Raw genomic sequence first — 55,018 nt, forward strand, 5'->3', positions numbered from 1 at the left:
CTGCTCGATGACGCGTGGGGCGCCGGAGGCAGAGCCCGTGGCGGGACCGGTGGTTGAGCCTGTCGAAAGCTCGTTCCCGGTCATACCGTGAGTTCCTGGTCTTCCTCGAACAGCTCGGCACCGGTGGCCGCGGCAACGTCCTCAGCGGAAACGTTGGGTGCCAGTTCACGCAGCACCAGGCGCGATCCTGACGTGTCCTTGACGACGTCGATGACGGCGAGGTCAGTAATGATCCGGTCCACGCACCCCTTGCCGGTCAGCGGGAGCGAGCACTCCTGGACGATCTTGGGCCTGCCGCTGCGGTCCACGTGCTCCATCATCACGATGACCTTCTTGGCGCCAAACACCAGGTCCATGGCCCCGCCCATGCCCTTGACCATCTTGCCCGGGATCATCCAGTTGGCCAGGTCGCCGTTCGCTGCCACCTCCATGGCTCCCAGGACGGCTACGTCCACGTGGCCGCCCCGGATCATCCCGAAGGACGATGCAGAGTCAAAAAATGCTGAGCCCTTGTTGACGGTGACGGTTTCCTTGCCGGCATTGATCAGGTCGGGGTCCACGGCATCCTCCGCCGGATAAGGGCCGACGCCGAGGATTCCGTTTTCGGAGTGCAGCACCACTTCCACACCGGCGGGAATGTAGTTGGGGATCAGCGTGGGCATCCCGATTCCGAGGTTCACGTACTGGCCGTTGCTGAGCTCCCTGGCCACCCGGGCGGCCAGTTCGTTGCGCGTCCAGCCTTTGGTTTCGGCTTCGCCTGCCGCATCGCCGGTGGCGGCGTGCTGCTGGGAGGGTGCGCGGCGGTACTCGGGGCGGACGCCTTCGGGCCGCGGAGCGTAGGGGCTGTTCGGATCCATGGCTAAGCTCCTGCCTGCTGGTTGCTGCCGGGTCCCTGGACGGAACCTCCTCCGGAGGCCGGGGCCGCCAGCGCCACGGTCCGCTTTTCAATGCGTTTCTCGGCGTTGGAAGCCAGGACTACCCGCTGCACGAAAATACCGGGGGTGTGGATGTGTTCCGGGTCCAGTTCGCCCGGCTCCACAAGTTCTTCCACCTCGGCGATGGTGATGCGGCCGGCCATGGCGCAGAGCGGGTTGAAGTTCATGGCGGTGGCGTGGAATACGAGGTTGCCGTGCCGGTCGCCCTTCCACGCGTGGACCAGCCCGAAGTCCGGCGTCAAGGCCTCCTCCAGCACGTAGTCAACCCCGGCGAAGGAGCGCACCTCCTTCGGTTCCGATGCCACCGCGATCCCGCCGTCGGCGTCGTACTTTTGCGGCAGGCCGCCGTCGGAAACCTGCGTGCCCACACCCGCCTTGGTGAAGAAGGCAGGGATCCCGGCGCCGCCGGCCCGCAGCTTCTCCGCGAGGGTGCCCTGCGGCGTGAGGACCACTTCCAGCTCCCCGGCCAGGTATTGGCGGGCAAACTCTTTGTTCTCGCCCACATAGGAGCTGATGGTGCGGCGGATGCGCCCGTCCCGGAGCAGGATGCCCAACCCCCAGTCGTCCACACCGCAGTTGTTGCTGACCGTTTCCAGTCCGGAGGTGCCGGCACGGTGCAAGGCGTCGATGAGGGTGACCGGAATTCCACAGAGTCCGAACCCGCCCACGGCCAGGGAGGCGCCGTCCGGGATGTCCGCCACTGCTTCGTCGGCGCTGGCAACAACCTTGTTGATCATCGTTGGTCCTTTCAAGGGTCTCGACAGGCTCGACCACCGGGACAGTCTGGACCGCCGGACGGCATTGCCGGCCAGCGGACCCGCTAAAGTCCCAGTTCGCGGGCGATCAGCATCAGCTGGACCTCCGTGGTGCCCTCCCCCACTTCAAGGATCTTGGAGTCGCGGTAGTGGCGTGCCACGGTGAACTCGTTGATGAAGCCATAGCCGCCGAATACCTGGGTGGCATCCCGCGCGTTGTCCATGGCCGCCTCGCCTGCGACCATCTTAGCGATGGCCGCCTGCGTCTTGAACGGCTTTCCGGCGAGCATCCGGGCGGCTGCATCGTAGTAGGCCAGGCGGGCGGTGTGGGCCCTGGCCTCCATGCGGGCGATCTTGAAGGAGATGGCCTGGTACTTGCCGATTTCCTGGCCGAAGGCCCTGCGCTCCTTGGCGTATTTGACGGAAAGGTCCGCACAGCCCTGGGCGGCCCCGGTGGCAAGGGCCGCGATGGCGATGCGGCCCTCGTCCAGGATGGAAAGGAAGTTGGCGTAGCCGCGGCCCTCGGCACCCAGCAGGTTTCCTTCCGGGACGCGGACGTCCTTTAGCGTGAGCGGGTGGGTGTCAGAGGCGTTCCAACCCACTTTGTTGTAGGGCTTTTCCGCCTTGAAGCCGGGCGTGTCAGTGGGCACCAGGATGGTGGAGATCTCTTTCTGCACGCTGCCGTCCGGGCGCTCCTTCTGTCCGGTGACGGCGGTGACCGTCACCAGCCGGGTGATGTCCGTCCCGGAGTTGGTGATGAACTCCTTGTTGCCGTTGATCACCCACTGGCCGCCCTCGCGCCGGGCGTGGGTCTTGGTGCCGCCGGCGTCTGACCCGGCTTCGGGTTCCGTCAGCCCAAAGCCGGCGAGCGCCTGGCCGGACGCCAGCATGGGCAGCCATTCCTCCTTCTGGGCGTCTGTGCCGAAGCGGTATACCGGCATGGCGCCCAGGGAGACGCCGGCTTCCAGGGTGATGGCCACGGACTGGTCAACCCGGCCCAGCTGTTCCAATGCCAGGGCGAGGGCGAAGTAGTCCCCGCCCATTCCCCCGAACTCCTCCGGGAAGGGCAGGCCGAAGAGGCCCATCTCCGCCATCTGCTTCACCACGTCGTAGGGGAAGCTGTGCTCCTCGTCGTGCTTGGCCGATACCGGGGCCACCACGGTGTCCGCGAAGTCGCGGACGGTGTCGCTGAGGTCCTGGTATTCCTCGGTAAGTTCAAAACCTGCCATGTCTAGGCTCCTTTGCCATTCATCAAACTGTCTTGTGGCTGTTCCGGGGTGGCGGCCGGATGGATGGTGGCCAGGATCTGGTCCGCCTTCACCAGGTCTCCGGGCCGGGCGGTGAGGTGCACCGTCCCTGCCAGCGGTGCCAGGAGCTGGTGTTCCATCTTCATGGCCTCCACCGAAGCCAGGACCTGGCCGGCTTCGACGGCGTCCCCGTCGGCCACCGGGACGGACACCACGGTGCCGGGCATCGGTGAACGCACGGCCGGGTCAGCGGCTCCTTCCTCCCGCTGGATCGCCGCCAGGACCCGTTCGAGCCGCGCCTCACGGCTCAGCACCTCCAGCCGGCAGGACCAGCCTTCGTTGCCGAGGAACAGTTCCAAGGGGGCGTCCGACGGCGGGGTCCCCGGCTCCCTCTCGCCGGGTTCCCGAGTGCGACGTCCCGGGGTGCCGTGTTCCGGGAAGGATGGCCCTGGGTGGACTGGCCCTGGGTAGACCGGAGCCAGCGCATACTCGTGGACTTCGCCGTCGAGGGCCAGCTCCGCGTGGCCCCGCCGGGAAATGCGGAACGAGGCAGTCCGGCGGGCACCGCCGTCGACCGTCACGACGCTGTCTCCCGCGGCGGAACTGCCGCTGACCGCAACGGTGGCCACGCCGCCGTCGGGCGTTCCGAGGCTCACCCGCCGGGGAGCGGGAGCTCCCAGCCGCCAGCCATTACCGGCGTGCCAGGGACCGGCCGACTGTGGGGCCCGGTCACCGGCTTGGACAACGAAGAGTGCAGCGGCCACCAGCTCGGCCTCATCGACGCGCCGGAAAGCAAAGCCAGGCAGCTTCCGCTCAATGAGGCCGGTGTCCAGGTGGCCGTCCTTGACGTCGGGATCGTTGATCAGGAGCCGAAGGTACTCCACATTGGTGTCCAGGCCCAGCGCGGTGTAGCCGGCGAGCGCCGAATCCAGCGTGTCCAGTGCGGTTGCCCGGTCCGCACCCCAGGCGATGACCTTGCCAATCATCGGGTCGTAGCTCGACGACAGCTGCAGCCCTTCGACCAGTGACGAATCCACCCGGACGCGTCCTTCCCCTCCGTCCGGCAACTCATCAAGCAGGTAGACCCGCCCAGTGGACGGCAGGAAGTTCTTTTCCGGCACTTCGGCGTACACACGTGCCTCCACGGCGTGGCCTTCCAGTACGACGTCGGCCTGCTGGACGGTCAGTTCCTCACCCGCGGCAATCCGCACCTGCCATTCAACGAGGTCGACGCCCGTGACCATCTCCGTGACCGGGTGCTCAACCTGGAGGCGGGTGTTCATCTCCATAAAGAAGAACTCGTCCGGGGCGTCATCGGAGACCAGGAACTCCACGGTTCCGGCACCGCTGTAGTTCACGCTGCGGGCGGCGTTGCAGGCGGCCTCGCCGATGCGGGCCCGGACTTCCGGCCCGTTAGGGAGGTTTTCCAGCAAGGGCGACGGGGCTTCTTCGATCACTTTCTGGTGCCGCCGCTGCAGGGAGCATTCGCGTTCGCCAAGGTGGATGACGTTGCCGTGGTTGTCCGCCAGTACCTGGACCTCAATATGCCGCGGGGTGGTCACCAGCCGTTCCAGGAACAGGGTGTCGTCACCGAACGCGCTGGCCGCCACCCGCCGGGCAGTCGGAAGGACTCCGGGAAGGTCTTCCGGTGTTTCCACCGCGTGCATGCCTTTGCCGCCGCCTCCCGCGGAGGGCTTGATCAGGAGCGGAAATCCGATGGCGGCGGCAGCCTCCACCAAGTCAGCGTCCGTCATGCCCGGGCGCGCCACGCCGGGAACCACCGGGACGCCGTAGCCCGCCACGTGGTTCTTGGAGCGGATCTTGTCCCCCATGATGTTCAGGGCTTCAACGCCTGGCCCGATGAACGTGATGCCGGCCTTTTCCAGAGCACGGGCAAACTCAACGTTCTCGCTCAGGAAGCCGTAGCCCGGGTGCACAGCCTCGGCGCCGGTCTGCCGGCAGGCCCCGATGACCGCCTCGATGTTCAGGTAGCTCTCGGCGGCGGCCGCCGGGCCGATCCGCACGGCCGAGTCAGCTTCGCGGACGTGCCGGGCGCCGGCGTCGGCATCGCTGTACACGGCCACCGAGCGGATGCCCAGGGCGCGGAGGGTCCTGATGACGCGGCACGCGATTTCTCCGCGGTTCGCCACCAGGACCGTGCCGAACAACGGTTGGCGGGCGGCGGCCGCGCCGGGTGCGGTGATGCTCGTCGTTGAGTGCAGGGTCATGGCTGGCTCACATCCGGAAGAGGCCGAAAGAGGTTTCCGGCAAGGGGGTACGGGAGACGACGTCCAGGGCCAGGCCCAGGACGGTGCGGGTATCCGCGGGGTCGATGACGCCGTCGTCCCAGAGCCGGGCCGTGGAGTAGTACGGGCTGCCCTGGTCCTCATATTGCCGGCGGATGGGGGCCTTGAACTCTTCCTCATCCCGGGCTGACCATTCCTCACCGGCCGCTTCGTACTGGTCCCGCTTCACAGTGGCCAGCACGCTTGCCGCCTGGTTGCCGCCCATCACCGAGATCCGGGCTGCCGGCCACATCCAGAGGAACCGCGGCGAATAGGCGCGGCCGCACATGGAGTAGTTGCCGGCGCCGAAGGAACCACCGATCACCACCGTCAACTTGGGGACCCTGGCGGTGGCCACGGCCGTGACCATTTTTGCCCCGTTCTTGGCGATGCCGCCCTGCTCCGCGTCCCTGCCCACCATGAAGCCCGAGATGTTCTGCAGGAACACCAGGGGGATGCCGCGCTGGTCGCAAAGCTCAATGAAGTGTGCGCCTTTGAGGGACGACTCGCTGAACAGCACGCCGTTGTTGGCCACGATGCCCACTGGATGGCCGTGGAGGCGGGCGAAGCCGGTGACCAGGGTGGTGCCGTAGTCCTTCTTGAACTCGTGGAACCTGCTTCCGTCAATCAGCCTGGCGATGACCTCATGGACGTCGTAGGGGGCGTTGACGTCCGTGGGGACAGCGCCGTACAGCTCCTCTGTGTCCGCGGCGGGCCCGACGACGGGTTCCACGTCCCACGCGGGGGCCGCCGGTTTGGGCAGCGTGGCCACGATGTCGCGGATGATCTGCAGGGCGTGGTCGTCGTTTTCCGCCAAATGGTCGGTCACCCCCGAGATCCGCGAATGCACGTCCCCGCCGCCGAGCTCCTCGGCCGTGACAATTTCGCCGATGGCGGCCTTCACCAGCGGCGGGCCGCCCAGGAAGATGGTGCCCTGGTTGCGGACAATGACGGTTTCATCGCTCATGGCCGGGACGTACGCGCCGCCGGCAGTGCAGGAGCCCATCACCGCGGCGATCTGCGGGATTTTTGCCGCTGAGAGGTGCGCCTGGTTGTAGAAGATGCGGCCGAAGTGGTCCCTGTCCGGAAAAACCTCGTCCTGCTTCGGCAGGAAAGCCCCGCCCGAATCAACCAGGTAGATGCACGGCAGCCGGTTCTCGAGTGCGACTTCCTGGGCCCGCAGGTGCTTCTTGACGGTCATCGGATAGTAGGTGCCGCCTTTAACCGTGGCGTCATTGGAGATCACCAGGACGTGGCGCCCGTGCACCAGGCCTATGCCGGCGATGACCCCCGCGCCGGGAGCTTCGCCGTTGTACATCCCGGTGGCGGCGAGGGGTGCAATTTCGAGGAAGGGGCTGCCGTCATCCAGCAGCTGGTCGATGCGCTCGCGGGGCAGGAGTTTTCCCCTTGCCACGTGGCGTTCCCGGGACTTCTGGGGACCCCCCAGGGCGGCGTCTGCCAACCGTTTCCGCAGGTCCTCCGCCAGCTGGAGCTGGGCTTCGCGGTTGGCACCGAATGCCTCGCTGCTGGGGTCCAGCAGGCTGACAAGGGTCTCCATCGACGGGTCCATTCCTGTGCACACCAGGCCGGCAGGAGCCAACTCGGTTAGTGACCAATAACTGAAATTCAGGTTAGTCTCTATTAACTGTGATGTCCAACACAGAGGCGTCTTGCTAGAATCTGCGGGTCCGAGGAGGAAATGTGCGCAGCACCGACGCAACGCAGACCAGCGAACGCACGCCGGCCCAGCAAAGCAGTACCACCCAGCACGGCAGTGCAACCCAGCAGGGCACTGCAGCCCAGCAAGGCACTGCAGCCCAGCGGAGCAGTTCAACCCAGCGCAGCAGTTCAACCCAGCGCAGCAAGGCGAAGGAGAACCGCCGCCAGGCGCTGCTGACGGCCGCCGCCTCCCTGTTTGCCGTGAACGGCTTCAACCGGGTGTCGCTGGAGGACCTCGGAGCAGCCGCAGGCGTCAGCGGCCCGGCCGTGTACCGTCATTTCCCCGGCAAGCAGGCTGTCCTGGCGGATCTTCTGGTGACCGTGAGCGAAGAGCTGCTGGACGGCGGCCGCAAAGTGGTGGAGGACAATCCGGACCCCCTGACCGCGCTGCAGCAGCTGGTGGAGTTCCAGGTGGACTTTGCCTTGGGCAAGCCTGACGTGATCCGGGTACAGGACCGGGATTTCAGCAACCTGTCCGAGCAGGACCAGTCGGCGGTGCGGACCCTCCAGCGCAGCTATGTGGAGCTGTGGGTGGGCGTGCTCGCCAGGCTGCACCCCGGCACCGATACCTCGGAGCTCCGGGTGCGCGCGCACGCTACTTTCGGCCTCATCAACTCCACGCCCCATTCAGTGCGCAGCCACGGCCGCAGGATCGCGGCCGCTGCTGCCCGGCCGCTGCTTGAGGGGATGGCGCTGGCGGCCCTCACGGTAGACAACCCGGCGGATATGTAGCCGCCGGCCGGCGTCCCGGGCAACGACGGCCCGGCCCCGCATGAACGGTGCCGGGCAGCACCGCCTATGCGGGCAGGGGACGCGTGTGCTGGCTGCAGCAGGAGCCCGTACCTAGACCATGGCCAGGACCATGCCGGGTTCGGCCAGGATGGCCCCGACGTCGGCCAGGAACCTCGATCCCTGTTCGCCGTCCACGAGGCGGTGGTCGAAGGACAGGCTGAGCGTCATGATCTGCCGCAGGGCCACCTCGCCACGGTATTCCCACGGCATGGTCCGCACGGCGCCGACGGCAAGGATGGCCGCTTCCCCCGGGTTGAGGATGGGTGTGCCGGCGTCGATGCCGAAGACGCCGATATTCGTGATCGAAACAGTTCCCCCGGAGAGGTCCGCCGGAGTGGTCTTTCCCGCACGGGCAGTTTCGGTGAGGGCCGTCAACGCTTCAGCCAGCTGCGCAAGGGACATTGCATCGGCATCCTTGATGTTCGGCACCGTCAGTCCGCGCGGTGTGGCTGCCGCAATGCCCAGGTTCACGTAGTTGAAGGTGACGATCTCCTGGTTCGCTTCATCCCAGCGGGCATTCAGGGCGGGATTCCGCCGCAGGGCGATAAGCACTGCCTTCGCCGCCAGGGTCAGGGGCGTCAGCTTCAAGGCCGAGAATTCCCGGCTGCCCTTGAGCCTGCCGAGGAGCTCCATGGCCGGAGTGACGTCGACGGTGAGGAACTCCGTGACGTGCGGGGCGGTGAAGGCACTTTCCACCATCGCTGCGGCCGTAAATTTCCGGACACCCTTGATGGGGGTCCGGGTTTCCCGCTCCCCCGCCCCGGTTTCCCGGCCGCCCGGAACCGGCTGTCCGGCACCCTGGACCTCGGCCGACGCGCCGCTCAGGTAGGCCTGCACGTCCTCCCGGGTAATAAGCCCGGACGGGCCAGTGCCGGTGACTGCCGCCAGGTCCACGCCGAGGTCCTTGGCCAGCTTGCGCACCGGCGGAGTGGAGCGGGGCCGCTCACCCGGCGTCGTTTCGGCAAACCGGATTTCGACAGGCACGGTTTGGACAGGCCTGGTTTCGACCGGCCTGGTTTCGACAGGCTCAACCACCGGGGCGGCGAAGTTCCGTGGCCGGCGGGTGGGGCGTCCGGAACTTTCGACGACGGCGCCGTACCCCACCAGGTTCGGTTGCCTCTTAGGCGCCTCCCCTTCCGCTTCCCGGACCCCGGCGGCAGTGTCACCTGACGCGGAAGGTGGCGTGCCGGCGTCGTCCGTCACTTCAAACGACACGATCGGTTTGCCCACCTCGACGATGGTTCCGGGCTGTTCGTGGAGCTCCTTGATGACTCCGGCGAACGGTGACGGCAGTTCCACCACTGCCTTGGCAGTTTCTACTTCGGCGATCACCTGGTTCAGGGTGACAGTGTCGCCCACTCCCACCTTCCAGCTGAGGATCTCGGACTCGGTGAGTCCTTCGCCCAGGTCCGGGAGCCGGAATTCCTTGATCATGGTGACGCTCATCCTTCCAGCCCGCTGAGGGAGTTGGGCCTGCCGAGGGCCCGGTCCACTCCGTCGAGGATGCGGTCCAGGCCGGGCAGGTGGTGCATCTCCAGCTTCGAATAGGGGTACGGAATGTCGAAGCCGGTGACCCGGACCGGTGCAGCTTCCAGGTGGTAAAAGCAGCGTTCCGTGATGCTTGCCGCCACCTCTGCCCCGAGTCCGCCTGATTGACCGGCTTCGTGGGTGATGACCAGGCGGCCGGTGCGCCGGACCGAGCCGACAACCGTGCCGTAATCGACGGGGGCCAGCGAGCGCAGGTCGATGACCTGGATGGAGATCCCCTCGTCCGCGGCGGCTGCAGCGGCGTCGAGGGCAGTTTTGACCAGGGGCCCATAGGCGACAAGGGTGACGTCGGTGCCTTCGGTGAGGACCCGTGCCTGGTCCATGGGTGCTGCGGTGCGGAAGTCAACGGCATCATCCACGTCGGCTTTGTCGTGGTAGCGGCGCTTGGGTTCGAAGTAGATGACGGGGTCGTCGCAGGAGATGGCCTGCTGGATCACGGTGCAGGCGTCCTGCGGGTTGGAAACGGTCACCACGCGCAGGCCGGAGGTGTGCGTGAAGTACGCTTCCGGTGATTCGGAATGGTGCTCGGGCGAGCCGATGCCCCCGCCGAACGGGACCCTGATGGTAATGGGCATCTTCACCGCGCCCCGCGTGCGGTAGTGCAGCTTGGCCACCTGGCTGACGATCTGGTCGAACGCGGGGTAGATAAAGCCGTCAAACTGGATTTCCACCACGGGCCGGTAACCCCGGTATGCGAGGCCGACGGCCGTCCCCACGATGGCGGATTCGGCGAGCGGGGTATCCACCACGCGGTGTTTCCCGAAGTCTTTCTGCAGCCCGTCCGTCACCCGGAAGACGCCCCCGAGGGTACCGATGTCCTCGCCGAGGAGGACTACCTTGGGATCGTTTTCGAGGGATTTGCGCAAGCCCGCGTTGATGGCACGGGCAAAGGTCATCTGGGTCATCAGCGTGCACCTTCTTCAGAAGTGGCCCCGGCGGGATCACCGAAGGAGGCCAGGTAACGGGCGTAGTGCTCCTGCTGCCGGTCCAGCCAGGAGTTGGGTGTGCTGTACACGTGCTTGAAGACGTCCAGCGGCTGCGGGTCCGGCATGGTGGTGCAGCCGTTGCGCATCTCGCGGGCCGCGGCGTCGGCCTTGTCCTTAACCTGCTGCTGCAGCTCGTCAGTCAGCAGCCCCTTCCGGCCCAGCAGGGCCGCCACCCGGCTGATCGGGTCCTTTGCCGCCCAGTCCTCGAGCTCGTTGGGGTCCCGGTACCGGGTTGGGTCATCGGCCGTGGTGTGCGGTCCCATCCGGTAGCTGACAGCTTCAATGAACGTGGGACCGCCCCCGCGGCGTGCCCGGTCAAGGGCAACGCGGGTCGCGGCCATCACGGCCAGGACATCGTTGCCGTCCACGCGCATGCTGGGGATTCCGAAGCCGGTGGCCCTGTCCGCGAGCTGGATGTGTGACTGGAGCCGCACGGGCTCGGAAATGGCCCAGTGGTTGTTCGTGCAGAAGAACACGACCGGAACCTGGAAGCTGGCGGCAAATACCATGGCCTCGTTGACGTCGCCCTCGCTGGTTGCGCCGTCCCCGAAATAGGTGACGGCTACGGAGTCGGCGCCGTCGTTCTGGATGCCCATGGCATAGCCGGTGGCGTGCAGCGTCTGGGCTCCGATGATGATCTGCGGGGTGGCCATGTTGACCGTGTAGGGATCCCACCCGGCTGATGCGTTGCCTCGCCAGACGCGGACCAGGTCCGTCAGATCCACGCCCCGGCAGTATGCCACGCCGTTTTCCCGGTAGCTGGAGAACACGAAGTCGTCGGGGCGCAAGGACCGGCCCGAACCGATCTGCGCCGCCTCCTGGCCAAGCAGCGGGGGCCAGAGCGCGAGTTCACCCTGGCGCTGCAGTGCCGTGGCTTCAACGTCGATGCGCCGGATGACGCTCATATCCTCGAACAGCGAGCACAGCTGTTCGTCCGTGATGTCCCTGACCCAGAAGTCGAATTCCGGATGGCTGACCCGTTCCCCGGAAGGGGTGATCAGCTGGACCAGCCCATGGGCAGGTCCGTGGGTACCCTGGGCGCTGTTGTGGGCCTTTGCACTGCCCTGGCCCGTTCCGTCTGTAGACACGATAGCCCGCAACCTTCTCACGTCGTTGACCTGCAGCGTTGGAACTTGTGGTCCCCTGATCCGCAGGCCTCCCGGGCGCCGTTGCCCCGAATATTGTGACCCTACTCACAATGCTCAGGAGGTACAACCACCGCGGCGCCTACTGAGCACAATGCTCTGTTTGGCGGCGCAGGACCGTGCTAGCGTTGCGCATTATGCAAGCTCTGGATGGCACCGACACCCGCCTCCTTTCGGCCCTGGCACAGGACCCCCGCAGAACGGTGGTGGCACTCGCCCAGAAGCTTGGCCTGTCCCGGAACACGGTGCAGGCCCGGATGTCCCAGCTGGAGAAAAAGCACGTCTTCCTGTCCTTCGAACGGCGCATCAATCCAGCCTCGCTGGGTTATCCGCTGATGGCGTTCATCTCTGTGCACGTCCAGCAGCAGAAGCTCACCCGGCTGGCCACGGAACTGGCCGATATCCCGGAAATCCTGGAAGGCTACGGCCTCACCGGATCCGCCGACCTGCTGCTGCGGGTGGTGGCACTGGACGCCGAAGACCTGTTCCGCATCAACGGGAAGATCCTTGCGTGCGACGGCGTGGACCGGACAGACACCGCGCTGGCCATGGGTGAACTCATCCCCTTCCGGGTGCAGCCCCTCCTGGACCGGGGTTCAGAGCGCAGCTAGCGGTGGCATGAATTACGACGGCGGGCGGCTGGTTTGGAGTACGGCGCCAGCGGCCCGGGTTATAGGCTGGTCCAAGATATCCGCCGGGACCGGAACGAAGGCTCCGCAACCAGGCGGTGCATGCACCACTTCGGAAAGGCCCCACCTTGAGCAGTCCCCAGGAACCGTACCAGCCGGGCAGCACCGGCTCCGGGCCCCAGCCGCTGCCCCAACAGCCGCAGCAGACCCCGGCCGGAAACCAGCCGGCGTACGGACAAACACCGTACGGACAGACACAATACGGGCAACCACAATACGGGCAACCACAGTACGCGCAACCACAACCCGAGCAGCCGGGATCCGGCCCGTTCGGCCTCCCCGGGGAGCCCCCGGCGAAAAGCCGGCGGAAGCTGTGGATCATCCTGGCAAGCATTGGCGGCGTCCTGCTGCTGGTGATCCTCGGCGTCATCATCCTTGTGAATGTGGCAGGCAGTGCCACCAACCAGGCCAAAGGCCTCGCCGACGGCTTCACCAAGCTGGTGATCGCAGGCGACAGCTCCAAAGCCTACGACGACTACCTGGACCCGGCGCTGCAGGAGCAGCTGTCCAAGGAATCCTTTATCGCCGGCATCGAAAGCCTGGGAATGGACGATACGTGCGAACCGGCCTACAACGATCTCCAGGTGGCCACGGAAAACGGCATTAAGTCCGCCGATGTTGCCGGCCTCATCACCTGCGACGGCAAGAACGTGGACCTCGCGTACCGGTTCGAGGGCACCGATGAGCTGAAGATGACCAACATCAAGCTGAGGCCCGCAGCGTAACCGGCCGCGTAAGGAAGGGTGATGATCTTTTACCCATCCACGCCCCTGCATGGTCCGAATTGCTTCCGAGGGTCCCGGCCAGGGACCTGCAGTCCGGCGGGAATCAAGCCACCCGCCTTACCGGAAGGATTCGGGCCATGCGCACATCACCCAACCGTCTCGTCGCCACCGTCTTCGGAGCCGTCTACCTGCTGGTCGGCCTCCTGGGCTTCGCCGTCACATCCGGGGTTGGCTTCGCCGCCACCGAGGGCGCCAACCTCATCATTTTTGAAGTCAATCCGCTGCACAACATCATCCACCTCGCCATCGGCGCCGCACTCCTCTTCGCCGGGGTGAAGGGCACCGCGAGCGCCCGCACGGTGAACACCACCGTTGGCGCCGTGTACCTGCTGGTCGGCGTGCTGGGCCTCTTCCTGCTGGCCTCCCCGCTGAACATCATCGCGCTGAACGGTGCGGACAACGTGCTGCACCTTGCCAGTGCAGTGCTCCTGCTGGGCGTCGGCCTGTCGCTCGACAAGTCCCCGGCGACCGTACGGGCATAGGGACCATGTCCCAGCAGACGGCAACCGGCATTCCGTCCCTTCCGGCGTCCCCGCCGGACGGGGAGGGATCCAAGCCAGCGGCAGTCCGGCTCTTCGTCGGTTTCGCCGGTTTTGGGGCCGGGACGGTCAATCTTGCCATCTCCTCGAGCTTCTTCGCGTTGGGGGCGGAAGGTCCTGGAGCGGTTGGATACGCGGCGGGCGGACTTGCCGGACTGTGGGGAGCCGGGCTCCTCGCCGCTGCCGTTGTTTACCTGGCCAGGGGAAGTCTCCCGGGCGGCAGGGCGGCAGGATGGACCCTCGTCGCAGCGGCCGGGGTCCATGTGGCAGCCATCCTCCTCAGCACCCCTGCGACGTCGGGGCTTAACCTGAGCCAGGCGGCCGCCCTGCTGCTGACCCTGATGATCATTGCGGCTCTCGCCTGGCTGCGCCGGACCTCCGGGCGGCTGCGGGTACCTCCGGCGGGCGCTGTCCCCACCGGCAAACCCGGCCGGCTGCTGCTGGCCGCCTTCGCAGGTGCAGTTGTAGTCGCAGGAATTACGACGCCGGGACTCGCCGCTTCAACGGCGGGTCAGTTCGCCGTCCCGCACGGCGAACACGGTAGCGCTCCCGCCACCGGCGGGCACCACCAACGCTAGGAGCGTTCCACAAAAGGGCCCTCCACAAAAAGAGCCTCCGTCCCGCTTGCCGCGGAACGGAGGCTCTTTCTGTTAGCGGTGGCCAGTGGAGGCCGCCGGGGTTGGAACGTCAGTGGTTGACGGCCTTTTCGGCGCCCACTCCGGTGAGGGAACGGACTTCCATCTCGGCCTGCTTCGCGGTGTCTTCGCGCTTCTTGTCGAGGACGGTTCCGAGCCAGCCCAGGAAGAAGGCCAGCGGGATGGACACAATGCCCGGGTTGCTCAGCGGGAAGAGCGCGAAGTTGGCGTCCTTGATCATCGACGTTGCTCCGCCGGACACCACCGGGGAGAAGATGATCAGCACGATGGCTGCACCGAGCCCGCCGTACATGCTCCACACTGCGCCCTGGGTGGTGAACTTCCGCCAGAACAGGGAGTAGATGATGGTGGGCAGGTTTGCCGATGCCGCCACGGCGAAGGCGAGGGCCACCAGGAACGCCACGTTCTGGCCGTTGGCGAGGATGCCGCCCAGGATGGCCAGGACGCCGATGACCACTACGGTGCGCCGGGCAACCTTAACTTCGGTGTCGGCGTCGGCCTTGCCCTTGGAGATGACGCTGGCGTAGATGTCATGGGCGAAGGACGCGGCTGCGGTAATGGTCAGGCCGGCCACGACGGCAAGGATGGTGGCGAAGGCCACGGCCGAGATGAAGCCGAGGAGCAGCGGCCCGCCGAGGTAGAAGGCCAGCAGCGGAGCTGCCGAGTTGACGCCGCCCGGGGCGGTCCTGATGGTTTCGGGACCCACCAGGGCTGCGGCGCCATAGCCGAGAACCAGGGTGAACAGGTAGAAGAGGCCGATCAGCCAGATGGACCACACCACGGACTTGCGGGCTTCCTTGGCAGTGGGGACCGTGTAGAAGCGCATCAGGACGTGGGGCAGGGCGGCAGTTCCCAGGACCAGGGCAAGGCCCAGGGACATGAAGTCGAGCTTGGAGGTCTCGGTCTTGCCGTACTGCAGGCCGGGGTTCAGGACGGCCGGGTTGTTGGCGGTCTCCACGGCCGCGCCCAGGAGGCTGGAAAGGTTGAAGCCGTAGATGGCCAGCACCCAGAGCGTCATGACCGCCGCACCGGCGATCAGCAGGATGGCCTTGATGATCTGGACCCAGGTGGTGCCCTTCATGCCGCCGATCAGGACGTACATGATCATGAGGGCGCCGACGACGATGATCACCAGTGCCTGTCCGCCCCAGTCGCTGATGCCCAGCAGCAGGGAGATCAGGCTGCCGGCACCCGCCATCTGGGCCAGGAGGTAGAAGAAGCACACAGCCAGGGTGGAGATGGCCGCGGCGATGCGGACGGGCCGCTGCTTCAGCCGGAAGGAGAGCACGTCCGCCATGGTGAACTTGCCGGTGTTGCGCAGCAGTTCAGCCACCAGGAGCAGCGCCACCAGCCAGGCCACCAGGAAGCCGATGGAGTACATGAAGCCGTCGTACCCGTTGATGGCGATGGCGCCCGTGATGCCCAGGAACGAGGCCGCCGAGAGGTAGTCGCCGGCGATGGCGGTTCCATTCTGCGAGCCCGTGAAGGAACGCCCGGCAGCGTAGTAGTCAGCGGCGGTTTTGTTGTTCCGGCTGGCCCTGAACACAATCACCATGGTGACGGCCACGAAGATGCCGAAGATGCCCATGTTCAACAGGGTGGTGTCCTTGAGTGCGGCGACGTCCACCGCGGCAGCTATGTTGATCATTTGTTGACTCCACCTACCCGGTTGCCCTGCTTATCGAATTCGTGGCCCTCGATCTCGTCCCGGATCTCCTTGGCGATGGGGTCCAGCCGCTTGTTGGAGTAGTGGACGTACCATCCCGTGATGGCGAACGTGGAGACGAACTGCAGCAGTCCGAAGATCAGGCCGATGTTGATGTTGCCCCAGACCTTGGTGGACATGAAGCCCACGGCGTAGTCGGCGAGCAGGACGTAGGCGAAGTACCACAGCAGGAAGGCGATTGCCATGGGGAAAACAAAGCTGCGGTGTCGCTTGCGCAGTTCCTGGAACTGCCCGGTCGACTGGACCTGTTCAAAGTCCACGGACGCCGCTGCGTCCGGAGTATGGGCATCGTTACCCATCGTTCCTCCTCATTGAGACTTGCCGGGACACACCGGGCGGTTGGCCCTGGGCTGGGACACCGGAAGTGTGACTGCAATCACTGTGCTGCGCGGGGACCGCTACATTCCAGACCTGGCCCCGGTGCGGTCGCCCAGCGGTCGGAATGCTGCGGCAAACGGCACCCGCCGCTACGCTGGGCAGCATGCCGGACTCCCCCCTCCTGACCGCCGCGGCCGTGGCCGTGATCGCCATGGCCATCGCCGTCGTCGTCGGCGTGGGACTCAAGGTGCTCCGTTCCTTCCGGGACCTTGGCACTGACGCGGAGCGCGCCACGTACCACACGCTCCACGCCGCGTCCCAGGCTGGCCAGCACCTCCGCCGCGGCCTTAATCCCGCGGGCGCGGCGAAGGCCGGCCGCCAGCTGCGCAGCCTCCTCGGGTGTGACGCGCTGGCCATCATGGACACCTCCGGTGTGCTGGCGTGGGACGGGGCCGGCGAGGAGCTGAAGCCCCGGCTGATGGACCTTGCTGCCGGTGTCCTGGCGGGCGGCCGGACAGCCGTCCTCCCCGCCGGAGAGGCCAGCGGGGCCATGGACGCCACCGGCGGCCCGCTCGCCGCTGTCATCGCACCGGTCCGCGCAGGCACCCGGGTGGTGGGCGCCGTCGCCGCCTTCGCGCCATCCGTGGGTGCAGGACTGGTCCGGGCCACCAGCGAGGTGGCGGACTGGGTGGCCGTGCAGGTGGAGCTCGCAGAGCTGGACGCCTCCCGCACCCAGCTGATGGAAGCCGAGGTGCGGGCGCTGCGCGCCCAGATCAGCCCCCACTTCATCTACAACTCGCTGAACGCGATCGCGTCCTTCATCAATACGGATCCGGCACGGGCGCGGGAACTGGTGGTGGAGTTCGCCGATTTCACGCGCTATTCCTTCCGCCGGCACGGGGACTTCACCACGCTTGCCGAGGAACTGCGGTGCATTGACCGCTACCTGCTCCTGGAACGGGCGAGGTTCGGAGAGCGGGTCCAGGTCAGCCTGCGCGTGGCGCCCGAGGTGCTTGGCACCGTCATCCCGTTCCTGAGCCTGCAGCCGCTGGTGGAAAACGCCGTCCGGCACGGGCTGGAGGCCAAGGAAGGACCGGGCCACATCAGCATCACCGCGGACGACGCCGGCGCGTTTGCCCAGGTCACCATTGAGGACGACGGCGTGGGCATGGACCCCGAACAGCTGCAGTCAATGCTCGCGGGGCACAGCGACGGGGAGCACGTGGGGCTGCGGAACGTGGACGCCCGGCTGCGGCAGGTCTACGGCAACGGCCACGGCCTGGTCATCGAAACCGCTCCCGGCGAAGGGACACTGATCACCATGCGGGTGCCCAAGTCCCAGCCCGGTCACGACGCGTGACCTGCCCACTGCCGACGGAAAGCTAACCTAGGAGCATGATTAACGTCCTCGTCGTTGATGATGAGCTGCCCGCGGTGGAAGAGCTCGCATTCCTGCTGGGCAGGGACGCACGGATCGGCACGGTCCTCCGGGCGACGTCCGGCAGCGAAGCCCTCCGTGCCCTGTCCGCCGGGTCTGTGGACGCCGTGTTCCTGGACATCCATATGCCGGCCGTGTCCGGCCTGGACATTGCCCGGGCGATTTCCGCCAGCAGCCACCCTCCGGCCGTGGTGTTTGTCACGGCTGATGAGGAACACGCCCTGGCCGCCTTCGAACTCGCCGCCGTCGACTACCTCCTCAAACCTGTCCGGGCCGAGCGCCTGGCCCGCTCGGTGGGCCGCATCAGTGAACTGCGCGACGGCGGCAGCGCCCCGGAGATGATCACGGTGGACCAGGGCGGCACCACCAGGATGATCAGGCGCGACGACGTCACGTACGTCCAGGCGCAGGGAGACTATGCGCGGCTGCACACAGCCGATGCCAGCTACCTGATCAGGGTGCCGCTGGCCGAACTCGAGCAGCAGTGGGCGGAGGCCGGCTTCATCCGCACGCACCGGTCCTACCTGGTGGCGCTCAAGCACGTCAGTTCCATGAAGCTGGCTGCCGACGGACCCAGCGTCACGGTGGCAGGCGCCGGCCTGCCCATCAGCAGGCGGCACCTGCCCACCGTCCGGGAGAAGCTCGAGGCCACGCGGATCAGGCCGCAGTCATGACAAGGGTGCGGGTGACGGCTCCAACCACGGCGGCCCGCCCGGCCCAGGAGACGCGGGAAGCCGCGCAGGAGTCGGATGTGGGCCAGGTCTTTGTCCGTTCCCTGATCAGGTCCCAGCTGCGGCTGGCCCTGGTGGTGGCCGGCGGGTTCCTGCTGATCCTTGGCGCGTTTCCGCTGCTGCTGGCCATGGTCCCGGGCCTGGCCGAAACCCGGATCGCCGGGATTCCGTTCGGCTGGCTGCTGCTCGGGGGCGGCATCTACCCGGTAATCGGGCTGAGCGCCTGGCTGTACATCCGGACGGCGGCCCGCAATGAGGCCCGCTACCGCGACCTGGCCGGTGACCAGTGAGGGCGGCGTGAACCCAGGCATAGCGATAGCTGCGGTGGCCGTGGTTTCCGTGGCGACGGCGGTCATCGGGTTCTACGGCCTGCGGATTTCGCGCACCACAGGCGACTTCTATGTTGCGTCCCGGACCGTCCGGCCATGGTGGAATGCCTCGGCCATCGGCGGCGAGTACCTGTCCGCCGCCAGCTTCCTGGGTGTGGCAGGGCTCATCCTGCTGTCCGGAACCGATGCGCTGTGGTTTCCGGTGGGGTACACCGCCGGGTACCTGATGCTGCTGCTGTTCGTCGCGGCCCCGCTGCGGCGTTCCGGCGCCTACACCATTCCTGACTTCACTGAGGCGAGGCTGGATTCGCGCGCCGTCCGGAAGGTCACCAGCCTGGTGGTGGTGCTGGTGGGATGGCTGTACATCGTGCCCCAGCTGCACGGCGCCGCCCTGACCATCCGGATCACTACCGGCCTCCCGTCCTGGGCGGGGTCCGTGGCGGTGGTGATCGTCGTCTGCCTCACGGTAGCTGCCGGCGGGATGCGGTCCATCACGTTCGTCCAGGCGTTCCAGTACTGGCTCAAGCTCACCGCCCTGGCCGTCCCCATCCTGTTCATCATCTTCATGCTGGCCGGCAGCGGGACCCCGGAGTTGTCCCCGCCTGCCGCCAACCCCACCAATGCTCCCCCGGCCGGGCTGTACCAAAACATGTCCCTGCTGGTGGCGCTCCTGTTCGGAACGCTCGGGCTGCCCCACGTCCTCGTGCGCTTCTACACCAACCCGGACGGGCAGTCCGCACGGCGGACCACCCTGATCGTCCTGGGGCTGCTGTCCGTCTTCTACTTGTTTCCCACCGCTTACGGTCTGGTGGGGCGGATGTTTGCACCGGGCCTGGCGCGCGCCGGCCAGGCCGACGCCATGGTGCTGCTGCTCCCCGGGGAACTCGTGGGCGGCACGGCCGGTGACCTGCTCTCGGCCCTGGTGGTGGCAGGCGCCTTCGCCGCGTTCCTGTCCACCACGTCGGGGCTGGTGGTCTCCCTGGCCGGCGTCATCAGCCAGGACGTCCTGGGCGGCGGCGTCGGCGGGTTCCGCCTCGCAGCCGTAATATCCGCCGTCGTACCGCTTGGCTTTGCGTTCATGACCGATTCCTTCGCCCTGGCCGGCAGCGTGGGCCTGGTGTTCGCCTTCACCGCCTCGACGGTCTGCCCGGTGCTGCTGCTGGGCATCTGGTGGCGGGGACTGACCGACGCCGGAGCGATTGCGGGCATGGTGACCGGAGGCCTGCTGTGCGGCGGCGCCATGATCATCGGCGCCATGGCGGGCGCTGCGAGCATTCCGGCCTGGCTCGCCCAGCCTGCCGCGTGGACCGTTCCCACAGCGTTTGCCGTGATGGTGCTGGTCTCACGGGCCACGGCAGGACGGGTGCCGAAGACCATGGCACGGGTCATGACCCGCCTGCATACGCCGGAAAGGCCGCTGGCTACGGAACGCTGAATGGGTGGACAATTACGCCATGTCCACCGACGGCGGCAGCCCGGAAAGCGAGCACGACGCGGTGCCGCCGTCCGTGCGGGCGCAGTTGCTCGCCACCGAGCACTGGGGCCTGCTGGCATCACGCAGCACCGCCCAAAGCGAGGTGCTGACCCGGATCAGCATGTTCCTGACCTTCACGTCGGCCAGCGTGGTGAGTGCGGCGCTGGTAGGACAGGCCACGAAATTTTCGGACGACTTCGTCCTGCTCGCGGTGATCGTGCTGTGCATCGACGTGGCCATGGGGCTGCTCACGCAGGTGCGGGTCCTGAACGTGGCCCAGGAGGACCTCATGTACGTGACCGCCATGAACAGGCTGCGGGCGGCGTACGTGGACCTGGACCCCGGTGTGGCGCCGTACCTGATGGCGGCCTGGCACGACGATGAGGCGGGTTCGGCACGGACGTACTTCTTCTTTGGAAACCGGAGCGCGTTCAGCCATGTGGCCGGGAGCAGCATGGTTTTTATGAACTGCGCGAATGCCGCGCTGATCGCCATTCTCTCGGGACTGCTGCTGACTCTCTTGGGGGCAGGGACGACGGCGGCGGTCATCGTGGGAGCGGTCTGCGGCTTCGCTTTCCTGGCGGCTTCCGCGTACTACGGATACCGTGCGTACGCCGGGATCTGGAGCATGTACACGCCCCTGTCCCCCACCCCGCCGGACGGACCCTAGCCGTTAGTCGATGGCGGCCATGAGCTCGACAACGCGGTCAAGGAACGCGTCCACCTGTGCTTCCTCGTAGCCGTCGCGGCCTGTGGCAGGGCGGAAAACGGCCCGGCGGACGCTGTCCACGCTCAGCGGCTTGTCCTGTTCCAGGTACGCCACGAGTTCATGGCACAGCCTGTCCACATCGGTCGTGTTGTAACTGCGGGCCTTCTTCTTTGCGGGCCGGCGGAAACGCTCGCCGTCCGGGCGGTGGAGCCGGCCGCGGAGGATGCCGGAGAGGTTTCCGATCTCCCGCAGCCAGGCGTCCTCGCCGTGGGCTGCGATCAGATCGTCCCGTTCCCTGCGGGCGAAGGCGTCTTCGAGGCGGTCAAGGGCGGCGTCCACAATGGATGCTGAATATCCGCCTTTGACGGGGTCGAAGGACACGGCCCGGACGTCTGCGCTGTTGATCGGCTGGGCTGCGGATTCCGGAGTTTCGAGGGACACGCGTGCCCGCTGCAGAAACTGGTCCACCTGCTTGGCGTTGTAGCCGTATTCACTGCGCTGCACGCGCTCAAAGGACGCAGGGATCTGCTGCCGATGAATGTCCAATGCCACTTTGATTCCTTCGATGCTCTTCAGCCGTAGCGCCGCTGCACCAGTTTATGGGTGCCGGGGCCCGGCCAGGGTTTGTGTCAGGCTCCGGCGAGCAGTCCGTAGAGGACGAAAACCACCGGTGATGCGAACACGATGGAGTCGAGCCTGTCCATGACCCCGCCGTGCCCGGGCAGGATGCTGCTCATGTCCTTGACGCCCAGTTCGCGCTTCACCATGGATTCGGCGAGGTCGCCGGCCGTGGAGGCGGCCACGGTGCCGACGGCCAGCACGACCCCCACCCACCAGGGCTTGTCCAGCACGAAGAGGCAGGCCAGGATGCCGATGAGCACGGCGCCGGCCACTGAACCGGCGAATCCCTCCCAGGATTTCTTGGGACTGATTTTCGGTGCCATGGGGTGCTTCCCGAGTGACGCACCCACCAGGTAACCGAACGTGTCGTTGGAGACCACCAGCAGGAGCATGACCGCCACCTGCCAGGCTCCTTCGGGGATGGTCCCGCCGGGCCAGAGCCCCAGTGGGGACGCCCCGCCGGTGGCGTGCAGCGGCAGGGCGGCGAAACTGATGAAGAACGGCACCCAGCCCAGGGTGAAGACACCCGCGAAGATGCTGTTGGCGGACCCTGCAGCACTTTCCACGGACCGCCAGAGCAGCACGGCCACGGAGCTGAGCAGCATGGCAAACAGCAGGCCTTCGATGCCGCCGAGGTATGCCACGAACGGCATGGCCACCGTTCCGGTCATGACCGGAACGATGGGCATCCTGGTGCCGTTGGCTTCGAGGGCCCGGTAGATTTCCCAGACGCCGAATACTGCGAAGGCAGTGGTGACGGCTACGAATCCGAGCGGGAGGAACAGCAGCCCGCCCAGGACGGCGAACAGCATGGCCAGGCCCACCACGACGGCGGCGGGCAGGTTCCGCCCGGCCTTCGGCGTCGGGTTGCTCCTGGGCTGCTTCCCCCGTGTGCGCGCCCGTGGGGCGGGGGCCTGATCTGCCTGGCCCATCAGACTTCGAGCAGCTCTGCTTCCTTGCGCTTCAGCAGCTCATCGATGCCGTCAACGTGTGCCTTGGTGAGGCCGTCCAGTTCCTTTTCGGCCCGGCTGCCCTCATCTTCGCCGGCTTCGCCGTCCTTGACCAGGCGGTCCAGGGTTTCCTTGGCCTTGCGGCGGATATTGCGGATGGAAACCTTGGCGTCCTCGCCCTTGGTCTTGACGATCTTGACGTATTCCTTGCGGCGTTCCTTGGTCAGTTCCGGGATGGTGATCCGGATGACGTTGCCGTCGTTGGACGGGTTCGCGCCGACCTCCGAGTCGCTGAGCGCACGCTCAATGTCACGCAGGGCCGTCTTGTCGAACGGGGTGATGAGGATGGTGCGGGCGTCGGGGATGGCGAACGAGGCCAGCTGCTGGAGCGGGGTGGGTGAGCCGTAGTAGTCCACCAGGACCTTGTTGTACAGGCCCGGGTTGGCCCGGCCGGTGCGGACGGCAGCGAAGTCTTCCTTGGCTACCTCTACGGCCTTGTCCATCTTTTCTTCGGCTTCGAGCAAGGTTTCTTCGATCACGGTCTCTCCTCAGATTCTGGTGCAGTCCGGGGCACCGGTTCCCTGCACACACGTGGTTCTCTGTTGCTGCTTCCGTCCCCGCCGGCCGGGCGGGGACGGAACTGTCCTGAAAACATCCTAGCCGGAGCTAGGCGGTGACCAGGGTGCCCAGCTTTTCGCCCAGGATGGCGCGGGTGACGTTGCCTTCACCCTCCATGCCAAAGACCACCATGGAGAGGTTGTTGTCCTTGCACATGGTCATCGCCGTCTGGTCCATGACCCGGATGTCGCGGCGGAGGGCATCGTCGTAGCTGAGGGTCTCGAGCCGTTCAGCGGTGGGATCCTTTTTGGGGTCGGCCGTGTAGACGGCGTCCACACCGCTCTTGGCCATCAGGACAACGTCGGCGTGGACCTCAAGGGCCCGCTGCGCGGCTACCGTGTCCGTGGAGAAGTAGGGCAGGCCGGCGCCGGCACCGAAGATGACCACACGGCCCTTTTCCATGTGCCGGATGGCACGGCGCGGGATGTAGGCTTCCGCCACCTGGCCCATGGTGATGGCGCTCTGGACGCGGGTTTCCACGCCGGCCTGCTCCAGGAAGTCCTGCAGGGCCAGGCAGTTCATGACGGTTCCCAGCATGCCCATGTAGTCGGCGCGGGAGCGGTCCATGCCGCTTTGGGAGAGTTCGGCGCCGCGGAAGAAGTTGCCGCCGCCCACAACGATGGCCACTTCCACCTCGGGCACGGCTGCGGCGATCTGCTTGGCGACGTCGCGGACGGTCTCGGGATCAACACCCAGCTTCCCGCCGCCGAAGACCTCACCGGAGAGCTTCAGGAGGACCCGCCGCCTGCTTTTCTCTGGCTGGATTACAGTGTTGACGGCTTCCATGATGCCTTCCCGTTGATGAGTCTGAAAAAAGGTTATCCTGCCGGGCCCGGTGGTCGGTACCGGTCCCGTTGCATGCAAAAGGGGCGGCCACCGAAGTGGCCACCCCCTCACAGATTCGACTAGGAGCCGACGCGGAAACGCGTGAACGCGGTTCCGTTGACACCGGCCTCTTTGAGGACCTGTGCCACGGACTTCTTGGCGTCCTTTGCGAATGCCTGGTCAACCAGGACCTCACCCTTGTAGAAGCCCGTCACGCGGCCTTCCACAATCTTGGTGAGGGCGGCTTCGGGCTTGCCCTCGGCCTTGGCGGTCTCTTCGGCGATGCGGCGCTCGGACTCAACCAGGTCGGACGGAACGTCCTCGCGGGTCAGGTAGTTCGGAGCCATGGCAGCGATGTGGACTGCGACGTCGTGCGCGGCGGTGGCAGCAGCTTCGCCTTCACCGTCAACAGCGAACAGCACGCCAACCTGGGCCGGCAGGTCCTTGGAGGTCTTGTGCAGGTAAGCGTCAACCGTGGCACCCTCAACGCGGGAGATACGGCGGACAACAACCTTTTCGCCCAGGACAGCGCCTTCTTCGACGACGACCTCGGAGAGCGGCTTGCCGTCAACTTCGGTGGCGAGCAGGGTTTCGAGGTCGGCGGCACCGGACTCAACGGCCACGGCCAGGACCTTGTCGGCCAGCTGGATGAACTTGTCAGCCTTGGCAACGAAGTCGGTCTCGCAGTTGACCTCGATCATGACGCCGACGCCATTGCTGACCTTGGCGGCCACGAGGCCTTCAGCGGTGGAGCGGCCTTCACGCTTGGTAGCGCCCTTGAGGCCCTTGATGCGGATGATCTCGATGGCCTTCTCGGCGTCGCCGTTGGCCTCGTCAAGAGCCTTCTTGACGTCCATCATGCCGGCGCCGGTGCGCTCGCGCAGGGCCTTGATGTCCGCGGCAGTGTAGTTCGCCATGTGAACCCCTCTGTCTAGAAATTTGTTGTGGTGTACGGACCGACAGGACGGCAGCCCGCGAACGCGGGCGGCCATCCTGTCAGCAGCTCCGGCTGGTAAGCACGGAGAATCCGGATTTAGTTGTGTTACTTGGCGTCTTCGGCGGGAGCCTCGGCAGCAGCCGGGGCTTCAGCTTCTTCTGCCGGAGCAGCGGGGGCTGCAGCAGCTTCCTCGGCCTTGCTGCCTTCGAGGAGCTCGCGCTCCCACTCAGCCAGCGGCTCTTCCGGAGCTTCGGTGGCGCCCGTGCCACGGTTGTTGCGGGCGATGAGGCCCTCAGCAACGGCGTCGGCAACAACGCGGGTCAGGAGGTTCACGGAGCGGATGGCGTCGTCGTTGCCCGGGATCGGGAAGTCGACTTCGTCCGGATCGCAGTTGGTGTCCAGGATGGCCACAACCGGGATGTTCAGCTTCTTGGCCTCGTCAACGGCGAGGTGTTCCTTCTTGGTGTCCACGATCCAGAGCACGGAGGGTGCCTTGGTCAGGTTGCGGATACCGCCGAGGTTGGACTCGAGCTTGGTGAGTTCGCGCTTGAGGAGCAGCAGCTCCTTCTTGGTGTATGCGGAACCGGCGACGTCGTCGAAGTCGATCTCTTCGAGTTCCTTCATGCGCTGGATGCGCTTGGCGACAGTCTGGAAGTTGGTCAGCATACCGCCGAGCCAGCGCTGGTTCACATAGGGCTGGCCAACGCGGGTTGCCTGCTCGGCAATTGCTTCCTGGGCCTGCTTCTTGGTGCCGACGAAGAGCACGGTGCCGCCGTGGGCAACGGTGGCCTTGACGAACTCGTAGGCGCGGTCGATGTAGGACAGCGACTGCTGAAGGTCGATGATGTAGATGCCGTTGCGCTCCGTGAAGATGAAGCGCTTCATCTTCGGGTTCCAACGGCGGGTCTGGTGTCCAAAGTGGACGCCGCTGTCAAGCAGCTGGCGCATAGTTACGACGGGCATGCCGACGCTCCTTCCGGCAGGTCATTCATGAGAGAGCCCGGAGGCTTCTTACCCTGCCAATAGTTGACGGTTGATTAGCGTGGCCCAGGCCGGGCCGTGCTCCTGGCATCCATCACACTTCCCATCCGTGCCGTCTGGCTCGGACCGCAGGAGGCGCGATCCTTCACAGGCGTTGCCGGGGCTTCGCCTTGTGGAGGGCTGGATGCGCGTAGTCAGCTGCTGCTCCCCCACACTCCTGAATGAGATGTGCCGACGCAATCCCGACAAGGGGATGCACCGCGGGGGTGAACCACTGGGACGGGAAGCGTTGAGGGCGCAGCAAACTGCTCCACCAAGTGTACTACAGGCGCCTGCGTCCGGCGGACAGCAGCTGCCCAGTCCGGAGGCTTATCCACATAGGCCCGAACGGCCCTGCCGGGCCTGTTTTCGGGCGGCGCATGCTGGGCAGATGAAACCACCGCTCCTCCTGGCAGCCCTCCTGCTCCTGCCCGCGTCGGTGGCGTCCACCACGCAGCCGCTGCCGTCCAGCTTCTCCCCTGCTGTCCAAAGGGCGGGAACGACGGCGGCAGGGGACGGGGGCGCGGCAGTGCCGGCGCCGTCGTGGCAATGGCCGCTTGCACCCCGCCCGAAGGTCCTGCGCGACTTCGATCCTCCGCCCAAGCCCTGGCTGAGCGGGCACCGGGGCGTGGACCTGGGGGCAGCATACGACGGCGCCCCGGTCACCTCCCCCGCGGCGGGAACGGTCAGCTTCGTGGGCGTTGTAGTTGACCGTCCGGTCATCACCATTGATCACGGCAACGGGCTGCGCAGCAGTTTTGAACCCGTGGAGAGTACCTTGGCGGCGGGCAACCCCGTAGCCGCGGGACAGGTCATTGGTAGCGCACTTCCCGGGCATTGCGGAACAAGTGCCTGCGTCCACTGGGGCGTCCGGCGCGGCGAGGAGTATGTCAATCCCCTGCAGTTCGTGACGGACCTGCGGCCGTCCATCCTGCTGCCGCTCGGCGGGCCGCCGTAGTCCCGGTGGGCGTCCGGCGGCAACGGCTGCGGTCAGACGATGGCCGAAATGCCCGTGATGGCCCGGCCGGTCACCAGGGTGTTGATCTCGGCAGTTCCTTCATAGGAGTAGATGGCTTCCGCATCCGCGAAGATCTTGGCCATCTCGAAGTCCGTCACGATCCCGTTGCCGCCCAGGATGCTTCGGCCGATGGCCACGCTGTCCCGCATCCGCTCTGTGGTGAAGGCCTTGGCCAGCGCCGACTGTTCGTCCTTTGCCAGGCCCGCGTCCTCCAGCTGCGAAAGCCTGGCCATCATGCCCATGGAGCTGACGGTGTTGCCAAGGATGCGGACCAGCTGGTTCTGCACGAGCTGGAAGGAGGCCAGCGGCCTGCCAAACTGGTGGCGCTCCACCGCGTAGCGCCGGGCAACGTCGAATGCGGCCATCTGCAGGCCCACGGCCTGCCACGCGACGCCGAGCCGGGTGACCTTGAGGACCTTGTTGACGTCGCGGAAGCTGTTGGCGTGGGCAAGCTTGAAGAAATCCGGCACTATGACGTTGGTCAGGGTGATGTCGGCGTTCTGCACGGTCCGGAGCGAGATCTTGTTCTCGATCTTTGTGGCACTGAATCCTGCAAGGGTGGTGTCCACCAGGAATCCCTTGACCTGGTTGTCCTCAACATCGCGGGCGTAGATGACCACCCAGTCCGAGAAGGTGGCGTTGCCGATCCAGCGTTTGGCGCCGTTCAGGATCCAGTTGCCGCCGTCCCGCCGGGCCGTGGTGCGGGTTCCCCCGGCTACATCGCTTCCGCCCAGCGGCTCGGTGAGCCCGAAGGCGCCGGTCTTCTTCAGGGCGTAGATCTCGGGAAGCCACGCGTCCTTTTGCTCCTGGGAGGCCAGGGCTTCTATGGAGCCCGTGAACAACCCGTCGTGGACGCCCATGAACGTCGCAATGGATGCGTCAGCCCGTGTTACTTCGGCATGGAGCAGTCCCGCAAACAGGTTTGAGTAACCCTGACGCCGGACGGGGCTCACCAGGTCGATGTCGGCGAGCTTGGGGATGAGGTCCATGGGAAATTCGCCGCGGTTCCAGCAGTCCACGGCGATGGGCCGGACCTCCCGCGCCAGGAAGTCCCTGACTTCGCCGAGCCGGTCCTGCTCCTTCGCGCTGAGCAGCTGCTCAAAGGCGTAGAAGTCGCCGTCAGCATAGGGAAGGTCATTCACACTTGGCATGGACGTGGACATGGGTACCTCACAGGTGATCGGCGGTGACCGGCGCCCCCAGGGACGGGGCGCGGTAAGTTACTGGTCAGTAACATACCCCAGATCGGCCTTCCAGCAAAGAACCGGGGAGCAAAGGAACGGCTGTGGGCACAGAAAAACCGCGGCCGAAGAGGTCGGCCGCGGTTTGGGAGGAATGTAGGGCTACTCGGACTTGAACCGAGGACCTTAGGATTATGAGTCCCGCGCTCTAACCAGCTGAGCTATAGCCCCGTGCGCCCCGCAGGTCCCGATCCGTTCGGACATCGGCTCCAGCAGGGCAAAAACACTCTAGCAAACCCCGGAAGAGGTTTAGACCACCTTGTCTTCGAAGCCCGCGCCGCGGTACAGGTCCTCGAAGGTCTGCAGGGTGCCCTGGATGCTGTGCGGCTCCACCATCTGCCGGCTGGCCTGGCCCATGGCCTCGCGCTGGTCCTTCGGAAGCTCCAGGATCTGGGTAATCTTCTTGGCGAGGTCATCGCTGTCATTCGGTGTGAAGAGGTAGCCGTTCTCGCCGTCGCGCACCAGGTGCGGCAGCGCCATGGCGTCCGCCAGCACCACCGGGGTGGAGGCAGACATTGCCTCCAGGGTCACCAGCGACTGCAGCTCCGCGGTGCCGGGCATACAGAAGAGATCAGCCTGGATGTAGGCCTTCCGCAGGTCTTCGTCGCTCGCGAGGCCAAGGAATTTCACCCGGCTGCCCAGGCCGAGCCGCTGCACGAGCTCCTCGAGGGAGGCACGCACCTCGCCGCCGCCCACGATTTCCAAGTGGACATTCAGTTCCGGGGGCGTTTTGCCGATTGCCCTGATGAGCACGTCCACGTGCTTTTCTTCCGCGAGCCGGCCCGCGAACATGACGGTGGGGTGCGGGTGCGGCTCGATCTGCTCGCCGGGCTGGAGCTCGTAGGCGGCAGAATCGATACCGTTGGAGAGCGGCAGGACCTTCCGGAGGAATGCGTGCTCGTGCATGGCCTTGGCCGCCAGTGGTGTTGGTGTGGTGACCACGTCCGCCTTGCCCATCACCTTGCCCATGTCCTTCCAGGAGATGCGCCCGATGATGTCCTTGAACCACTGGGGAAACGGCAGGAACGGGTTGAGGTTTTCCGGCATGAAGTGGTTGGTGGCCACGATCCTGACACCTCGCTTCACGGCTTCATACAGGACATGCTCGCCGATCATGTAATGGCTTTGGATGTGGACAACATCCGGCTTGACCCGGTCGAACAGCAGGCTGATTTCCTTTTTGATCTCCCAGGGAAAACAGATCCGGAAGGTTTCGTGCGTGGGCACGCTGTGGGAGCGGAGCCGGTGCACGGTGGCTTCGTCGCGGAATTCGCTAAAGCTCTTGCCCTTGCCGTTGCGGCAGGCCAGGACGTGTACGTTGTGCCCGCGGCCGGTCATTCCCTTGGCCAGGCGGTAGCCGAACTGGGCTGCGCCATTGATGTCGGGCGGATAGGTGTCAGCGGCGATCAGGATGGTCAGTGGCGTCTTGTCGGCGGGCGTGGTCACGTGGAGGGCTCCTGATGGTCACGGTGCGGACAGCGTCGACTGACTGCACGTCCGGCCTGGCATGTGGCGCCGGGGCTTCGTGGAATTGCTGGGGCTGGTAGGCGGGAATGGGGGCTAGTGGGACGGCCTGCCCGCGGCCTTCCGCGCGTCCTTCTTGCGCTTGGTGACCTCGGGATGGTGCCTGGAAAGGGCGATAACCCCAACGATAGCAAGGGAAGCGGCGGTTCCCATGGCAATCGCCATGACGGCGTGCACGTCCGGCCGCAGTTCCCCCAGGATGACGATTCCGATGGCGATCCCCACGATGGGGTCGATCACCGTCAGTCCGGCAATCACCAGGTCCGGCGGACCCGAGGAGTACGCGCTTTGAACGAACCAAGACCCGAGCCCGCCGGCGGCTACGAGTGCCACCACGGAGTACCACTGCACGTTCAGCAGGAAGAGTCCGTTGGGATCCAGCATGTGCTTGCCGATGATCCGGGTGAGGACGGCCACGAAGCCAAAGAGGACTCCGGCGCCCAGGATATAGACGAAGGCGTTGATCCGGTGCTTGAACATAACGGCCAAAGTGCCGAAGAGCCCGACGGCAAGCGCCAGCAGCAGCACGATGGTGAGCTCCGCGTCCAGGCTCACATGATGGTTCTCCTGCGTCACGTTAACGGCAAGGAGGACAAAGAGCGCGGAGCCCGTCACGCAGGCGGCGATGGCCACCACCGTGGCCCGGTTGATGGTGAGGTCCTGGTCCTTGGCGTTGATGACGGTGGTGATGACCAGCGCAATGGCACCGATTGGCTGGACGACGGTGAGCGGGGCAGACACGAGCGCCACCGCGTTCATGGCCATCCCGGCACCGAGCAGCAGGAGTCCGAAGACCCAGCGGGGATTCCGGAGCAGGCGGAGGAAACCGTTGGAGCTCAGGGCCAGGCCGCCGGTGTCGGCCTTGACGGCGCTTCCCTGGCGCTGGGCCCCAAGGGCGAGGCAAAAGGCCCCAAGCAGCGCAAGCACGACGGCGACCCACACCATCAGGTGGTCCCGCCGTCGTGCCCGGTGCGCATCCTGCCCTTGCGCAGGATCGCCCAGAAGTAGTTGTACGCAGCGATCCAATGGCCCAGCAGGCCCAGCCCGAGCACAATCCAGGCGGCCACGAACAACCCGTCGGAGAACCCGGTGTCCAGCCGGGAGAGGAGCAGCATCGGCGTGCCCAGGAGCAGCAGCCCGGTCCGCACCTTGCCAACAGCGCTGACAGGAAGGTCGGGATGGCCGCCGAACAGCGAGAGTGTCAGCACCAGGAGTACCGCGTCCGGGATGACCAGCGCCGCCAGGTACAGCCAGTGCACGACGCCGGCAATCACCAGGGTGATGGCGACGGCGATCAGCGCCAGGCGGTCGGCGATGGGGTCCAGGACCCGCCCGAGCTTGGAGGCCTGGTCAAAGCGGCGGGCAATGTACCCGTCAATCCAGTCGGTACTGGCCATTACCGCAAGGACAACCACGCCCGCGCCGTACTCCTTCCGCGCCAGGACGAGCCAGATGAAGAGTGGGACCCCCATGAACCGGACCACGGTGAGCAGGTTGGGGACGGTGAAAACCCGGTCATGGTCCACCTGGGGGCGGCCGGGACGGGCGCCGGCACCAATAAACTTCACCCGTCCCCCTTTCCTTCCTGCGGCCTGGTCGGCGCGGTCCTGCAGTTGTTGGCTTGCTGTGTCAGTCCTGCGGTTGTGCCCGGGCGTGCTGGCGGGCAGCCCCGGCAAACCCGTGCTAGTAGGTTCGAAGAAGCTTACGGAGCAGGACCACCAGGACGGTGCCGGCGGCAGCCAAAGCTGCCAGCGGCTTCCAGCGCTTCTGCAGCCCCTCGGTGGATGCGGTCAGGGTGGCCAGCCTTTCGCTGGCGGCGTCCATGCCGCGCCCTGCGATGGCCTGGCCCTGGCGCACTTTGCCCTGGGCGGCCGCGAGCAGGTACTGCGCCTGGGTCTTGACGTCCAGTTCGGTGCCGAGTTCGTCGCGGACATCGGTGAGGTGGTGGCGCCGCTGGTTGAGGCGGCGTGCGAGCTCGGGTTCGGAGGCGTGCGGGTATTCCTTGTCGTGCTCGGCTGCCTTGGCCGCCTTCTCCGCCTTGGCCTTGGCAGCGGCCTCTTCCCTGGCGGCCTTGGCAGCTTTCGCTTCGGGGGTGTTCGGGTCAAGGACCGCAGGGTTGAAGGCCGAGCCTTCCTTGGCAATACCGATATCGTGCCTGATGCCCCGGATGGTTTCCTCCGGCATCAAAGGCATGGCCTTCTTGAATTTGCGGAAGCCGATCAGGCCGCCGATGAGGGCGATCAGCAGGAAGGCCGCTGACACCAGGAGGGCGGCCAGCCACGCGGGCATGATGGTGGCCAGTCCCATGATGGCCGCGACGATGAGCCCGATCACCAGGAAAACGAGGAAGACCAGGGCGACGGCGAAGAAGGCGGCCGCTACTCCGAGCTGGATGCCTTTGCGCTTGAGCTCGATCTTGGCGAAGGCGATCTCATCGTTCAGCTGGCGCGGGGCCAGCCGGAAAAGGAGTTTAAGCGTCCTGGGCAGCGCGGTGATGCGCAATCCCGGGCTGGTCCGCCCGCTGTGACGTCCGCTCATCGGTTCCGCCTTACTGGTTATGGTCGATCCGGCTTCCGTATGCTGCGGGAAAAGTGCCTCGGCACAGTCCCCGCCCCAAAACTACCATTCAGGTTCAGGCCGAACTTCGGGGCTTGCCGGACGGCACGGCCTACAACGCTGAAAATATAGGTAGTGCCGGGCCTAGGATGGTAATCCGTGACCACTCCCTCCAATCCAGGCGATTTGCTGACCCGACGCCGGAAACTTCTGTACATTCTCCTTCTCGGCGCGCTGACCGCCCTGGGGCCGTTCACGATCGACCTGTACCTGCCGGCGTTCCCGGCACTGGAGGCGAGCCTTGGCGTGACCGAGGCCCAGGTCCAGCTCACCCTCGCCGGCACCACCCTGGGCTTCGCGTTCGGCCAGCTGGTGGTGGGCCCCTTCAGCGACAAATTCGGCAGGCGCAACCCGCTGATCCTGGCGACGGCACTGCACATCGCGGCGTCGCTGGGAGCGGCGCTGTCCACTGACATCACCACCCTGGGCATCTTCCGCGTCCTGATGGGTATCGGCGCGGCCGGAGGCGGCGTGGTGGCAATGGCCATGGTCCGGGACCTGTTCTCCGGCTACGCCATGGTTCGGATGTTCTCGCGGATGAGCCTGGTCAACGGCCTGGCACCCATCCTGGCGCCCGTGATCGGATCCCAGCTGCTGCTGGTAATGGCCTGGCCCGGGATCTTTGTCTTCCTGGCCTCCTACGGCACCCTGGTCATCATTGCCGCGCTGTTCCTGGTCCGCGAGACCCTCCCGCCGGAAAAGCGTGGGCAAAGCGGCATGACGGCCCGGCAGCGCTACAAGGTCCTTTTCAGCGACCGGATCTTTGTGGGTCTCCTTTTGGTGGCAGGCCTGAACTTCGGCGGCCTCTTCACCTATCTGTCCGCCTCTCCGTTCCTCTTCCAGGACGTGTTCGGATTCTCCGCGCAGGAGTACGGGCTGCTGTTCGGGATCAACTCCCTGGGCATCGTGGCGGGCGTACAGACAAGTTCGCGGCTGATCAGGAGGGTGCCGCCGCAGTGGATCCTGGCCGGCGCCACGGCCTGGATGTTCCTGATGGCAATGCTGATCGTGCTGTTCGACCAGCTGGGCCTGGGCCTGTGGGGCGTGATGGTTCCACTGTGGTTCTACATCATGGGCACCGGTTTTATGTTCCCCTGCGTCCAGGTGCTGGCGCTCGCCAGCCACGCCTCCCAGGCCGGAACCGCCGCCTCCCTGCTGGGTGCGGCCACCTTCGCGATGGCCGGCCTGATCTCGCCGGTGGTGGGCTGGCTGGGCATCACCAGCGCCACACCCATGGGGGCGGTGCAGGCAGCCTGCATCCTGCTGGCCATCGCGGCCCTCTGGCTCGTGGTCCGTCCGCGCACCGTGCCGTCCATCCACTGAACAGGGTTCTCAAGAACAGGCAATCAAGGAACAGGGCAATCAAGGAGCAGGGTCTCAAGGAACAGGGCCATTAAGGAGCGGGCAATCCAATGACCGGCGATTCATTGCATGGCAGGAAGAAGCGAAAGCCGCACCGGAACGGAAGGGGACTCTTCCTCGGCGTGGTGCTTGGCGCCGTCGTCGGCTACTTCGCGGGGCGGGCACTGGGAAACCCTGCCATGGGCATCGCGCTGGGAGCGGTGGCCGGCGCGGCACTGCTGTACCGGGTCAACCCGGGCCCTTGGAAGCGCCGCTGAGGAGCCGCACCACCCGCTGCGCAGCGCCGCACCATCTGCCGCGCTAAGCCCTTGCCGCGATAAAATAATGTCTGTGCCCAGCTGGCAGGATCCACCGCCGCTTCCGGCCACATGGCAACGGTGCGATGCCGGAATCCTGCCACTGTGGTGGGACCGGCTGCGCGCCCAGACCGGCGAGCAGTCTGCCGCCCTCTACGCCGCCGGGCTCTTCACCGAGGACCGCCGACGGCCCATCGCCCAATGGTTCAATCCCGCCTTCAACGCCGCCCTGCTCGTGGCCCCGGAGACCTCCCCGGAATGGCCGGTGCAGCGCTTTGGAATCTTCTACGCGCCCTCGGACACCGGGTTCGTCCGGATCCACTCCGCACCGCACGAATGGAACCCGCGGCAGCCCCGCAAGTCCCCCACCGAGAAGGAAGCCTTCCAGGCCGCCATTGTGGAAGCCGAGAGGTTCCTGCAGGTGGAAATGGACTTCGTCTGAAGCCCGTCAGATAACCGGCGCCGGCCCGTCAGGAAACCGGCGCCTGCCTCTCATTGCGGCGGCCGGGGACGAACCGCCACAGCCGGGTGGTCCCAGCGCATCACGACATCTGCCTGGCGGAGCGCAGCGGAGGTGCCGAGCAGTCCCATGGCCCGCAGCATTCCATTCCGAATCACTTGGCCGGCTGGGTTCCGCATCGTGGCGAACCGGGCGACCTGCGAGGACCGGCGGACAATGAGTGAGGTCCTCGGCATCCGGGCTGCGGTGTAGTCCGCCAGGCCTTCCGGGATGCTGGCGGACCTGTCGAGGACGTACGCGAGGGTGACGGCATCCTCAATGGCCTGGCAAGCCCCCTGGCCCAGGTTCGGAGCCATAGCGTGCGCTGCATCACCCAGAATTGCTGCCCTGCCACGGTGGAAGGCCGGCAGCGGTACCTGCATTGAGTGGATGTCGGCGCGCAGGACCGCCTCTTCATCGATCCGCATGATGACTTCCGGAACAGGGGGACGCAGGCCGCCAAACCGGCGCACCAGTTCGGCCTTTTCCTCGGCACCGGTCCGCCGCGGTATCGGTTCATCCGCCGCCGCCTCGGCAAAGACGTACAGCCGCCCGTCCTTCATCGGCAGCATGCCGAACTCTCCGCCGCGGCTCCACGTGGTGCCCACCTGGTAGTCGATGCCGGCCGAAGGCACCAGCGCCTGCCAGGCCGTTAATCCGGCAAACACCGGTCCGGGACACCCGGGAAAGAGCGCTGCCCTGGCCGCCGAGTGGATGCCGTCCGCCGCGACCAGCAGGTCGGCGCGCAGAGCTTCCCCTGTTGCAAGGATGACCTCACCGGTGTCTGCATCCAGGCCGGCAACCGGGGTCCCGAGCCGCAGCGAGCCAGGCGGAAGGTTGGCGGCCAGCATCTCCACGAGCTCGGCGCGGCGCAGCACCACTGCCGGATGGCCGTACCGCTCCTCGGCCAGCGAGGCGTCGTTGCGGGACAACCAGCCGCCCCGCGCGGTCCGGATCCCGCTCTCACCCTGCAAGGTGGCAAGGGAATGGATCTGTTCCACGATGCCGCCGGGGATGGTGTCAAGGGCCCGCTGCGCGTTCGGGGCCATGATCAGGGCGTACCCCACGGGCCGGAGGGCCGCCGTCCGCTCCAGGACCTGGACGTCCCAGCCCTTGCCGGCCAGCGCCAGCCCGGCGGTGAGCCCGCCAATGCCCGCGCCGATAACTATCGCCCGGCGCGTCGCTGTACCTGTCATCATCCGCCCCTGTCCGCGGCACGGCACCAGCATCCGTCCTTCCCCATCATGCTCCCGGGCACTGTGTATGAGAAGAGTCACTACCGGGAGGATGGGCGGCAACAAAAAATCCCCGTTCCTCATGGAGGAGGAACGGGGATTTTTCGGGGTGGCTCCTCCTGCTGGACTTGAACCAGCAACCCTTCGATTAACAGTCGAATGCTCTGCCAATTGAGCTAAGGAGGAATGAAGCAGGTATGACATTAGCAAAGGATTCCGGCGAATGTGAAATCGGCGGATTTCCGGGCCGGATTGCCGTTCGCGGAGATAAAAAAATCCCCGTTCCGGAGGCCGGAACGGGGATTGTGCGCTCCTCCTGCTGGACTTGAACCAGCAACCCTTCGATTAACAGTCGAATGCTCTGCCAATTGAGCTAAGGAGGAATGAAGCGGGTTTTAGCCTAGCAAACACCTGCCCGGGAAATGAAATCGGGGCTGTGCGGAGGGGCCGGACACCGGGGCTACGCCTCCGCCCGCAGTGCGCGGCGTTCCATCTCCAGCATCATCAGTTCACGGTTGAGCCGCTGGTAGGTTTCCGGGTCGGCCGCAGGGTCCAGCCGCTGCAGCTGCCCCATCTTGTCCGCCTTGACCCTGGTGATCTGCAACTCGAAGAGCCGGGAGAGGATGTCGCGGCAGTACTTCTGCACCGCCTCCTCCGTGCTTGCCGGCAGCGGCACCACCGCGAGCTCGGACACCAGCGGCCGCAGGGGCTCGGGAACCTCATGCATCACGTGCTCCACCCACCGCACCGGATCGTTCACCAGGCCCGCACCGGTGGCGCGCATAGCATCGTGGACGGCCTGGAACGCCGGCGTGGCGAACCGGGCAGCGGCAAACCGCTCCCAGACCCCGCCGCCCAGCAGTGCGGGCTCCTGGAGGGCCACTTCGAGCGCCTGGCGCTCCATGGAGGCGACAGGGTCGCGGGGGTCGGGCCGGTGGAAGGAAGGAACAGCGCCCGACGCCGGCCCTGCGGCAACGCCTGGCCCGCCGGCTTGGGCGGTTGGAGCGGACGTCCGGGGAGCGGCGGCAGGAGCCCCTCCCTGGTCACCGCGTTTTACGGCGGCGTTGACGAGCCTCAGCACCTCGTTGGGGTCCGGCATCCCCAGCCAGCCTGTGAGCTCCTGGCAGTAGCCCGTCCGGGTGGAAGCGTCACGGATGCCCGCCACCACCGGTACCGAGGCTTTCAGGCCCTGCACCCGCCCTTCCACGGTGTCCAGGTTGAACTGTTTCAGGGTGGTGCGGATGGCGAATTCGAACAGGGGCCGGCGGGACTGCACCAGGGCATGAACGGCTTCGTCGCCCCTGCTTTGGCGCAGGTCGCAGGGATCGGCCCCTGAGGGTTCCACCGCCACGTAAGTCTGCGCGGTGAAGCGCTGGTCTTCCTCGAAGGCCCGCAGCGCGGCCTTCTGGCCGGCTGCGTCGCCGTCGAAAGTGAACACCACCTCTCCCCCGGTGCCATCGTCGGAGAGCAGCCGCCGAGCAATCTTGATGTGCTCGGTGCCGAACGCGGTGCCGCAGGTGGCCACCGCCGTCGTGATTCCTGCCAGGTGGCACGCCATCACGTCGGTGTAGCCCTCCACCACCACCAGCTGGCGGTCCTTGGCGATGCTGCGCTTGGCGAGGTCAATGCCGTAGAGGACCTGGGATTTTTTGTACAGGGCGGTCTCGGGGGTGTTGAGGTACTTGGGCCCCTGGTCGTCCTCGTAGAGCTTGCGGGCGCCAAAGCCGATGGTGTCCCCGGCGATGTCCTTGATGGGCCAGATGAGGCGGCCGCGGAAGCGGTCGTAGATGCCGCGGTTGCCCTCGGAGAACATGCCCGTGAGCTTCAGTTCGGCGTCGGTGAAGCCGCGGCCGCGGAGGTGCTTGAGGAGGGCGTCCCAGCCCTGGGGAGCGTAGCCGCAGCCGAAGTGTTCCGCTGCCGCCCGGTCGAAGCCGCGGCCGTGCAGGAAGGTCCGTGCCTCCGCCGCGCCCGGCGTCAGCAGCTGGGCGCGGAAGAATTCGTCCGCGATCTTATGGGCGTCCAGCAGCCGCTGCCGGCGCCCCACCTCCTCGCGGTTGGGGCCGGTGCCGCCGTCCTCGTACCGGAGCTCGTAACCGATGCGTGCGGCAAGTTTCTCCACGGCCTCCTGGAAGGAGCTGTGGTCCTGCTTCTGGACGAAGGCAATGACATCGCCGTCCTCACCGCAGCCAAAGCAGTGGTAGCGGCCTACCTGGGGACGGACGGTGAACGACGGCGAGCGCTCGTCGTGGAAGGGGCACAGGCCTTTGTAGGTCCCCAGCCCGGCGCCCTTGAGCGTGACATAGCCGTCAACCACTTCCTTGATGTCCGTGCGCTGGCGTACTTCGTCAATATCTTCGCGTTTGATCAGCCCAGCCACAGAGCAATCCTAGCCTTCACCACAGCGACGGCAGGCTCCCCACCAGGCGCTCGTACAGGGCCAGGGCGGAACCGTCCGTGAGGGAGGCCACCTGGTCGATCACCACACGCAGCCGCGCGCCGTCGTCGGGGGCGTCCCGCCAGTCGGCAGCGAACATGGGCTCCAGGTGCCGGTCACCGGTGGCGCTCAGGGCCGTCACCAGGGCGTGGAGCACCTCGCGCTGGCGTTCGTAGATGGGCTGCCGGTGCTCGGTGGTCATCACGAACGTGGTGGCCAGGCCCTTCATGACGGCGATTTCCATCACCGTTTCATCCGGGACCATAAGTTCGGCGTTGTAGCGCGTGAGCCGGCCGGGGCCGTACACAGCACGGGTGGTTTCGAGCGCGCTCTGGCAGAAGCGGCCGATCAGCTGGCTGGTCATGTTCTTCAGGGCGGCCATGGACTTGCGGCTGCCGTCCGCCTCCCGCACCCACACATCGGTGGCTTCCAGACGGGCCAGCGCGGCGTCAATGGCGGCGGGGTCATTGTGCGGCAGGTACCACTGCTTGGCGTAGCCCACAACACGGGCGCGATGGTCCGGGTTGTCCATCCAGCGGAGCTGGAAGTGCCCGGCGACGATCGCGTCCTCAACGTCGTGGACGGAATACGAGATGTCGTCAGCGAGGTCCATTACCTGGGCTTCCAGGCAGGACCGGCGTTCCGGAGCGCCCTGCCGGATCCAGGTGAAGATGGGCAGGTCATCCTCGTAGGCGCCGAACTTGCTGGTCCGCTGGCCGTGGATGACCGGGGCCTCCAGTGCGGACCAGGGGTATTTTGCCGCCGCGTCCAGGCTCGCCCGGGTGAGGTTCAGCCCGGCGGGCAGGCCATCGGCCGTCAGCACCTTGGGCTCCAGGCGGGTCAGCAGCCGCAGGGTCTGGGCGTTGCCCTCGAACCCGCCGATGGCATGCGCCACCTCGTTCAGCGCAGACTCCCCGTTGTGGCCGAAGGGCGGATGCCCGAGGTCGTGGCTCAGGCAGGCGGTGTCCACCACATCAGGGTCACAGCCCAGGGCACGGCCGAGTTCGCGGCCCACCTGCGCCACCTCCAGGCTGTGGGTCAGCCGGGTCCGGACGAAGTCGTCGGTGTCCGGGGCCACCACCTGGGTTTTTGCACCCAGCCGGCGCAGGGCGGAAGAATGCAGGACGCGGGCGCGGTCCCGCTCAAAATCGGAGCGGTACGTGCTTTTCGGCGGCTCCTCCACCCAGCGGGCGGAATCGTCGGCATCGTAGCCGGGCAGCACCGGCGCAGCCGTGCGGGCCTCAGCCACCGGAGACGTCCAGCTCTGCTGCCGAGATGTCCCTGGACTGGTCGTCGTTCAGGGCACGGGACTCCAGCCAGTCCTTCGGCAGGGCGGGCTTCTTGGGTGATCCGGCACGCCCGCGCGGGCCCTCCGCGTCACCGCCCGGGTACGGCGAGTCAAGGTCCAGTTCGGCCAGGGTATCGCGCAGCACCTCGAGGCTGGTCACCAGCGCCAGCCGGGTACGCAGCTCTCCGCCCACCACGTAGCCCTTGAAGTACCAGGCGATGTGCTTGCGGATCTCGCGCAGCGCCTTTCCTTCGTCGCCGAAGGTCTCCACCATCAGCTCGGCATGGCGGTACACGCCCTCTGCCACCTGGCGCAGGTTGGGCCGGAAGCGGGTGTCGCTGCCTTCGAACGCTGCCTGCAGATCGCCGAACAGCCAAGGCCGGCCTTGGCAGCCGCGGCCCACCACCACGCCGTCCACCCCGGTTTCGCGGACCATCCGGACGGCGTCCTCGGCTGACCAGATGTCGCCGTTGCCCAGCACCGGGATATCAGGCAGTGCTTCGCGGAGCCGCGCGATGGCGGACCAGTCCGCCTGGCCCGAGTAGAACTGGGCGGCCGTGCGGCCGTGAAGCGCGACGGCGGCCACGCCGGAATCGCGGGCGATGCGGCCGGCGTCGAGGTACGTCAGGTGGTCCTCGTCAATGCCCTTGCGCATCTTGATGGTCAAGGGGATGTTGCCTCTGGAGGCTTCTTTCACGGCCGTCTGCACGATGGAGGTGAAGAGGTCGATCTTCCACGGCAGGGCGGATCCGCCGCCGCGCCGGGTGACCTTGGGGACGGGGCAGCCGAAGTTCAGGTCGATGTGGTCCGCCCTGTCCTCCTCCACGAGCATTCGCACTGCCTGGCCGACCGTCACCGGGTCCACGCCGTACAGCTGGACGGACCGGACCTTTTCGTCGTCGTCGTGGGAAATGATCCGGAGGGATTCGGGGGTCCGCTCCACCAGTGCGCGGGAGGTAACCATCTCCGCCACGTACATGCCGCCGCCGTATTCACGGCAGAGCCTGCGGAAGGCAGAGTTGGTGATCCCGGCCATGGGCGCCAGGATCACCGGCGTGTCCACGGTGATGGGACCCAGCTTCAGGGGCGGGAGTTCCAGCTTGGGAGCGGGAGTAGTTGCTGCAACAGTCACCATTCCATTGTTGCAAAGCCGGACAAATCGGGTGGCCCGTCCCGAAGCGCCTCCACCGGCCCAGCCCGGCCGCCCGGTTGTGGTCAGCCGCGCTCGGCCCGCCGGCCGCGCCGGGTGGGCGGTGACCCGTCCGGGTTGTCAGGGGCCTCCCGGCCCTCCCCCGGACCTACGGCAACGCGCCGGGCCCGTCCTTCCAATGCCGCGGCTGCGAGCGCACCGGTGTCCTCGACATCGTCCAGGTTGCGTCCGGTGCCGGCATCCCGTGCACTGGCACCGCGTGGCTGGGACCCGCCGGCCAAGGACGTGGCAGGGGCTTCGACGGCGGCTGCCCCGGAGTTGATGCCGGTCGCCTTGACCACCAGCACGGCAATAAGGGTGGTCACCGGGATGGCCAGGACCAGCCCGATGGAGCCGACGAGCGTCCTGATGACTTCTTCGGAGAGCTCTGCACTGGTCAGCGTCTCGCCCAGCGGCCGGTCGTAGAGCATCACGATGATGAGGATGGGCAGCGCTGCGCCGGCGTACGCGAAGGCAATGGTGTAGACCGTGGAGGCGATGTGGTCGCGGCCAATCCGCATGGCGGAGGTGAACAGCTTCCGCGCGCTGCTGCCCGGGGCCAGCTCGTACAGTTCCCAGACGGCGGAGGACTGGGTGATGGTGACGTCGTTCAGGACGCCCAGGCCGGAGATGATGAGCCCGCACAGGATCACCCCGGAGATGGAGATGTTGGCTGAGGTGTTGACCAGGGTGGTGGCGTCGTGGTTGCCCACGCCCGCGAGGTTGGCGGCATTCGTGGCCCAGGCGGCCAGGAGCGCCGTAATGCCCAGGCCGAAGATGGTGCCCAGCAGCGCGGTGGAGGTCCGGGCGGAGAATCCGTGGGCGAAGTACAGGACACCGATCATGATCACGGTGGACCCCACCAGCGCCAGCAGCAGGGGCGGCTTCCCTTCCACGAGGCCCGGAAGCATGAAGCTGGCCAGCACGAAGTAGGCGCCGACCAGCCCGACGAGCGCGCGGAAGCCCCGCCACCGCGCCACGGCGATGACCACGGCTGCGTACAGCAAGGCCAGCAGCACGATGGGCAGGGTCCGCACGAAGTCCACGAAGATGTAGGCGGGCGACCCCTGCGAGGCCGGGGCGCCCTGGGCATTGGACAGGTTCAGGTAGCGGATCTGGTCCCCGGGCTTGACGCCGTGGGACGTGGCGACGTCCGGGTTGATGACCACTTTGACGGGGCTGCCGCCCTTGTCCGGTTCAGTGAAGGCGAAGGTGCAGTCCGATCCCTGCTGGCCCGGGCTTTGGCTGGGCGCCTGCCCGTCCTGGGCCTGGGACGTTTGGTTCTGCTGGGAGGCCCCCTGCATGCAGTTTTCCGTCACCACGCTTTGGATGGTGCCCGTATCGAAGGTCACTCCAGGGGCAGCCGAGTACGGGTTGGCAAGCGAGATGCCTTCCTTGCTTCCGGAGGGCCAGAGCATGGCCATCCCGGCCAGGGTCAGCAGGGTGATGGGAATGAGCACCGCTGCCAGGATCCGGTTGGCCTTCCTCCGGGCAGCCATCGCCTGCGGCGTCGGCTCCGAATGACCTGTAGAAGCGTGGGAATGGCCGGCGCCCATCAGCAGTGAAACCTCATACGTTGAACTCTACGTCCGGCACCGTAGGGTTGATAAATGGATCATTGGGAGGTACCAGGCGTGACCAACCGAAGCGCTGAAGACAGCAGCAAACTGCCCTCCGGCGGCGTCCCCCCGGCACACGGCCACCAAGCCGTGCTGAGTGTGCTTGAGGCCTCCGGTCCCACCAGGGGCGTGGCCCTGGTGCTCCACGGCGGCAAGTCCCACAGCCGCGAACCGGTGGAAGCCCTGCACCTGAGTCCAGCCCGTATGGTGCCCTTCGCGAGACACCTGCACCGCGCCGGCCGGAAACATGGGCTGGCGGTCTGGTCGCTACGCAACAGCGTCCGCGGGTGGAACGGGCCGGACATGTCCCCGGTGCAGGACGCCCGGTGGGCGCTGCGGCAGATCGAAGAGCAGCATCCCGGCGTGCCCGTATTCCTGGTGGGCCACTCCATGGGCGGGCTGACGGCTGTGTGCGCCGCCGGCCATCCCCAGGTGGAAGCGGTGGTGGCGCTGGCTCCCTGGCTCAGCCCGCAGACGCCAACCTCAGGTGTCGCCGGCAGGAAGGTCCTGATCGTGCACGGGACCCTGGACCGGTGGACAAGCCCATCGCAATCGCTGGCGTTCGCGCGCCGGGGCTCAGAGGCAGCGGCCAGCATGCAGTACGTGGCGTTGAAAGGGGCCGGCCACTTCATGCTCCGCAAGGTCCGTCTGTGGCAGATCCTGGCCACCGGGTTCGTCATCAAGGCGTTCAGCGAAAGCACGGGCGCCACTGTCCGGCCGCCCCGCGCCTTCGGGCAGCTCCTGCCGGAATCGTCCGTCCAGGTGACCCTGTGAGCCCTTTTTACGGAACGCCTTCCTGCCGGCTCTCTATTGCTGCCGGACGGGCCTAAACCCGGATTCCCCGAACAGCTGGAGACCTGCATGCCATGGCATCCGCCGCCCAGTGACCGTTTCTACCGGCTGATTGTCCGCCTGGCCCAGGTCCTCCGGTGGGCGTTCCGGATCACCATCCTTCCCACCGGGCTGGAGCATGTGCCGGCACCCGGCCTGCGCCATGGCATGGTGCGGACCGTGGTGCCCGGCTCCGGCGCGGTCTTTGCCATCACGCACTTTGGTTACCTGGACTTCTCGGCGTCCGAGCTGGTCCTGTGGAAGCATTCCCGCGCCCACCTGCGCTTCATGATCCACCAGGGGCCGGCCGACCACTGGCTGGCCGGCCCCGCTATCAGTGCTACAAACAGCGTGGTAGTGGGGTACACCGAACGCGCCGGCGCTTTTGACGAGGCGGTGGCCAAGCTCAGGAGCGGCGAATACCTGGCCGTGTTCCCGGAAGCGGGAGTGAGCAGGAGCTTCATGGTCCGGGAGTGCAAAACAGGTGCCGTACGATTGGCAGCCGAAGCAGGCGTCCCCGTCTTCCCGGTCTCGGTGTGGGGCGCGCACCGGCTCTTGACGCGGGGGCAGCGGTTTTCCCCGCGGAGGGCATGGCGTGCACCGGTCCGGGTGCATCACGGCGCACCGCTCCGGTTCCCGCCTGAGGTGGACGCGGAACGCGAAACCGAACTCCTGCGCCGCACGCTCCAGGCGGGCGTCGATGCCTGCATCCCGGACTTCCCGCTGAAACCGGAGCCCGGCGCCTGGTGGATGCCGCGGCACCTGGGCGGCGGCGCGCCGTCCGAAGCTGAGCGGCAGGCGCTGGACGCCCAGGAGACCGCCAGGGGCCGCCGTCGGACTCCCCGAAAGTAGATAGCGCCAAGTGTCCTTGTGGAGGTCCACAACGACACTTGGCGCTACCTGGTTCGGTGGGGCCCGGACGAAGCGTTAGTCCGAGACCACGAGGGTTTCGGCGCCGGCGAGCCGGGCTTTCCCGCTCTCGAGGAGGGGTTCGACGGCGGCGCGCAGGGCCGTCATCGAGTCGTCCAGTTCCAGCGTCACCGGGTGCTGGTACGCAATGAGGGCCAGCATGTCGCGGACAGCCTCGGCGGCGTCATCGGCATCCAGCGCCGGTTCATGGCCGACGAAGACGTCCGTGGGTGCCTCCGTGCCGTCCGGCTCCGGGCCCTGGGCGGGGTCCGGGTTGGCCGGCGCCGCGTAGCTGACCGCGAAGGCGCGGATGCGGCCCTTCTTACTCGGCGCCACCCCCGCACCGAAGGCGGATTCCGGCTGTGCGCGCAGCACGATGGCACCGTGCGCCCCGGTGAGGTCATCCAGGAACAGCTTCTGGACCTGGCCCATGGACAGCACGCCCGGGGAATCCCAGCCGTGGATGGAGGTGTAGTACCTGCCCACCACATCAGTCAGTTCCACGGACCCGGTGGCCAGGTCCATCACCACGTCGGAGCCGGCGTCCTCGTCGCCGGCGGACCCGCCGTCCTTGGCCGGGAACACGGGAAGCCGCAAGGCACCCGGTTCCACGATGACCAGCCGGGAACGCTGGATGGGCGAAAGTCCCGCGGCTTCGGCGAAGGCGGCCCCGGGGGTACCCGGCTCCACCTTGGCGCGCAGCCTGGCAACGCCCGACGGCGCGCGCTCGGCTTCCCGCCGCAGCAGGGCCAGGAGGCTGGCTCCTATGCCGGCACGGCGGTGGTCCTTCGCCACTTCGATGTACGTCCACAGCCGTTCAGGGTGCAGCGAGGCCTCGTAGACCACACCGGCGGCAACCGGGATCCCGACCTCGTCGATCACGTCCTCGGCCACGATGCAGCGGCGCCAGGGAGCGCCGCCGGTGCCGGCTGAGGACGGCGCGAGGGCGCCGCGGAACTGGCGGGCCTGCGAGGTTTCCGGGCCGCCCCAGATTTCCAGGAGCGCCAGGTCGTCGCCCTCGCGCCATTCGCGGTATTCGATGGCCATGCTCAGGCGCCGATCAGGCGTGCGGCCAGGTAGCCCTCCACCTTGTCCAGGGAAACGCGTTCCTGGCTCATGGTGTCCCGCTCGCGGATGGTCACGGCCTGGTCCTCGAGGGTGTCGAAGTCAACCGTGATGCAGAACGGGGTGCCGATCTCGTCCTGGCGGCGGTAGCGGCGGCCGATGGCGCCGGCGTCGTCAAAGTCGATGTTCCAGTTCTTGCGCAGCTGGGTGCCCAGGTCCTTGGCTTTCGGGGACAGGTCCTCGTTGCGGCTCAGCGGCAGCACGGCGGCCTTCACCGGGGCCAGGCGCGGGTCCAGCTTCAGGACGGTGCGGACGTCCACGCCGCCCTTGGCGTTGGGGGCTTCGTCCTCGGTGTAGGCGTCCACCAGGAAGGCCATGAAGGAACGGGTCAGTCCGGCCGCGGGTTCAATGACGTACGGGGTGTAGCGCTCGTTCGTGGCCTGGTTGAAGTAGCTCAGGTCCGTGCCGGAGGCCTTGGCGTGCGTGGAGAGGTCGAAGTCGGTCCGGTTGGCGATGCCTTCCAGCTCGCCCCACTCAGAGCCCTGGAAGCCGAAGCGGTATTCGATGTCCGTGGTGCCCTTGGAGTAGTGGCTGAGCTTTTCCTGCGGGTGCTCGAAGAAGCGCAGGTTCTCTTCACGGATGCCCAGGCCGGTGTACCAGGCCATGCGCTCCTTCATCCAGTACTGGTGCCACTCTTCGTCCGTGCCGGGCTCGACGAAGAACTCCATCTCCATCTGCTCGAACTCGCGGGTGCGGAAGATGAAGTTTCCGGGGGTGATCTCGTTGCGGAAGGACTTGCCGATCTGGCCGATGCCGAACGGGGGCTTCTTGCGGGAGGTGGTGAGGACGTTGTTGAAGTTCACGAAGATGCCCTGGGCGGTTTCCGGGCGCAGGTAGTGCATGCCTTCTTCACTGGCGACGGGGCCCAGGAAGGTCTTGAGCAGGCCGGAGAATTCCTGCGGCTCGGTCCATTCACCGCGGGTGCCGCAGTTGGCGCAGGCAATGTCCTTCAGGCCGTTCTCGGGCGGGCGGCCCTTCTTCTCCTCGTACTCTTCCTCGAGGTGGTCAGCGCGGTAGCGCTTGTGGCAGGACAGGCACTCCACCAGAGGGTCGGAGAAGACCTCCACGTGGCCGGAAGCTTCCCAGACCTGGCGGGGCAGGATGACGGAGGAGTCCAGGCCCACCACGTCCTCGCGGCCACGGACCATGGACTGCCACCACTGCCGCTTGATGTTTTCCTTGAGCTCCGCGCCAAGGGGCCCGTAGTCCCAGGCAGAACGCGAACCTCCGTAGATCTCACCGGCCTGGAACACGAAGCCCCTCCGCTTGGAGAGGGAAATGACCTGGTCGAGAACGGATTTTGCTGCCATGGGGTAACTCCAGTTTCTACAGGGCCGCTGGGTGCGGTCCGCGGTTTTCAGGCCCCGGGCATCACCAAAAGCAGGGCACTTCCGGTGGCCGGACGGGGCGGATGAAGGGGGTGGTAAAGCTGCGTGTCCTAGCCTACCGGCCGCCGCCTGCGGAGCGCGCCCCGCGGCCACGGCAGCGTGGCAAGGATAATGGCGGCCAGCGTCAGGATGGTGCCCAGGACGGTGGCGGGCGCCACCACCGAGCCGGGGGCCGGCAGCACCACGTCCAAAGCCAATGATCCGAGCAGCTGCCCGGCGATCATGCCCAGCCCCGTGACCAGTACACCCAGGCTCCGGACCAGCAGCGCGCCCAGGCCGATGAAGACGCAGCCCATGGGGCCTCCGATGTAGTACCACCACTCCCCCGGCAGCGGATTGCCCGGGCCTGCCACTGCAAGTTTGACGGCGAGCGCGGTCCAGAGCACCAGGGAACCGGCCACGAAGTTGACCAGTGTTGCGGCAATGGGGGTCCCGTAGTGGACCGTGGCCGTTCCATTCATGGCTTGCTGGAAGCTCATAAGGAATCCTGCCGCCACGGGAAGCAGGAGCGGGAGCAGCAAAGAAGCGGGACCGCCGTCGGTTCCGGGCGCGGAGCCTGAGGCAAAACGCGGGGATACTGCCCACGCGACGGCGGCAATGGTGAGTACACAGCCAATTACCCGGATGGCGGTGATCGGCTTCCTGCCTGCCGGGCCAAGGCCCAGCCGGTCCACCAGGAGTCCGCTCATCGTCTGACCGGTGACTGTGGCAACGGTGAATAAGGCCACGCCCAGGATGCCGACTGTCGAGGACTGGGCAAAGACGAACAGCGCGCCGATACCGCCGGCGAGGACGTACACGCGCGGGAAGGCCCGGGTGCGGACTGCGGGCAGGATCCGGGCCAGCCCGGCACGGCCGCGGGGCAGGAGCAGCGAGATGAGGATCATAACCACAAGGCCTGTGCTGAAGCTCACCACTCCTGCGGCGATTCCGTCGTTGAGCCGGGCTCCGAGTGCTCCGTTGATGCGGCCCTGGACAGGGATGGCAAGGCCGGCGCCCACCGCCAGCAGCAGGCCTGCGAGCAGCGGCAGGCGGGAGGTGGAGGTCATTGAATCCACCTTACGTCAGGCATTATTGCTACATGAGCAACCCCGTTGAGGACGTCCCCATCCGTGACAGCATGATCCGCCTTGGCCAGCTGCTGAAGCTCGCCAACCTGGTGGAGGACGGCGTGGAGGCCACGGATCTGATCAGGAACGGCCTGGTGAAGGTCAACGGCGAAATTGACGACCGGCGCGGCCGCCAGCTGCACAACGGCGACACCGTCACGGTCAATAACCAGACCGTCCGCGTGGTGGCTCCCGAAGCGGACTGAACCTGCTGCGCCGGCGGAGCGGCGCCCGAAAGGTGACCGGCCGCCGTCGTACGCCTTATTTCTTCAGGACCTCGTGGGTGAGGAACTCCCCCACATGCCCGATTTCCTGCTGGTTGATGCCGTGCCACATGCCCGTGTACAGCACTTTGGTGAGCTTGACGTGCTTGCGGACCCAGCCCATGGTGAAGTCGATCTTGTCCGGGGTGATCACCGGATCCTGCTGGTCCCGCCCCCAGAACATGGGAATGGTTCCGTCCAGTTCGGCGTCCCGGAAGGTGGGGTCGTCGCCGGCGTCCACCACGAAGCCTGACAGGCCGACGACGGCTGCGAAGTCCGTGGGCCGCTGCCGCAGCAGCGTGGTGGCCATGGCCATCCCCATGGAAAAACCGAGCAGGGACACCGAGGGGTGGCCCACCTTGATGGTGTCGATCCAGTCGAGCACGAAGGACGACGCCGCCTTGACCCGGTCCAGCGAATAGTCGATGGAGGCGGTGAGCGGGAACCAGGTGAAGCCGGGGCCCATCGCGATGGGCGCGCGCACGGAGGCCACCGCGAAGTCCCCCGGCAGCAGGTCGGCCAGGCTCAGCAGGTCCTGCTCGTTGGCGCCATATCCGTGCAGAAGCACCAGCAGCGGCTTTCCGTCGCGCTGGTCCTCCGGGTGGGACCACAGGACAACAGGGGCAGGAAATACATCGGCTTCAGTCATGGTTTCCATTGTTACAGCTACCTGAGGGCAACAACCTACGTTCGCGTAGCCAGAGAGCCGGAAGGCAGGATAAGGACCGTGACTGACGCAAGCATCATTGAAACCCCGCATGCACGCTCCGGATCCCACCCCTGGACCCGGTATGTGGCCATGGGCGATTCCTTCACCGAGGGCATCGGCGACCCCGAACCCTCAAGCCCCGGCGGCTTCCGCGGCTGGGCGGACCGGGTGGCGGAGGAACTGGGCCGCACCCAGCCGGATTTCGCGTACGCCAACCTCGCGGTACGGGGCCGGCTGCTGCAGCAGATCGTGGACCAGCAGTTGGCGCCCTGCCTGGCCCTGAAACCGGACCTTGTCACCCTGTCCGCCGGGGGCAACGACCTGATCCGGCCCGGCGGGGACCCTGATGTGCTGGCCGAAAGGCTGGATTCCGTAGTGCAGATCCTGGCCATGGGCGGCGCCACTGTGGTCCTCTTCAACGGGCCCGATACCGGTTCGTCCGTGCTGGGCAGGATCCGCAGCAAGGTGGCCATCTATAACGAGAACCTGCGCACCGTCGCGGCAAGGCACGATGCGATCATTGCGGACATGTGGTCCCTCCGGCAGCTCAGCGACCCGCAGATGTGGGACCAGGACCGGCTGCACTTCTCCCCGCTGGGCCACCACACCATCGCGGCCATGGTGCTGGATGCACTGAACGTGGAGCACACCCTGGAGCCGCTGCAGCCCAAGGCCCTGCCGCACCGGACGTGGCGCGAGGCGCGGTCCGGCGACCTGGTGTGGGCGCGCGAATACTTTGTCCCGTGGGTGCTGCGCCGCCTCCGCCACCAGTCCTCGGGGGACGGCATCACCGCAAAACGTCCGACGCCGGGTCCCGTCTTTGGCCCGGGCGTTCCGCTGGGTTCGGGCGAGGGGCCGCTGGGTACCGCGGAGCCGTCCCGGCGCTGACGCCGGTACACGGAACCCGGCAGCGGCGCAGGCGGGCGGTATGGAACCGGATACGGTGGTGCGGCTGAGGCTGCAGGCCCAGATGCTTCGGGAGCCCGCTGCCGCATCGCCGGAGGCCGCCTTGCGGAAGCTGCTGGCCGTGCAGGCTCAGGAGTTTCCCTACGCCCGGTGGAGCCTGGCCCAGCGGGTCTCGGCGGGCGCATCCCCCGTTGCGGCAGCGAAGGTTGAGCAGGCCGTTGCTGACGGCAGGATCCTGCGGACGCATATCCTCCGGCCCACCTGGCATTTTGTGCACCGTGAGGACCTGAGGTGGCTTCTTGCCCTGTCGGCACCGCGGCTGCACCAGGCCAATGCGCCGACGTACCGCCTCACCGGAATCGATGAAGCGACTGCGGCCCGGGGCGGCGAGGTGCTGGCCGGGGCTGTGGCCGGCGGCAACCACCTCACCCGCGGGCAACTCGCCGCAAAGCTGCAGGAGGCCGGGTTCGAGGCCAGCGGACTGCGCCTTGCGTACATCATCATGCACGCCGAAGCCAGCGGCGTCCTTGCCAGCGGCACGCCGGTACGGAGCCCGGGTGGTGCGCTGAGGCAGACCTACGCGCTCTTTGACGAGCGGGTTCCGGCCGGGCCGGCCGTACAGCTTTCCCGGCCGGAAGCACTGGCGGAACTCGCCCTCCGCTACTTCACCAGCCGGGGACCCGCCACCGTTCGGGACTGTGCCGATTGGTCCAAGCTGACAATGGCCGATATACGGCAGGGTGTGCAGCTGGCCATGGAGGCTCATCCCGGTACCCTGGCAGCAACGGCGATTGACGGCGTCGAGCATTACTTCGTTGCAGAATCCGGCGCGGAAGCCAGCGCGGGTCCTGACCGCGGACCTCGCTCCGATAGCAGACCGCGCGTAGACCTGATCCAGTGCTACGACGAGTACATCATGGGCTACTTCGCCACCCGGCATTACATGGGCGGCAGCGCACCTTCCTTCCCCTTTGCCGGGGAGCCCATCCACGTGGTGCTGCTGGATGGGCGGATGGCCGGCTCCTGGCGGCACAAACTGCTGCCGGACCGGTGCGAGCTGGACATCCGGTTATCCCATGCCGCTGAGACGCCGGGTTCCCCGTTGGCCGCCGCGGTCCAGGAGGCTGTGGACCGCTATGCCGCTTTTACGGGGCTCCCGGCCGTTCGTGTGCAGTCCGGGACTAAGCTGGAAGGACACACATGAGAGGCGCAGTACCGTGAGCAACCTGTTTTTCTGGATCATCATCCTGTCACTCCTGATCCCGGTGGCCATGCGGATGTACCGGAAATCCGTGGCCCGCAGGAACCATGGGCAGAGCTTCTCCGGGCGCTACCCGGAGCAGTTCCCGGGCGCCGGCCAGTTCCCTGGATCCGCCGGGCCGCAGAGCAAGCAGCCCCGCGACGGCTACACCCAGCAGGACTATTTCGCCGGCGGATTCCAGCAGATCGAACGGCCGCAGCCCATCAACGATCCCCAGCCGCTGCCCTACCAGTACGGCCAGCCGCCCCAGCAGCCGATGCCGGGCGCCGATAACTGGGCTGCGCCGCAACCGCCGTTCCAGCAGTCCCCGTTCTCCCCGCCCCCGTTCTCCCAGCCAGGAGCCCAGCAGGGCGCGCCCGGCCAGCCCTCCCCCGAACAGCCCGCCACCCCCGTCACTCCCCCGCCGCCGTCGGCCCCGCAGGGCTACCGGGCGCGGAAGCTTGCGGAACTGGACCAGCAGTACAGCAACGGCGAACTGTCCGTCGAGGAGTACATGACCCGCCGCAGCGACATCATGAACGGCTGACCTGCGTCACATCCACCAGCGGAAAGACCACGCGCGTTAGTCCACCTGCGGAAAGCCCTCGCGCGTTAGTCCACCTGCGGAAAGCCCAGGTCGATGACCGACGTTGCGGGGTCCGGCCACCGCGTGGTGACCACTTTGCCCCTGGTGTAGAACCGGATGCTGTCCGGCCCGTACATGTGCGTGTCGCCGAACAGGGAGTTTTTCCAGCCACCGAAGGAGAAGGTGCCCACCGGAACCGGGATGGGCACGTTGACGCCCACCATGCCCGCCTCGACGTCGAACTCGAACTGGCGGGCGGCGCCGCCGTCGCGGGTGAAGATGGCAACCCCGTTTCCGAACTCGTTGTCGTTGACCAGCCGGACCGCATCGCTGTAGGTATCTACCCGGACTACGGACAGGACGGGACCGAAGATTTCGTCGTCGTAGACTTTCATGCCCGGCTTGACGTGGTCCACCAGGCTGACTCCGATAAAGAATCCGTTGGAATCGAACTGCTGCGAGCGGCCGTCAACAACCACTGTGGCGCCTTCGTCTTCGGCGCCTGCCACATAAGAGGCCACCCTGTCCCGGTGCTCGGCGGTGATCAACGGTCCCATCTGCGATGCGGGGTCCGTCCCGGGGCCAATCGTCAGGGTGGCCATCCGGCTTTGGATGGCCGCCACCAGGTCGTCGGCGATGGCGCCGACGGCGACGAGCACGCTGACCGCCATACAGCGCTCACCGGCCGAGCCGTAGGCAGCCGAAATGGCGGCGTCTGCTGCCATGTCCAGGTCGGCGTCCGGCAGGACCACCATGTGGTTCTTGGCCCCGCCCAGGGCCTGGACCCGCTTGCCGTGGTCCGCAGCACGCTTGTAAATCGACTGCGCAATGGGCGTTGAGCCCACGAAGCTGACGGCTTTGACGTCCGGGTGTTCGAGCAGAACGTCCACAGCTTCCTTGTCGCCCTGGACCACGTTCAGCACGCCGGCCGGCAGTCCCGCTTCGGCGAAGACTTCCGCGATGAACACGGCGGAGGACGGATCCTTTTCACTGGGCTTCAGGAGCACGGTGTTCCCGCACGCCAGGGCGCTGCCGATCATCCACAGCGGCACCATGGCCGGGAAGTTGAACGGGGTGATGCACGCCACGACTCCCACGGGTTGCCGGACGGAGTGAACGTCCACGCCGCTGGAGACCTGCTCCGAGCGTTCCCCCTTAAGCATGTGGGACAGTCCGGTGGCGAACTCGATGTTCTCGAGGCCGCGCGAAATCTCCCCTTCGGCGTCGGAGAGTACTTTGCCGTGCTCACTGGTCAGGATGGCGGCCAGCTCGGACTTGCGCTGCGTGAGGATTTCGCGGACCCGGAAGAAGATGTTGGTCCGCTTCGCCAGGCTCGTCGCCCGCCAGGCGGGCAGCGCTGCCGTGGCGGCGGCGATGGCTTCCTCTACCCGGGCAGCGGAAGCGAGCGCCACCTGCTTTTCCTGTTCTCCGGTGGCCGGGTTGAACACGGGGCCGAAGCGCTCGGCATCGGCAACGCGGCTGCCGTTGATGTAATGCGGAATGGTGTGCATGAAAGTCTCTCTTCTACTTTGCTGAATCCAGGGAACCGTCGGCGAGCTTGATGATCATGGAGCAGTCCTTGCCGGACTCGCCCGCATCGATGAGGCGCTGGTACAGCTGCTGAACATGCCTGCCGATTTCGAGCGGCGTGCCGGTGTCCTCGGCAGCGCTGATGGCCAGGCCGATGTCCTTGTTCGCCAGCTCGGCGGTGAACGTGGGCGCGAAGTCGTTGTTGGATGCGGCGGTGGGGACCACGCCGGGAACGGGGTACCAGGTGCGCAGGGCCCAGCTGTCACCGGAGGACACGGAGGCGATGTCCCAGAACACCTTCTTGTCGAGTCCGAGCCGGTCCGCGAGCACTGCGCCCTCCGCGGTGGAGGCCAGGTTGATCAGGAGCATCAGGTTGTTGCAGATCTTGGCCGCCTGGCCGGTAGTGGCCCCGCCGGTGGAGATGATGTTGGTGGCCATCGGCCCGATGTAGCGGGTGGCATCCGCTACTGCGTCGGCTTCACCGCCCACCATAAACGTGAGTGTTCCTGCTTTGGCGCCACTCATCCCGCCGGAGACGGGGGCATCGACGAAGCGGAAGCCGGCGGCAGCGGCGGCGTCGTGCAGTTCACTGGCAGCGGCGATATCGATGGTTGAGGAATCCACCAGGAGCGTGCGTGTTTCCGCATGTGCCAGCACGCCGTCCGCACCGAGGTAGACGGCCTTGGCATGTTCGCCCTTCGGAAGCATGGTGAACACAACATCGGCGCCCGCCACCGCCTCGGCGATGCTCCCTGCCGGCTTCACACCGCCGGCCTCGGCAGCGGCGACGGCGGCGGGGTTGAGGTCGAATCCCCGTACGTCGTGGCCCGCCTTGGCGAGGTTCCCCGACATGGATCCGCCCATGTTTCCCAAACCGATCCAACCGACTACTGCCATGGCATAAGCTCCTTTGCTGTGCCTCCAGCCAGGACCGGCCGGAAGGTCTGTGTCCACCATCACACCCTGCTACAGTGCAATCAAGGGGAAAAATCACAGACGGTATGTGCACTGATGCACACGAAGGAAAGGGACACCCGGTGGCGCGGCTTCCAAGTCCGGACGACCTGTTGATCCTGCTCACTGTGGCCAGGCTGGGACGCTTCAACGCGGTCGCCGAAACCATGGGCACCACGCACACCACGATTTCGCGGCGGATCCTCGCCCTCGACAAGCAACTGGGCGGCAGGACGCTGGAGCGCAGCCCGCACGGGTGGGAGCTGACGGAGCTTGGCGCTTCGGCCGTCGCGGCTGCGGAAACGATCGAGGAAACGCTGGGGTCACTGGCCGCCGTTGTGGGCCAGGACCGGGACGCCGTGTCCGGCATGGTGCGCATCAGCACCTCTGACGGTTTCGGTGCCGAATTCGTGACTCCTGCCCTGGTCCGCCTTCAGCAGCGGCACCCGTTGCTGAATGTGGAGATGCTCAGCGCCACGCGCAAGGTCAGCCAGAACCGCTCCGGCGTGGACCTTGAAGTGGTGGTGGGCCGCACGGATGTGAGCAATGCGCAGGCCATCTTCCTGGCCAACTACTTCCTGCGGCTCTATGCCAGTCCCGCGTACGCGGCGCAGCGGGGCTTGCCGGAAACGCCCGACGGCGTGGGGCAGCACGGCTTCGTCTCCTACGTTGAGTCCGCCCTGCAGGTTGCCGAACTGGGCCACCGGTCCTCGCAGTTGCCGATGCCGAAATCCAGCTTCCAGGCGACGAGCATCTTTGCCCAGGTGGAGGCGGTGCGCCGTGGCGCCGGCATCGGGCTGCTCCCGAACTTTATGGTGGCGCAGAACGCGGAGTTCATTCCGGTGCTCCCCGACGCCTTCCAGCGCCAGATTCCCGTCTGGGCGGTGGCCCGGCCGGAATCGCTCCGTTCCGCCCGGGTGCAGGCCGTGATTGCTGCCCTCAAGGAAGAAGTGGCGGCCCGCCAGGATCTGCTGGCAGCCTAGGCCCTGGCACCCTGGTCCCTGGGACCCGGTGCAGTTGTCAGGCCTGGAAGAGCCGCCTCACCACCTGCCCCGCAGCGAGTGCGTCCAGGCCTTCGTTGATCTGGTCAAGCGGCCGGGTGTCGGTGTGCAGCAGTTCAACGGGAAGCCTGCCCTCCCGCCAGTAGCCAAGGTAGAGGGGGATGTCCCGGCCCGGGACGGCGTCCCCCATGTACGAGCCCAGCAGCCGTTTGCCCGCACCAGCGAACTGGAGCGCCGGCACCGTCAGTTCCGCCGTGGGATGCGGCAGCCCTACGGAGACTACGGAGCCACCGCGCGTTACGTGCTCCAGGCACGAGGCAATGACCCGGGCAGACCCCACAGCTTCGACGGCGGTGTCCACACCGTCAC

55 protein-coding genes and 3 tRNA genes (2 of these 58 only partly in view) are annotated in these 55,018 nt (G+C 66.6%); 21 read left to right on the forward strand and 37 right to left on the reverse strand.

The window, feature by feature from the left end; genetic code table 11:
- From ACZ9BC_RS16695 to ACZ9BC_RS16720, 6 genes are all read right to left on the reverse strand, one after another.
- Positions 1-84: the 5' end (the start) of a MaoC family dehydratase gene (locus tag ACZ9BC_RS16695; protein WP_476246898.1), read on the reverse strand. The gene continues 492 nt to the left of window position 1, outside the view; the window shows 84 of its 576 coding nt (coding positions 1-84); its start codon is at positions 82-84; its stop codon lies beyond the left edge, outside the window.
- Entirely contained in the window at positions 81-857 is a 777-nt protein-coding gene (locus ACZ9BC_RS16700) for a CoA transferase subunit B (RefSeq protein WP_476246899.1), read from the reverse strand. Before ACZ9BC_RS16700 ends, ACZ9BC_RS16695 begins: the two co-directional genes overlap by 4 nt.
- A gap of 2 nt (positions 858-859) precedes the next feature.
- On the reverse strand, positions 860-1,672 hold the full coding sequence (locus tag ACZ9BC_RS16705; protein ID WP_476246900.1) for a CoA transferase subunit A: 813 nt from the start codon (positions 1,670-1,672) through the stop codon (positions 860-862).
- 83 nt (positions 1,673-1,755) lie between these two features.
- Complete coding sequence (locus ACZ9BC_RS16710) at positions 1,756-2,919, reverse strand: acyl-CoA dehydrogenase family protein (protein ID WP_476246901.1); 1,164 nt, start codon at positions 2,917-2,919, stop codon at positions 1,756-1,758.
- A gap of 2 nt (positions 2,920-2,921) precedes the next feature.
- Positions 2,922-5,165: an acetyl/propionyl/methylcrotonyl-CoA carboxylase subunit alpha gene (locus tag ACZ9BC_RS16715; protein WP_476246902.1), complete on the reverse strand. Its 2,244-nt coding sequence runs from the start codon at positions 5,163-5,165 to the stop codon at positions 2,922-2,924.
- Between the two features lie 7 nt (positions 5,166-5,172).
- A complete protein-coding gene (locus ACZ9BC_RS16720; RefSeq protein ID WP_476246903.1) occupies positions 5,173-6,780 on the reverse strand; it encodes a carboxyl transferase domain-containing protein in 1,608 nt (535 codons plus the stop codon).
- A 143-nt stretch (positions 6,781-6,923) separates the two neighbouring features.
- Between ACZ9BC_RS16720 and ACZ9BC_RS16725 the strand changes: the two genes are divergently transcribed.
- The gene (locus ACZ9BC_RS16725; protein ID WP_476246904.1) at positions 6,924-7,673 is read left to right on the forward strand and encodes an SACE_7040 family transcriptional regulator; all 750 of its coding nucleotides are present in this window, start codon (positions 6,924-6,926) and stop codon (positions 7,671-7,673) included.
- A gap of 111 nt (positions 7,674-7,784) precedes the next feature.
- Here the strand turns inward: ACZ9BC_RS16725 and ACZ9BC_RS16730 are convergent, their stop codons facing one another.
- The 3 genes from ACZ9BC_RS16730 to pdhA are packed head-to-tail and all read right to left on the reverse strand — an operon-like array spanning position 7,785 to position 11,355.
- On the reverse strand, positions 7,785-9,167 hold the full coding sequence (locus ACZ9BC_RS16730; protein ID WP_476246905.1) for a dihydrolipoamide acetyltransferase family protein: 1,383 nt from the start codon (positions 9,165-9,167) through the stop codon (positions 7,785-7,787).
- An 8-nt stretch (positions 9,168-9,175) separates the two neighbouring features.
- Positions 9,176-10,186: an alpha-ketoacid dehydrogenase subunit beta gene (locus ACZ9BC_RS16735; RefSeq protein ID WP_476246906.1), complete on the reverse strand. Its 1,011-nt coding sequence runs from the start codon at positions 10,184-10,186 to the stop codon at positions 9,176-9,178.
- Positions 10,186-11,355 (reverse strand): pyruvate dehydrogenase (acetyl-transferring) E1 component subunit alpha, encoded by a 1,170-nt coding sequence (gene pdhA / locus ACZ9BC_RS16740; protein ID WP_476246907.1) that lies wholly within the window; start codon positions 11,353-11,355, stop codon positions 10,186-10,188. Before pdhA ends, ACZ9BC_RS16735 begins: the two co-directional genes overlap by 1 nt.
- Before the next feature lie 194 nt (positions 11,356-11,549).
- Between pdhA and ACZ9BC_RS16745 the strand changes: the two genes are divergently transcribed.
- The 4 genes from ACZ9BC_RS16745 to ACZ9BC_RS16760 all read left to right on the forward strand — a co-directional run bounded on the left by ACZ9BC_RS16745 (position 11,550) and on the right by ACZ9BC_RS16760 (position 14,003).
- The gene (locus tag ACZ9BC_RS16745) at positions 11,550-12,023 is read left to right on the forward strand and encodes an Lrp/AsnC family transcriptional regulator (protein ID WP_275726534.1); all 474 of its coding nucleotides are present in this window, start codon (positions 11,550-11,552) and stop codon (positions 12,021-12,023) included.
- A gap of 146 nt (positions 12,024-12,169) precedes the next feature.
- Positions 12,170-12,826, forward strand: a complete 657-nt coding sequence (locus ACZ9BC_RS16750; protein ID WP_476246908.1) for a hypothetical protein — start codon at positions 12,170-12,172, stop codon at positions 12,824-12,826.
- Positions 12,827-12,963: 137 nt separating this feature from the next.
- Positions 12,964-13,368: a DUF4383 domain-containing protein gene (locus ACZ9BC_RS16755; RefSeq protein WP_275726539.1), complete on the forward strand. Its 405-nt coding sequence runs from the start codon at positions 12,964-12,966 to the stop codon at positions 13,366-13,368.
- Between the two features lie 5 nt (positions 13,369-13,373).
- Positions 13,374-14,003, forward strand: a complete 630-nt coding sequence (locus ACZ9BC_RS16760; protein ID WP_476246909.1) for a hypothetical protein — start codon at positions 13,374-13,376, stop codon at positions 14,001-14,003.
- 109 nt (positions 14,004-14,112) lie between these two features.
- Here the strand turns inward: ACZ9BC_RS16760 and ACZ9BC_RS16765 are convergent, their stop codons facing one another.
- Both ACZ9BC_RS16765 and ACZ9BC_RS16770 read right to left on the reverse strand, forming a co-directional pair.
- Entirely contained in the window at positions 14,113-15,729 is a 1,617-nt protein-coding gene (locus ACZ9BC_RS16765) for a solute symporter family protein (protein WP_079595542.1), read from the reverse strand.
- On the reverse strand, positions 15,726-16,106 hold the full coding sequence (locus ACZ9BC_RS16770; protein WP_079595543.1) for a DUF485 domain-containing protein: 381 nt from the start codon (positions 16,104-16,106) through the stop codon (positions 15,726-15,728). Before ACZ9BC_RS16770 ends, ACZ9BC_RS16765 begins: the two co-directional genes overlap by 4 nt.
- 182 nt (positions 16,107-16,288) lie before the next feature.
- Between ACZ9BC_RS16770 and ACZ9BC_RS16775 the strand changes: the two genes are divergently transcribed.
- From ACZ9BC_RS16775 to ACZ9BC_RS16795, 5 genes are read left to right on the forward strand one after another with little or no spacing between them, the layout of a single operon-like run.
- On the forward strand, positions 16,289-17,485 hold the full coding sequence (locus ACZ9BC_RS16775; RefSeq protein WP_476246910.1) for a sensor histidine kinase: 1,197 nt from the start codon (positions 16,289-16,291) through the stop codon (positions 17,483-17,485).
- Between the two features lie 35 nt (positions 17,486-17,520).
- The gene (locus ACZ9BC_RS16780; RefSeq protein WP_476246911.1) at positions 17,521-18,237 is read left to right on the forward strand and encodes a LytR/AlgR family response regulator transcription factor; all 717 of its coding nucleotides are present in this window, start codon (positions 17,521-17,523) and stop codon (positions 18,235-18,237) included.
- Complete coding sequence (locus ACZ9BC_RS16785; RefSeq protein WP_115524136.1) at positions 18,234-18,584, forward strand: DUF485 domain-containing protein; 351 nt, start codon at positions 18,234-18,236, stop codon at positions 18,582-18,584. The genes ACZ9BC_RS16780 and ACZ9BC_RS16785 overlap by 4 nt, the downstream gene beginning before the upstream one ends.
- Before the next feature lie 7 nt (positions 18,585-18,591).
- On the forward strand, positions 18,592-20,058 hold the full coding sequence (locus ACZ9BC_RS16790; protein ID WP_476246912.1) for a sodium/solute symporter: 1,467 nt from the start codon (positions 18,592-18,594) through the stop codon (positions 20,056-20,058).
- A gap of 19 nt (positions 20,059-20,077) precedes the next feature.
- Positions 20,078-20,767: a hypothetical protein gene (locus tag ACZ9BC_RS16795; RefSeq protein WP_476246913.1), complete on the forward strand. Its 690-nt coding sequence runs from the start codon at positions 20,078-20,080 to the stop codon at positions 20,765-20,767.
- Between the two features lie 3 nt (positions 20,768-20,770).
- On the opposite strand, the gene ACZ9BC_RS16800 is transcribed toward ACZ9BC_RS16795, so the two are convergent.
- The 6 genes from ACZ9BC_RS16800 to rpsB form a co-directional block, all read right to left on the reverse strand.
- On the reverse strand, positions 20,771-21,358 hold the full coding sequence (locus tag ACZ9BC_RS16800) for a DivIVA domain-containing protein (RefSeq protein WP_476246914.1): 588 nt from the start codon (positions 21,356-21,358) through the stop codon (positions 20,771-20,773).
- Between the two features lie 77 nt (positions 21,359-21,435).
- Positions 21,436-22,359, reverse strand: coding sequence for a phosphatidate cytidylyltransferase (locus tag ACZ9BC_RS16805; RefSeq protein ID WP_115524135.1), 924 nt, complete (start codon positions 22,357-22,359; stop codon positions 21,436-21,438).
- Positions 22,359-22,916 (reverse strand): ribosome recycling factor, encoded by a 558-nt coding sequence (gene frr, locus ACZ9BC_RS16810; protein WP_079595548.1) that lies wholly within the window; start codon positions 22,914-22,916, stop codon positions 22,359-22,361. Before frr ends, ACZ9BC_RS16805 begins: the two co-directional genes overlap by 1 nt.
- Positions 22,917-23,043: 127 nt before the next feature.
- Positions 23,044-23,781 carry a UMP kinase gene (pyrH, locus tag ACZ9BC_RS16815; protein WP_079595549.1) on the reverse strand — a complete coding sequence of 246 codons (738 nt, stop codon included), beginning with the start codon at positions 23,779-23,781 and terminating at the stop codon, positions 23,044-23,046.
- 119 nt (positions 23,782-23,900) lie between these two features.
- The gene (gene tsf / locus ACZ9BC_RS16820; RefSeq protein ID WP_079595550.1) at positions 23,901-24,737 is read right to left on the reverse strand and encodes a translation elongation factor Ts; all 837 of its coding nucleotides are present in this window, start codon (positions 24,735-24,737) and stop codon (positions 23,901-23,903) included.
- A gap of 125 nt (positions 24,738-24,862) precedes the next feature.
- On the reverse strand, positions 24,863-25,720 hold the full coding sequence (gene rpsB, locus ACZ9BC_RS16825) for a 30S ribosomal protein S2 (RefSeq protein ID WP_476246915.1): 858 nt from the start codon (positions 25,718-25,720) through the stop codon (positions 24,863-24,865).
- A gap of 448 nt (positions 25,721-26,168) precedes the next feature.
- Between rpsB and ACZ9BC_RS16830 the strand changes: the two genes are divergently transcribed.
- On the forward strand, positions 26,169-26,735 hold the full coding sequence (locus tag ACZ9BC_RS16830; protein ID WP_476246916.1) for a M23 family metallopeptidase: 567 nt from the start codon (positions 26,169-26,171) through the stop codon (positions 26,733-26,735).
- 32 nt (positions 26,736-26,767) lie between these two features.
- Here the strand turns inward: ACZ9BC_RS16830 and ACZ9BC_RS16835 are convergent, their stop codons facing one another.
- The 6 genes from ACZ9BC_RS16835 to ACZ9BC_RS16860 all read right to left on the reverse strand — a co-directional run bounded on the left by ACZ9BC_RS16835 (position 26,768) and on the right by ACZ9BC_RS16860 (position 32,098).
- On the reverse strand, positions 26,768-27,958 hold the full coding sequence (locus tag ACZ9BC_RS16835) for an acyl-CoA dehydrogenase family protein (RefSeq protein WP_476246917.1): 1,191 nt from the start codon (positions 27,956-27,958) through the stop codon (positions 26,768-26,770).
- A 175-nt stretch (positions 27,959-28,133) separates the two neighbouring features.
- Positions 28,134-28,207 (reverse strand) — tRNA-Ile (locus ACZ9BC_RS16840).
- A 78-nt stretch (positions 28,208-28,285) separates the two neighbouring features.
- Positions 28,286-29,482, reverse strand: a complete 1,197-nt coding sequence (locus tag ACZ9BC_RS16845; protein WP_476246918.1) for a glycosyltransferase — start codon at positions 29,480-29,482, stop codon at positions 28,286-28,288.
- 114 nt (positions 29,483-29,596) lie between these two features.
- A complete protein-coding gene (locus ACZ9BC_RS16850) occupies positions 29,597-30,505 on the reverse strand; it encodes a DMT family transporter (RefSeq protein ID WP_079595555.1) in 909 nt (302 codons plus the stop codon).
- Positions 30,505-31,128 (reverse strand): CDP-alcohol phosphatidyltransferase family protein, encoded by a 624-nt coding sequence (locus ACZ9BC_RS16855; protein WP_476246919.1) that lies wholly within the window; start codon positions 31,126-31,128, stop codon positions 30,505-30,507. The genes ACZ9BC_RS16850 and ACZ9BC_RS16855 overlap by 1 nt, the downstream gene beginning before the upstream one ends.
- Positions 31,129-31,243: 115 nt before the next feature.
- Positions 31,244-32,098, reverse strand: coding sequence for a phage holin family protein (locus ACZ9BC_RS16860; RefSeq protein WP_476246920.1), 855 nt, complete (start codon positions 32,096-32,098; stop codon positions 31,244-31,246).
- 177 nt (positions 32,099-32,275) lie between these two features.
- Between ACZ9BC_RS16860 and ACZ9BC_RS16865 the strand changes: the two genes are divergently transcribed.
- From ACZ9BC_RS16865 to ACZ9BC_RS16875, 3 genes are all read left to right on the forward strand, one after another.
- Complete coding sequence (locus ACZ9BC_RS16865; protein ID WP_476246921.1) at positions 32,276-33,499, forward strand: multidrug effflux MFS transporter; 1,224 nt, start codon at positions 32,276-32,278, stop codon at positions 33,497-33,499.
- Between the two features lie 89 nt (positions 33,500-33,588).
- The gene (locus tag ACZ9BC_RS16870) at positions 33,589-33,795 is read left to right on the forward strand and encodes a hypothetical protein (RefSeq protein ID WP_476246922.1); all 207 of its coding nucleotides are present in this window, start codon (positions 33,589-33,591) and stop codon (positions 33,793-33,795) included.
- A 73-nt stretch (positions 33,796-33,868) separates the two neighbouring features.
- Positions 33,869-34,276, forward strand: a complete 408-nt coding sequence (locus ACZ9BC_RS16875; protein WP_476246923.1) for a hypothetical protein — start codon at positions 33,869-33,871, stop codon at positions 34,274-34,276.
- 50 nt (positions 34,277-34,326) lie between these two features.
- Here ACZ9BC_RS16875 and ACZ9BC_RS16880 read toward each other — a convergent pair whose 3' ends face one another.
- From ACZ9BC_RS16880 to ACZ9BC_RS16910, 7 genes are all read right to left on the reverse strand, one after another.
- Positions 34,327-35,529, reverse strand: coding sequence for an FAD-dependent monooxygenase (locus tag ACZ9BC_RS16880; RefSeq protein ID WP_476246924.1), 1,203 nt, complete (start codon positions 35,527-35,529; stop codon positions 34,327-34,329).
- A 149-nt stretch (positions 35,530-35,678) separates the two neighbouring features.
- A tRNA-Asn gene (locus ACZ9BC_RS16885) sits at positions 35,679-35,754 on the reverse strand.
- 124 nt (positions 35,755-35,878) lie between these two features.
- Positions 35,879-35,951 (reverse strand) — tRNA-Asn (locus tag ACZ9BC_RS16890).
- 77 nt (positions 35,952-36,028) lie between these two features.
- A complete protein-coding gene (gene dnaG, locus ACZ9BC_RS16895; protein WP_476246925.1) occupies positions 36,029-37,945 on the reverse strand; it encodes a DNA primase in 1,917 nt (638 codons plus the stop codon).
- A gap of 16 nt (positions 37,946-37,961) precedes the next feature.
- A complete protein-coding gene (locus tag ACZ9BC_RS16900; protein ID WP_079595561.1) occupies positions 37,962-39,251 on the reverse strand; it encodes a deoxyguanosinetriphosphate triphosphohydrolase in 1,290 nt (429 codons plus the stop codon).
- Positions 39,244-40,422 carry a tRNA dihydrouridine synthase DusB gene (gene dusB / locus ACZ9BC_RS16905; protein WP_079595562.1) on the reverse strand — a complete coding sequence of 393 codons (1,179 nt, stop codon included), beginning with the start codon at positions 40,420-40,422 and terminating at the stop codon, positions 39,244-39,246. Before dusB ends, ACZ9BC_RS16900 begins: the two co-directional genes overlap by 8 nt.
- Before the next feature lie 83 nt (positions 40,423-40,505).
- Positions 40,506-41,978 carry a YibE/F family protein gene (locus tag ACZ9BC_RS16910; protein WP_476246926.1) on the reverse strand — a complete coding sequence of 491 codons (1,473 nt, stop codon included), beginning with the start codon at positions 41,976-41,978 and terminating at the stop codon, positions 40,506-40,508.
- A 135-nt stretch (positions 41,979-42,113) separates the two neighbouring features.
- Here ACZ9BC_RS16910 and ACZ9BC_RS16915 point away from each other — a divergent pair, with 135 nt between their 5' ends.
- A complete protein-coding gene (locus ACZ9BC_RS16915; RefSeq protein WP_476246927.1) occupies positions 42,114-42,872 on the forward strand; it encodes an alpha/beta hydrolase in 759 nt (252 codons plus the stop codon).
- A gap of 87 nt (positions 42,873-42,959) precedes the next feature.
- A complete protein-coding gene (locus ACZ9BC_RS16920) occupies positions 42,960-43,781 on the forward strand; it encodes a lysophospholipid acyltransferase family protein (protein ID WP_476246928.1) in 822 nt (273 codons plus the stop codon).
- Positions 43,782-43,856: 75 nt separating this feature from the next.
- On the opposite strand, the gene ACZ9BC_RS16925 is transcribed toward ACZ9BC_RS16920, so the two are convergent.
- The 3 genes from ACZ9BC_RS16925 to ACZ9BC_RS16935 all read right to left on the reverse strand — a co-directional run bounded on the left by ACZ9BC_RS16925 (position 43,857) and on the right by ACZ9BC_RS16935 (position 47,400).
- The gene (locus ACZ9BC_RS16925; RefSeq protein WP_476246929.1) at positions 43,857-44,885 is read right to left on the reverse strand and encodes a GNAT family N-acetyltransferase; all 1,029 of its coding nucleotides are present in this window, start codon (positions 44,883-44,885) and stop codon (positions 43,857-43,859) included.
- Between the two features lie 2 nt (positions 44,886-44,887).
- A complete protein-coding gene (locus ACZ9BC_RS16930) occupies positions 44,888-46,273 on the reverse strand; it encodes a glycine--tRNA ligase (protein WP_476246930.1) in 1,386 nt (461 codons plus the stop codon).
- Positions 46,274-46,401: 128 nt separating this feature from the next.
- Complete coding sequence (locus tag ACZ9BC_RS16935; protein WP_476246931.1) at positions 46,402-47,400, reverse strand: DMT family transporter; 999 nt, start codon at positions 47,398-47,400, stop codon at positions 46,402-46,404.
- Between the two features lie 32 nt (positions 47,401-47,432).
- Between ACZ9BC_RS16935 and ACZ9BC_RS16940 the strand changes: the two genes are divergently transcribed.
- Positions 47,433-47,666, forward strand: a complete 234-nt coding sequence (locus ACZ9BC_RS16940; protein ID WP_476246932.1) for an RNA-binding S4 domain-containing protein — start codon at positions 47,433-47,435, stop codon at positions 47,664-47,666.
- A gap of 55 nt (positions 47,667-47,721) precedes the next feature.
- Here the strand turns inward: ACZ9BC_RS16940 and ACZ9BC_RS16945 are convergent, their stop codons facing one another.
- On the reverse strand, positions 47,722-48,372 hold the full coding sequence (locus tag ACZ9BC_RS16945; RefSeq protein WP_115525539.1) for an alpha/beta hydrolase: 651 nt from the start codon (positions 48,370-48,372) through the stop codon (positions 47,722-47,724).
- Positions 48,373-48,450: 78 nt separating this feature from the next.
- On the opposite strand from ACZ9BC_RS16945, the gene ACZ9BC_RS16950 reads away from it, so the two are divergent.
- Genes ACZ9BC_RS16950 through ACZ9BC_RS16960 form a run of 3 tightly spaced genes read left to right on the forward strand, consistent with a single transcriptional unit; the run spans position 48,451 to position 51,125 of the window.
- Positions 48,451-49,320 (forward strand): SGNH/GDSL hydrolase family protein, encoded by an 870-nt coding sequence (locus ACZ9BC_RS16950; RefSeq protein ID WP_476246933.1) that lies wholly within the window; start codon positions 48,451-48,453, stop codon positions 49,318-49,320.
- A gap of 40 nt (positions 49,321-49,360) precedes the next feature.
- Positions 49,361-50,542 carry a winged helix DNA-binding domain-containing protein gene (locus tag ACZ9BC_RS16955; protein WP_476246934.1) on the forward strand — a complete coding sequence of 394 codons (1,182 nt, stop codon included), beginning with the start codon at positions 49,361-49,363 and terminating at the stop codon, positions 50,540-50,542.
- A 13-nt stretch (positions 50,543-50,555) separates the two neighbouring features.
- Positions 50,556-51,125: a hypothetical protein gene (locus ACZ9BC_RS16960; RefSeq protein ID WP_476246935.1), complete on the forward strand. Its 570-nt coding sequence runs from the start codon at positions 50,556-50,558 to the stop codon at positions 51,123-51,125.
- 65 nt (positions 51,126-51,190) lie between these two features.
- Here the strand turns inward: ACZ9BC_RS16960 and ACZ9BC_RS16965 are convergent, their stop codons facing one another.
- Positions 51,191-52,675, reverse strand: coding sequence for a CoA-acylating methylmalonate-semialdehyde dehydrogenase (locus ACZ9BC_RS16965; RefSeq protein WP_115525530.1), 1,485 nt, complete (start codon positions 52,673-52,675; stop codon positions 51,191-51,193).
- A 13-nt stretch (positions 52,676-52,688) separates the two neighbouring features.
- Complete coding sequence (mmsB, locus tag ACZ9BC_RS16970; RefSeq protein ID WP_476246936.1) at positions 52,689-53,591, reverse strand: 3-hydroxyisobutyrate dehydrogenase; 903 nt, start codon at positions 53,589-53,591, stop codon at positions 52,689-52,691.
- A 140-nt stretch (positions 53,592-53,731) separates the two neighbouring features.
- On the opposite strand from mmsB, the gene ACZ9BC_RS16975 reads away from it, so the two are divergent.
- Positions 53,732-54,631: a LysR family transcriptional regulator gene (locus ACZ9BC_RS16975; RefSeq protein WP_476246937.1), complete on the forward strand. Its 900-nt coding sequence runs from the start codon at positions 53,732-53,734 to the stop codon at positions 54,629-54,631.
- Positions 54,632-54,668: 37 nt separating this feature from the next.
- On the opposite strand, the gene ACZ9BC_RS16980 is transcribed toward ACZ9BC_RS16975, so the two are convergent.
- A protein-coding gene (locus ACZ9BC_RS16980; RefSeq protein ID WP_476246938.1) for an alcohol dehydrogenase catalytic domain-containing protein crosses the window boundary here: on the reverse strand, positions 54,669-55,018 show its 3' end. It continues 769 nt past the right edge of the window; 350 of the gene's 1,119 nt are visible here — the last part of the coding sequence; its start codon lies off the right edge, out of view — the gene reads right to left on this strand; the stop codon is at positions 54,669-54,671.

The sequence above is a fragment of the Pseudarthrobacter sp. TE3704 genome (genome assembly GCF_056279405.1).

What these genes read in the sequence shown, in the direction of transcription:
- ACZ9BC_RS16700 (WP_476246899.1), bottom strand. Translation starts at nt 857, where the DNA reads ATGGATCCGAACAGCCCCTACGCTCCGCGGCCCGAAGGCGTCCGCCCC.
- ACZ9BC_RS16705 (WP_476246900.1), bottom strand. Translation starts at nt 1,672, where the DNA reads ATGATCAACAAGGTTGTTGCCAGCGCCGACGAAGCAGTGGCGGACATC.
- ACZ9BC_RS16710 (WP_476246901.1), bottom strand. Translation starts at nt 2,919, where the DNA reads ATGGCAGGTTTTGAACTTACCGAGGAATACCAGGACCTCAGCGACACC.
- ACZ9BC_RS16715 (WP_476246902.1), bottom strand. Translation starts at nt 5,165, where the DNA reads ATGACCCTGCACTCAACGACGAGCATCACCGCACCCGGCGCGGCCGCC.
- ACZ9BC_RS16720 (WP_476246903.1), bottom strand. Translation starts at nt 6,780, where the DNA reads ATGGAGACCCTTGTCAGCCTGCTGGACCCCAGCAGCGAGGCATTCGGT.
- ACZ9BC_RS16730 (WP_476246905.1), bottom strand. Translation starts at nt 9,167, where the DNA reads ATGATCAAGGAATTCCGGCTCCCGGACCTGGGCGAAGGACTCACCGAG.
- ACZ9BC_RS16735 (WP_476246906.1), bottom strand. Translation starts at nt 10,186, where the DNA reads ATGACCCAGATGACCTTTGCCCGTGCCATCAACGCGGGCTTGCGCAAA.
- ACZ9BC_RS16745 (WP_275726534.1), top strand. Translation starts at nt 11,550, where the DNA reads ATGCAAGCTCTGGATGGCACCGACACCCGCCTCCTTTCGGCCCTGGCA.
- ACZ9BC_RS16755 (WP_275726539.1), top strand. Translation starts at nt 12,964, where the DNA reads ATGCGCACATCACCCAACCGTCTCGTCGCCACCGTCTTCGGAGCCGTC.
- ACZ9BC_RS16760 (WP_476246909.1), top strand. Translation starts at nt 13,374, where the DNA reads ATGTCCCAGCAGACGGCAACCGGCATTCCGTCCCTTCCGGCGTCCCCG.
- ACZ9BC_RS16765 (WP_079595542.1), bottom strand. Translation starts at nt 15,729, where the DNA reads ATGATCAACATAGCTGCCGCGGTGGACGTCGCCGCACTCAAGGACACC.
- ACZ9BC_RS16770 (WP_079595543.1), bottom strand. Translation starts at nt 16,106, where the DNA reads ATGGGTAACGATGCCCATACTCCGGACGCAGCGGCGTCCGTGGACTTT.
- ACZ9BC_RS16775 (WP_476246910.1), top strand. Translation starts at nt 16,289, where the DNA reads ATGCCGGACTCCCCCCTCCTGACCGCCGCGGCCGTGGCCGTGATCGCC.
- ACZ9BC_RS16780 (WP_476246911.1), top strand. Translation starts at nt 17,521, where the DNA reads ATGATTAACGTCCTCGTCGTTGATGATGAGCTGCCCGCGGTGGAAGAG.
- ACZ9BC_RS16785 (WP_115524136.1), top strand. Translation starts at nt 18,234, where the DNA reads ATGACAAGGGTGCGGGTGACGGCTCCAACCACGGCGGCCCGCCCGGCC.
- ACZ9BC_RS16795 (WP_476246913.1), top strand. Translation starts at nt 20,078, where the DNA reads ATGTCCACCGACGGCGGCAGCCCGGAAAGCGAGCACGACGCGGTGCCG.
- ACZ9BC_RS16805 (WP_115524135.1), bottom strand. Translation starts at nt 22,359, where the DNA reads ATGGGCCAGGCAGATCAGGCCCCCGCCCCACGGGCGCGCACACGGGGG.
- pyrH (WP_079595549.1), bottom strand. Translation starts at nt 23,781, where the DNA reads ATGGAAGCCGTCAACACTGTAATCCAGCCAGAGAAAAGCAGGCGGCGG.
- tsf (WP_079595550.1), bottom strand. Translation starts at nt 24,737, where the DNA reads ATGGCGAACTACACTGCCGCGGACATCAAGGCCCTGCGCGAGCGCACC.
- rpsB (WP_476246915.1), bottom strand. Translation starts at nt 25,720, where the DNA reads ATGCCCGTCGTAACTATGCGCCAGCTGCTTGACAGCGGCGTCCACTTT.
- ACZ9BC_RS16830 (WP_476246916.1), top strand. Translation starts at nt 26,169, where the DNA reads ATGAAACCACCGCTCCTCCTGGCAGCCCTCCTGCTCCTGCCCGCGTCG.
- ACZ9BC_RS16835 (WP_476246917.1), bottom strand. Translation starts at nt 27,958, where the DNA reads ATGTCCACGTCCATGCCAAGTGTGAATGACCTTCCCTATGCTGACGGC.
- ACZ9BC_RS16850 (WP_079595555.1), bottom strand. Translation starts at nt 30,505, where the DNA reads ATGGTGTGGGTCGCCGTCGTGCTTGCGCTGCTTGGGGCCTTTTGCCTC.
- ACZ9BC_RS16860 (WP_476246920.1), bottom strand. Translation starts at nt 32,098, where the DNA reads ATGAGCGGACGTCACAGCGGGCGGACCAGCCCGGGATTGCGCATCACC.
- ACZ9BC_RS16870 (WP_476246922.1), top strand. Translation starts at nt 33,589, where the DNA reads ATGACCGGCGATTCATTGCATGGCAGGAAGAAGCGAAAGCCGCACCGG.
- ACZ9BC_RS16880 (WP_476246924.1), bottom strand. Translation starts at nt 35,529, where the DNA reads ATGACAGGTACAGCGACGCGCCGGGCGATAGTTATCGGCGCGGGCATT.
- ACZ9BC_RS16910 (WP_476246926.1), bottom strand. Translation starts at nt 41,978, where the DNA reads ATGGCTGCCCGGAGGAAGGCCAACCGGATCCTGGCAGCGGTGCTCATT.
- ACZ9BC_RS16920 (WP_476246928.1), top strand. Translation starts at nt 42,960, where the DNA reads ATGCCATGGCATCCGCCGCCCAGTGACCGTTTCTACCGGCTGATTGTC.
- ACZ9BC_RS16925 (WP_476246929.1), bottom strand. Translation starts at nt 44,885, where the DNA reads ATGGCCATCGAATACCGCGAATGGCGCGAGGGCGACGACCTGGCGCTC.
- ACZ9BC_RS16930 (WP_476246930.1), bottom strand. Translation starts at nt 46,273, where the DNA reads ATGGCAGCAAAATCCGTTCTCGACCAGGTCATTTCCCTCTCCAAGCGG.
- ACZ9BC_RS16935 (WP_476246931.1), bottom strand. Translation starts at nt 47,400, where the DNA reads ATGACCTCCACCTCCCGCCTGCCGCTGCTCGCAGGCCTGCTGCTGGCG.
- ACZ9BC_RS16940 (WP_476246932.1), top strand. Translation starts at nt 47,433, where the DNA reads ATGAGCAACCCCGTTGAGGACGTCCCCATCCGTGACAGCATGATCCGC.
- ACZ9BC_RS16945 (WP_115525539.1), bottom strand. Translation starts at nt 48,372, where the DNA reads ATGACTGAAGCCGATGTATTTCCTGCCCCTGTTGTCCTGTGGTCCCAC.
- ACZ9BC_RS16955 (WP_476246934.1), top strand. Translation starts at nt 49,361, where the DNA reads ATGGAACCGGATACGGTGGTGCGGCTGAGGCTGCAGGCCCAGATGCTT.
- ACZ9BC_RS16965 (WP_115525530.1), bottom strand. Translation starts at nt 52,675, where the DNA reads ATGCACACCATTCCGCATTACATCAACGGCAGCCGCGTTGCCGATGCC.
- mmsB (WP_476246936.1), bottom strand. Translation starts at nt 53,591, where the DNA reads ATGGCAGTAGTCGGTTGGATCGGTTTGGGAAACATGGGCGGATCCATG.